The sequence below is a fragment of the Mangrovibacter yixingensis genome, from assembly GCF_020523985.1.
Lineage (GTDB): Bacteria > Pseudomonadota > Gammaproteobacteria > Enterobacterales > Enterobacteriaceae > Mangrovibacter > Mangrovibacter yixingensis.
In genome coordinates, this window is the sequence record NZ_JAIVKM010000001.1 from 287,113 (window position 1) to 344,783 (window position 57,671).

General features: G+C 49.5%; 50 protein-coding genes and 1 other RNA gene (1 of these 51 running past the window's edge). 31 read left to right on the top strand and 20 right to left on the bottom strand.

Annotation, left to right across the window (positions count from 1 at the left end; translation table 11 throughout):
• Together sbcC and sbcD are read right to left on the bottom strand one after the other, a co-directional pair.
• Positions 1-1,585, bottom strand: the 5' portion of a protein-coding gene (gene sbcC / locus LC084_RS01385) for an exonuclease subunit SbcC (RefSeq protein ID WP_226568698.1). 1,574 nt of this gene lie to the left of the window's left edge; the window shows 1,585 of its 3,159 coding nt (coding positions 1-1,585); it begins with the start codon at positions 1,583-1,585; the stop codon falls past the left edge of the window.
• A complete protein-coding gene (gene sbcD, locus LC084_RS01390) occupies positions 1,582-2,790 on the bottom strand; it encodes an exonuclease subunit SbcD (RefSeq protein ID WP_226568700.1) in 1,209 nt (402 codons plus the stop codon). Before sbcD ends, sbcC begins: the two co-directional genes overlap by 4 nt.
• Positions 2,791-3,041: 251 nt before the next feature.
• Here sbcD and phoB point away from each other — a divergent pair, with 251 nt between their 5' ends.
• The 5 genes from phoB (at position 3,042) to malZ (ending at position 10,459) form a co-directional block, all read left to right on the top strand.
• A complete protein-coding gene (gene phoB / locus LC084_RS01395) occupies positions 3,042-3,731 on the top strand; it encodes a phosphate response regulator transcription factor PhoB (protein ID WP_226568701.1) in 690 nt (229 codons plus the stop codon).
• A gap of 22 nt (positions 3,732-3,753) precedes the next feature.
• Entirely contained in the window at positions 3,754-5,064 is a 1,311-nt protein-coding gene (gene phoR / locus LC084_RS01400) for a phosphate regulon sensor histidine kinase PhoR (RefSeq protein ID WP_226568703.1), read from the top strand.
• A gap of 626 nt (positions 5,065-5,690) precedes the next feature.
• Positions 5,691-7,010 (top strand): branched-chain amino acid transporter carrier protein BrnQ, encoded by a 1,320-nt coding sequence (gene brnQ / locus LC084_RS01405; protein WP_226568705.1) that lies wholly within the window; start codon positions 5,691-5,693, stop codon positions 7,008-7,010.
• 69 nt (positions 7,011-7,079) lie between these two features.
• Entirely contained in the window at positions 7,080-8,465 is a 1,386-nt protein-coding gene (proY, locus tag LC084_RS01410) for a proline-specific permease ProY (protein WP_226568707.1), read from the top strand.
• A 164-nt stretch (positions 8,466-8,629) separates the two neighbouring features.
• Entirely contained in the window at positions 8,630-10,459 is a 1,830-nt protein-coding gene (gene malZ, locus LC084_RS01415; RefSeq protein WP_226568709.1) for a maltodextrin glucosidase, read from the top strand.
• Between the two features lie 43 nt (positions 10,460-10,502).
• Here malZ and LC084_RS01420 read toward each other — a convergent pair whose 3' ends face one another.
• Positions 10,503-11,393 carry a LysR family transcriptional regulator gene (locus tag LC084_RS01420; RefSeq protein ID WP_226568711.1) on the bottom strand — a complete coding sequence of 297 codons (891 nt, stop codon included), beginning with the start codon at positions 11,391-11,393 and terminating at the stop codon, positions 10,503-10,505.
• Between the two features lie 92 nt (positions 11,394-11,485).
• Here LC084_RS01420 and LC084_RS01425 point away from each other — a divergent pair, with 92 nt between their 5' ends.
• From LC084_RS01425 to LC084_RS01435, 3 genes are all read left to right on the top strand, one after another.
• Positions 11,486-11,992, top strand: coding sequence for a lactoylglutathione lyase family protein (locus tag LC084_RS01425; RefSeq protein WP_226568712.1), 507 nt, complete (start codon positions 11,486-11,488; stop codon positions 11,990-11,992).
• Between the two features lie 14 nt (positions 11,993-12,006).
• Complete coding sequence (locus LC084_RS01430) at positions 12,007-13,002, top strand: zinc-binding dehydrogenase (protein WP_226568714.1); 996 nt, start codon at positions 12,007-12,009, stop codon at positions 13,000-13,002.
• A 76-nt stretch (positions 13,003-13,078) separates the two neighbouring features.
• Positions 13,079-14,197, top strand: a complete 1,119-nt coding sequence (locus tag LC084_RS01435) for an NADH:flavin oxidoreductase/NADH oxidase (protein WP_226568716.1) — start codon at positions 13,079-13,081, stop codon at positions 14,195-14,197.
• An 87-nt stretch (positions 14,198-14,284) separates the two neighbouring features.
• On the opposite strand, the gene yajL is transcribed toward LC084_RS01435, so the two are convergent.
• A complete protein-coding gene (yajL, locus tag LC084_RS01440; RefSeq protein ID WP_226568717.1) occupies positions 14,285-14,875 on the bottom strand; it encodes a protein deglycase YajL in 591 nt (196 codons plus the stop codon).
• Positions 14,835-15,749, bottom strand: a complete 915-nt coding sequence (gene panE, locus LC084_RS01445) for a 2-dehydropantoate 2-reductase (protein WP_226568719.1) — start codon at positions 15,747-15,749, stop codon at positions 14,835-14,837. The genes yajL and panE overlap by 41 nt, the downstream gene beginning before the upstream one ends.
• A 306-nt stretch (positions 15,750-16,055) precedes the next feature.
• Here panE and LC084_RS01450 point away from each other — a divergent pair, with 306 nt between their 5' ends.
• Complete coding sequence (locus LC084_RS01450; protein WP_226568721.1) at positions 16,056-16,547, top strand: YajQ family cyclic di-GMP-binding protein; 492 nt, start codon at positions 16,056-16,058, stop codon at positions 16,545-16,547.
• A 45-nt stretch (positions 16,548-16,592) separates the two neighbouring features.
• On the opposite strand, the gene LC084_RS01455 is transcribed toward LC084_RS01450, so the two are convergent.
• The 8 genes from LC084_RS01455 to LC084_RS01490 all read right to left on the bottom strand — a co-directional run bounded on the left by LC084_RS01455 (position 16,593) and on the right by LC084_RS01490 (position 25,517).
• Positions 16,593-17,957 carry an MFS transporter gene (locus LC084_RS01455; protein ID WP_226568723.1) on the bottom strand — a complete coding sequence of 455 codons (1,365 nt, stop codon included), beginning with the start codon at positions 17,955-17,957 and terminating at the stop codon, positions 16,593-16,595.
• Positions 17,958-18,137: 180 nt separating this feature from the next.
• Complete coding sequence (cyoE, locus tag LC084_RS01460; RefSeq protein ID WP_226568724.1) at positions 18,138-19,025, bottom strand: heme o synthase; 888 nt, start codon at positions 19,023-19,025, stop codon at positions 18,138-18,140.
• A gap of 11 nt (positions 19,026-19,036) precedes the next feature.
• Positions 19,037-19,366, bottom strand: coding sequence for a cytochrome o ubiquinol oxidase subunit IV (locus LC084_RS01465; RefSeq protein ID WP_226568726.1), 330 nt, complete (start codon positions 19,364-19,366; stop codon positions 19,037-19,039).
• Positions 19,366-19,974: a cytochrome o ubiquinol oxidase subunit III gene (locus LC084_RS01470; RefSeq protein WP_226568728.1), complete on the bottom strand. Its 609-nt coding sequence runs from the start codon at positions 19,972-19,974 to the stop codon at positions 19,366-19,368. Before LC084_RS01470 ends, LC084_RS01465 begins: the two co-directional genes overlap by 1 nt.
• Positions 19,964-21,955: a cytochrome o ubiquinol oxidase subunit I gene (gene cyoB, locus LC084_RS01475; RefSeq protein ID WP_226568730.1), complete on the bottom strand. Its 1,992-nt coding sequence runs from the start codon at positions 21,953-21,955 to the stop codon at positions 19,964-19,966. Before cyoB ends, LC084_RS01470 begins: the two co-directional genes overlap by 11 nt.
• A 5-nt stretch (positions 21,956-21,960) precedes the next feature.
• Complete coding sequence (gene cyoA / locus LC084_RS01480; protein WP_226568731.1) at positions 21,961-22,917, bottom strand: cytochrome o ubiquinol oxidase subunit II; 957 nt, start codon at positions 22,915-22,917, stop codon at positions 21,961-21,963.
• 496 nt (positions 22,918-23,413) lie between these two features.
• Positions 23,414-24,889 (bottom strand): muropeptide MFS transporter AmpG, encoded by a 1,476-nt coding sequence (ampG, locus tag LC084_RS01485; RefSeq protein WP_226568733.1) that lies wholly within the window; start codon positions 24,887-24,889, stop codon positions 23,414-23,416.
• 49 nt (positions 24,890-24,938) lie between these two features.
• Positions 24,939-25,517: a lipoprotein gene (locus LC084_RS01490; RefSeq protein WP_226568735.1), complete on the bottom strand. Its 579-nt coding sequence runs from the start codon at positions 25,515-25,517 to the stop codon at positions 24,939-24,941.
• Between the two features lie 302 nt (positions 25,518-25,819).
• Here LC084_RS01490 and bolA point away from each other — a divergent pair, with 302 nt between their 5' ends.
• From bolA to LC084_RS01535, 9 genes are all read left to right on the top strand, one after another.
• Positions 25,820-26,134 (top strand): transcriptional regulator BolA, encoded by a 315-nt coding sequence (gene bolA / locus LC084_RS01495; RefSeq protein WP_226568737.1) that lies wholly within the window; start codon positions 25,820-25,822, stop codon positions 26,132-26,134.
• 509 nt (positions 26,135-26,643) lie between these two features.
• Complete coding sequence (gene tig, locus LC084_RS01500) at positions 26,644-27,942, top strand: trigger factor (protein ID WP_226568739.1); 1,299 nt, start codon at positions 26,644-26,646, stop codon at positions 27,940-27,942.
• 289 nt (positions 27,943-28,231) lie between these two features.
• Complete coding sequence (clpP, locus tag LC084_RS01505; RefSeq protein WP_064599259.1) at positions 28,232-28,855, top strand: ATP-dependent Clp endopeptidase proteolytic subunit ClpP; 624 nt, start codon at positions 28,232-28,234, stop codon at positions 28,853-28,855.
• A gap of 132 nt (positions 28,856-28,987) precedes the next feature.
• The gene (gene clpX / locus LC084_RS01510) at positions 28,988-30,262 is read left to right on the top strand and encodes an ATP-dependent protease ATP-binding subunit ClpX (protein WP_226568741.1); all 1,275 of its coding nucleotides are present in this window, start codon (positions 28,988-28,990) and stop codon (positions 30,260-30,262) included.
• A gap of 218 nt (positions 30,263-30,480) precedes the next feature.
• On the top strand, positions 30,481-32,835 hold the full coding sequence (lon, locus tag LC084_RS01515; RefSeq protein WP_226568744.1) for an endopeptidase La: 2,355 nt from the start codon (positions 30,481-30,483) through the stop codon (positions 32,833-32,835).
• 196 nt (positions 32,836-33,031) lie between these two features.
• A complete protein-coding gene (gene hupB / locus LC084_RS01520; protein WP_226568746.1) occupies positions 33,032-33,340 on the top strand; it encodes a nucleoid-associated protein HU-beta in 309 nt (102 codons plus the stop codon).
• 225 nt (positions 33,341-33,565) lie between these two features.
• A complete protein-coding gene (gene ppiD, locus LC084_RS01525) occupies positions 33,566-35,440 on the top strand; it encodes a peptidylprolyl isomerase (RefSeq protein ID WP_226568748.1) in 1,875 nt (624 codons plus the stop codon).
• A 144-nt stretch (positions 35,441-35,584) separates the two neighbouring features.
• On the top strand, positions 35,585-35,893 hold the full coding sequence (locus tag LC084_RS01530; protein ID WP_226568750.1) for a ComEA family DNA-binding protein: 309 nt from the start codon (positions 35,585-35,587) through the stop codon (positions 35,891-35,893).
• A gap of 99 nt (positions 35,894-35,992) precedes the next feature.
• Entirely contained in the window at positions 35,993-36,391 is a 399-nt protein-coding gene (locus LC084_RS01535) for an acyl-CoA thioesterase (RefSeq protein ID WP_226571104.1), read from the top strand.
• 43 nt (positions 36,392-36,434) lie between these two features.
• Here the strand turns inward: LC084_RS01535 and queC are convergent, their stop codons facing one another.
• Both queC and LC084_RS01545 read right to left on the bottom strand, forming a co-directional pair.
• Positions 36,435-37,130, bottom strand: coding sequence for a 7-cyano-7-deazaguanine synthase QueC (gene queC, locus LC084_RS01540; protein ID WP_226568752.1), 696 nt, complete (start codon positions 37,128-37,130; stop codon positions 36,435-36,437).
• A gap of 174 nt (positions 37,131-37,304) precedes the next feature.
• A complete protein-coding gene (locus tag LC084_RS01545; protein WP_226568754.1) occupies positions 37,305-38,348 on the bottom strand; it encodes a PLP-dependent cysteine synthase family protein in 1,044 nt (347 codons plus the stop codon).
• A gap of 115 nt (positions 38,349-38,463) precedes the next feature.
• On the opposite strand from LC084_RS01545, the gene LC084_RS01550 reads away from it, so the two are divergent.
• From LC084_RS01550 to amtB, 5 genes are all read left to right on the top strand, one after another.
• A complete protein-coding gene (locus tag LC084_RS01550; RefSeq protein ID WP_226568756.1) occupies positions 38,464-38,919 on the top strand; it encodes an Lrp/AsnC family transcriptional regulator in 456 nt (151 codons plus the stop codon).
• Positions 38,920-38,992: 73 nt separating this feature from the next.
• Positions 38,993-40,762 (top strand): SmdA family multidrug ABC transporter permease/ATP-binding protein, encoded by a 1,770-nt coding sequence (locus tag LC084_RS01555; protein ID WP_226568758.1) that lies wholly within the window; start codon positions 38,993-38,995, stop codon positions 40,760-40,762.
• A complete protein-coding gene (locus tag LC084_RS01560; protein WP_226568760.1) occupies positions 40,755-42,539 on the top strand; it encodes a SmdB family multidrug efflux ABC transporter permease/ATP-binding protein in 1,785 nt (594 codons plus the stop codon). The genes LC084_RS01555 and LC084_RS01560 overlap by 8 nt, the downstream gene beginning before the upstream one ends.
• Positions 42,540-42,791: 252 nt before the next feature.
• The gene (glnK, locus tag LC084_RS01565) at positions 42,792-43,130 is read left to right on the top strand and encodes a P-II family nitrogen regulator (RefSeq protein ID WP_002891893.1); all 339 of its coding nucleotides are present in this window, start codon (positions 42,792-42,794) and stop codon (positions 43,128-43,130) included.
• A gap of 30 nt (positions 43,131-43,160) precedes the next feature.
• Complete coding sequence (gene amtB / locus LC084_RS01570) at positions 43,161-44,447, top strand: ammonium transporter AmtB (RefSeq protein WP_036110803.1); 1,287 nt, start codon at positions 43,161-43,163, stop codon at positions 44,445-44,447.
• Between the two features lie 93 nt (positions 44,448-44,540).
• Here the strand turns inward: amtB and tesB are convergent, their stop codons facing one another.
• Positions 44,541-45,401 (bottom strand): acyl-CoA thioesterase II, encoded by an 861-nt coding sequence (gene tesB, locus LC084_RS01575; RefSeq protein ID WP_226568762.1) that lies wholly within the window; start codon positions 45,399-45,401, stop codon positions 44,541-44,543.
• A 326-nt stretch (positions 45,402-45,727) separates the two neighbouring features.
• Between tesB and LC084_RS01580 the strand changes: the two genes are divergently transcribed.
• Positions 45,728-46,294 carry a YbaY family lipoprotein gene (locus LC084_RS01580; protein ID WP_226568764.1) on the top strand — a complete coding sequence of 189 codons (567 nt, stop codon included), beginning with the start codon at positions 45,728-45,730 and terminating at the stop codon, positions 46,292-46,294.
• Between the two features lie 151 nt (positions 46,295-46,445).
• Here LC084_RS01580 and LC084_RS01585 read toward each other — a convergent pair whose 3' ends face one another.
• Positions 46,446-46,757 carry an MGMT family protein gene (locus LC084_RS01585; RefSeq protein WP_226568766.1) on the bottom strand — a complete coding sequence of 104 codons (312 nt, stop codon included), beginning with the start codon at positions 46,755-46,757 and terminating at the stop codon, positions 46,446-46,448.
• 169 nt (positions 46,758-46,926) lie between these two features.
• Between LC084_RS01585 and ffs the strand changes: the two genes are divergently transcribed.
• Positions 46,927-47,023, top strand: an RNA gene (gene ffs, locus LC084_RS01590) — signal recognition particle sRNA small type.
• Positions 47,024-47,188: 165 nt separating this feature from the next.
• On the opposite strand, the gene LC084_RS01595 is transcribed toward ffs, so the two are convergent.
• Entirely contained in the window at positions 47,189-48,157 is a 969-nt protein-coding gene (locus LC084_RS01595) for a VirK/YbjX family protein (protein WP_226568768.1), read from the bottom strand.
• A gap of 444 nt (positions 48,158-48,601) precedes the next feature.
• Between LC084_RS01595 and LC084_RS01600 the strand changes: the two genes are divergently transcribed.
• From LC084_RS01600 to LC084_RS01610, 3 genes are all read left to right on the top strand, one after another.
• Positions 48,602-49,258 (top strand): hypothetical protein, encoded by a 657-nt coding sequence (locus tag LC084_RS01600; RefSeq protein WP_226568770.1) that lies wholly within the window; start codon positions 48,602-48,604, stop codon positions 49,256-49,258.
• Positions 49,259-49,616: 358 nt separating this feature from the next.
• Positions 49,617-49,865, top strand: a complete 249-nt coding sequence (locus LC084_RS01605; protein ID WP_226571105.1) for a hypothetical protein — start codon at positions 49,617-49,619, stop codon at positions 49,863-49,865.
• Positions 49,865-50,083: a hypothetical protein gene (locus LC084_RS01610; RefSeq protein ID WP_226568771.1), complete on the top strand. Its 219-nt coding sequence runs from the start codon at positions 49,865-49,867 to the stop codon at positions 50,081-50,083. The genes LC084_RS01605 and LC084_RS01610 overlap by 1 nt, the downstream gene beginning before the upstream one ends.
• 308 nt (positions 50,084-50,391) lie before the next feature.
• On the opposite strand, the gene yczR is transcribed toward LC084_RS01610, so the two are convergent.
• Positions 50,392-51,819, bottom strand: a complete 1,428-nt coding sequence (gene yczR, locus LC084_RS01615) for a MocR-like transcription factor YczR (protein WP_226568773.1) — start codon at positions 51,817-51,819, stop codon at positions 50,392-50,394.
• An 88-nt stretch (positions 51,820-51,907) separates the two neighbouring features.
• On the opposite strand from yczR, the gene yczE reads away from it, so the two are divergent.
• From yczE to LC084_RS01630, 3 genes are all read left to right on the top strand, one after another.
• Positions 51,908-52,555, top strand: a complete 648-nt coding sequence (gene yczE, locus LC084_RS01620) for a membrane protein YczE (RefSeq protein ID WP_226568775.1) — start codon at positions 51,908-51,910, stop codon at positions 52,553-52,555.
• A gap of 34 nt (positions 52,556-52,589) precedes the next feature.
• Positions 52,590-53,660: a LacI family DNA-binding transcriptional regulator gene (locus tag LC084_RS01625; protein ID WP_226568776.1), complete on the top strand. Its 1,071-nt coding sequence runs from the start codon at positions 52,590-52,592 to the stop codon at positions 53,658-53,660.
• Positions 53,661-53,769: 109 nt separating this feature from the next.
• Positions 53,770-56,883 carry a beta-galactosidase gene (locus LC084_RS01630; RefSeq protein ID WP_226568778.1) on the top strand — a complete coding sequence of 1,038 codons (3,114 nt, stop codon included), beginning with the start codon at positions 53,770-53,772 and terminating at the stop codon, positions 56,881-56,883.
• A 44-nt stretch (positions 56,884-56,927) separates the two neighbouring features.
• On the opposite strand, the gene LC084_RS01635 is transcribed toward LC084_RS01630, so the two are convergent.
• On the bottom strand, positions 56,928-57,473 hold the full coding sequence (locus LC084_RS01635) for a flavin reductase family protein (protein ID WP_226568780.1): 546 nt from the start codon (positions 57,471-57,473) through the stop codon (positions 56,928-56,930).
• Positions 57,474-57,671 lie beyond the last annotated feature (198 nt).

The window sequence follows — 57,671 nt, forward strand, 5'->3', positions numbered from 1 at the left end:
GATTCTCTCCTGGTTGCAGAGACTGGTAATGGGCAACGGCGGGATGCTCTGTTGCGCCACATAGCGGGCATGGCTGGCCTGCCTGCAAGCGTTCCCGCTCCGCATTCAGGTTAACAATAGTGTTTTCCAGTTCACAGATTTTCGCTACGTCCTGGTACTGCTGGTTAACTTCGGCCCAGGCCTTACGCCGTTCAGCAAGCTGCAAACCCGCCTGTTGATAACGCTGTTGGTTTTCATCCCGCTGTAATTGTAGTTGCTGGTGCTGTTGCCGAAGCGGGGCAAACTCAATCGACATACGCCGGAGTTGCTCACGCTGTACTTGATTGCGCTGGTGTTCTGCCAGGCGAGCAATTGTCTCTTCCCCGGTTAATGAAAGGGATGAATGTGCCTGTGCAGACAGTTTTTCTTGTTGTGTGGCCAGGGTTTGCTGCAAGGCTTCGAGTTGTTTACTGTCAGCCCTGTAGCGGGCAAAGCTGCTGCGCCATCCGGCCAGTTCGTGCTGCCACTCTTCCACCTGTTGGTGTTCGCCCAACCAGGCCGTAACCGCCTGGCGTTGCGTTTCTATATGTGTGTTTTTATTCCGGGCTGCCAGCCATACTTGTTGGCGTACCTGGCTGGCGGTGTTCAGACGTTGAGATAAATCAGCCAGTTGTTGTTCCTGGTGGCTAACACGGTTGGACTGTTCTGTGCATTGTTGCCAGACCGGGCGCAATTTTTCGGCGGGTTGTGCCAGAGCCAGGCGTTCACGGTCAGGTTGTGCCGCCTCAAAATCGCGTTTTGCCTGAACCCGTTTTTGCTCGAGCACACTGATTTGTTGCTGTTGATGGGTTAATTGTTGTAGCCACTGAACAGCAGATTGTACCTGGTGTTGTTGCTTGAGTATCTGTTGCTCAATTTGTGCCAGAGATGCAGCCTGAGCTTCCAGCGCTGCGCGTTCATCAGGTGACAGGCATTGCACACCGCTGGCTCTGGCCTGTAATTGTTCCAGTTGCTGTTTGTGCTGCTTCCATGTGTCGAACACCAGTGCGGAGATCTGCCCATAAATCTCGGTGCCGGTAAGTTCTTCCAGCAATTCTGCGCGTGCTTTAGCATCAGCATTAAGAAATGCGGCAAATTGCCCCTGGGATAGTAACATTGAACGAGTAAACCGGTCGTAATCCAGCCCTGTCAGGCGGGCAATGGTTTCCAGTTTATCTTTCACTTTGTCGGCAATGATTTTGCCGTCTGCGCAACGTGCCAGTTCAACTCTTGGTGCCTGGAGTTTTCCGTCAGGCTGGTTGCGAGCCCTGTTCTGGCTCCAGAAGGCGCGCCAGGCGACGCCTTTTACTTCGAACTCAACTTCCGCAAGGCATTCTGCGGTGTCACGAGTCATGAGATCGTTACTGGATTGGGAAATGATGTTGAGGCGAGGCGTCTGGTGATACAACGCCAGGCAAATGGCATCCAGCAGTGTTGTTTTCCCCGCGCCAGTAGGGCCGGTAATCGCGAACAAGCCATTGCTGTTAAACGGTGACTGAGTAAAGTCGATTTTCCATTCACCTTTAAGTGAATTCAGGTTTTTAAGCCTCAGCGTCAGAATTTTCATGACTTCGGCTCCTCTTCCAAATGATGCAGGGTTTCAGCAAATAACCCACGCAGGCGTGACACCTGGTTTTCATCGATACTTTCTTGCGCCAGACGACGTTCAAACACTTCACGGGTACTGAGTTCGCTCAGAGTTTCTTTTTGTTGGTTAGCGATAATTTTTTCCCGTTGTTCACGGCTGCGGCGCAATAACACAATTTCGACGGGTAAATCAGCAGTTAGTGCCTGTAGCTGTTTTTGCATGTCGTGGAGGTACTGGTCTGTAGTGATTTCAATATCAAGCCAGGTCACCGGTGTGGAAGGTGCATCTCGCCAGGCTTCCAGTTGCTGTGTGATGCTGTCCAGCGAGCCTTTAAGCATTAGCAATGGCTGGGTTACCGGCACCGGGAGCGGCGTTACTGTACTCAGTTCACCTTCATTGAAATCTACCAATAGCACCATTTTTGTGCTGTTGGTTTCGTCGAAACTCAGCGCAATGGGCGACCCGCAGTAGCGGATATGCTCACTACTGGTGACTTTTTGCGGGCGATGAATATGCCCCAAAGCAATGTAATCTGCTGGGGGGAAGGTATTGGCCGGGAAGGCGTCGAGTGTGCCGATATAAATATCGCGCACGGCATCGCTTTTACTGGCTCCGACGGTTGTCAGGTGGCCTGTGGCAATAATCGGCAGTTTCCGATTACCTCGCAATTCACAAGCAGCTTCATAGCCTTGCTGGTAATAGAGGTGAATGGCCTCGACCAATGCCTGTTGTTTTTGCTGCCCACTTTGCCCGGACTGGCTGATTTGGATATCTCGTGGGCGTAAAAAAGGAACCGGGCAGAGTACCGCACCAGGTTCACCGTTGCGAAGCGGTAATAAAATAGGGGCTTCGGTGTCAGATGTACTGGCGATAACCCAGGTATTCAGGTAACCCAATAGTTCACGTGATTCATTCAATGTGGCGACAGAATCATGATTGCCGCCCAGAACCACCAGAGTACAACCCGTTTCTTGAAGCTGAACGACAAAGCGGTAATACAATTCACGTGCATAGCTGGGGGGGGAGCCAGTATCGAAAATGTCGCCAGCGACAATGACAGCGTCAACCTGGTGCTGTTCAACCATTTCGGTTAGCCAGTTTAGAAAGGCAGCATGTTCTGGAGCACGGCTTTTAGTATAGAAATTTTGCCCCAGATGCCAGTCAGAGGTGTGAAGAATGCGCATAACCTGTCCTGGTTTGAAAGCGAAGTGGTGATTATATACGTGTGGTGGTCGAAGTTGCAGGTGTGTTGTAGAAAGCTGTGTAATGGGGGCCAGTGTGATGACTGTTTCTGCCTGCTTTGCAGCAGAAGGAAACGCTTTGTCATAAAATAATATAGCAGGTCATGTAATGGTCATTTTTTTCATAAAACTGTCATAAAACTGACGCATAATGACGCCGCGTTAAATTATTGTATATATTTACAGGGCTGATTATGGCGAGACGAATTCTGGTTGTGGAAGATGAAGCACCCATTCGTGAAATGGTGTGTTTTGTGCTCGAACAAAATGGTTTTCAGGCTGTTGAGGCGGAAGATTATGACAGTGCAGTAAACCAGCTCAACGAACCCTGGCCGGATTTAATTTTACTCGACTGGATGTTGCCGGGCGGCTCCGGGATTCAGTTTATCAAGCACCTGAAACGAGAAGCGATGACACGTGATATTCCTGTGGTCATGCTTACGGCTCGCGGAGAAGAAGAAGACCGTGTCAGAGGGCTGGAAATCGGGGCGGATGATTACATCACCAAGCCGTTTTCACCCAAAGAACTGGTTGCGCGTATTAAAGCAGTGATGCGGCGTATATCGCCAATGGCAGTAGAAGAAGTGATAGAAATTCAGGGGCTGAGCCTGGACCCTTCTTCTCACCGTGTGATGACGGGTGAGAGCCCGCTGGATATGGGGCCAACAGAGTTTAAGTTACTGCATTTTTTCATGACACATCCAGAGCGGGTTTACAGCCGTGAACAACTCCTTAATCATGTATGGGGGACGAATGTTTATGTTGAAGACCGAACGGTAGATGTTCACATTCGCCGCTTGCGTAAAGCGCTGGAATTCAGTGGTCATGATCGTATGGTTCAAACCGTTCGCGGTACGGGTTATCGTTTTTCAGCCCGTTTTTAATTATCTGGATGGAGTATGACCCGTGCTTGAACGGTTGTCATGGCGAAGGCTGGTGCTCGAACTGGCGCTGTGTTGCATGCCTGCTTTATTGCTAGGGGCGTTCTTTGGTTATCTTCCCTGGTTTTTACTGGCGAGTGTGACAGGCCTGCTTGTTTGGCACTTTTGGAATCTGTTAAGGCTTTCCTGGTGGTTGTGGGTTGACCGCAGTATGACGCCACCAACAGGTTCCGGGAGCTGGGAGCCGCTGATGTACGGTATTCACCAGATGCAAATGCGCAATAAAAAGCGGCGCAAAGAACTGGGTAATCTCATTAAGCGGTTCCGTAGTGGGGCGGAATCATTGCCGGATGCATTGGTAATGATGACAGAAGTGGGTGCCATTTTTTGGTGTAATGGCCTTGCTATTCAATTACTTAATTTACGCTGGCCGGATGATAACGGGCAAAATATTGTTAACTTGCTGCGTTACCCGGAATTTAACCAGTACATCAAAAAGCGCGATTTCACGCGCCCTTTCAACCAGGTGCTGAATAACGGCCGCCATCTTGAGTTTCGTATTATGCCTTATACCGACGGACAGTGGCTGATGGTGGTGCGTGACGTGACTCAGATGCACCAGCTTGAAGGGGCAAGGCGTAACTTTTTTGCCAATGTCAGCCATGAATTGCGCACTCCACTGACTGTGCTGCAGGGCTACCTGGAAATGATGCAGGACCAGTCGCTGGAAGGGGTTGTGCGTGAGAAAGCACTGGTCACTATGCGGGAACAAACCTCGCGCATGGAAGGGCTGGTACGCCAGTTACTGACATTATCACGTATTGAAGCAGCGCCGGTGTTGAGCCTTACAGATAAAATTGATGTTCCTCTGATGTTGCGTTTGGTGGAGCGTGAAGCTCAAACCTTGAGCCAGGGCCGCCACCAGATAAGTTTCACAGTCAACCCAGCGTTACAGGTTTATGGTAGTGAAGAACAGTTACGCAGTGCTATGTCTAACCTGGTTTATAACGCAATTAACCACACACCAGAAGGGACGCACATTCAGGTTAAGTGGGAGAAAGTATCTCATGGCGCACGCTTCTCTGTGCAGGACGACGGGCCCGGAATCTCACCTGAGCACTTACCACGCCTGACCGAGCGTTTCTATCGGGTAGATAAAGCACGTTCGCGCCAGACGGGGGGAAGTGGGTTAGGTTTGGCAATAGTGAAGCATGCCCTTACTCACCATGATTCTCGCCTGAGTATTGATAGTACGCTCGGCAAAGGGAGCTGTTTTTCTTTTGAGTTGCCGGAGCGTTTGCTGGTCAGTGATAAGGTGCTGGCGGCACAAGCCTGAATTCAACTGTAAACATAACTTTCCAGTGGGCCATATATATGGCCTGCTTTCTTTTGTATTGCAGCAGTAATGCAAGGAATATTTCCGGCTGATGACTTTTTGTTCGAACTATAAGCGGTTCTTATGATGGTAAATTAGAGATAATACCTACTTATTGTTCTTATTTTGGAATAAGTCGCTTGTTTTAGGATCGCTTCTTGCCTTTAAACGCTATAAGCGTTTTAATTGCGCCCCTGTTTGTGCAGGAATATACCAGGATTGCCTTATTAACCGGAAAACTATTCTTAATTATGGTTAATCATGAGCATATCCCGCTGTAAATGCTATGTTGTTGCCCGCCATTTAGAAAATGGCTGTTCTTCTGGCTGTGGCGGTAACTCAGCAGCAGTGTATTCGCCCCCGGTTTTCGGGGCGTTTAGCTCAGTATGTTTCCTGCCAGCCAGGTTTTCGCTTCTGCAAACAACATATACGCACAATATTCAGGTTGCAGGCAGTGGTAGTGCAGTGAACTCCAGCTCTTGTCCAGGGTGACTGGGAAGACAGGAGAATCAACGCCCCTGCAGTTTGGAGTATTAAGGCGATAAATCATTACATTCAACACCACATCCACAGGCTACAAGTACGATATGACCCGTCAATTAACATCCCGTGACATCATCGCTTTAGGTTTTATGACCTTTGCGTTGTTTGTTGGCGCAGGGAACATCATTTTTCCTCCAATGGTTGGTTTACAGGCTGGCCCGCATGTTTGGATTGCGGCGGCTGGCTTTCTTATTACCGCAGTTGGTTTACCCGTCCTGACTGTTATCTCGCTGGCAAAAGTGGGTGGTGGTATTGATAACCTCAGTTCCCCCATTGGCCGCCATGCAGGCCTGGTGCTGGCAACAATTTGTTATCTGGCTGTTGGGCCGTTGTTTGCCACACCCCGCACAGCAACCGTGTCATTTGAAGTAGGGATTGCTCCGCTGGCAGGCGATGGTCCCACCCCTTTACTGATTTACAGCCTGATTTATTTTGCTCTGGTGATTGGGATTTCACTCTATCCTGGGAAGTTGCTTGATACTGTCGGTCACTTTCTTGCACCGGTAAAAATCGTCGCATTAATTATTCTGGGTGGTGGGGCAATTTTCTGGCCTGCAGGTGGCTTAAGTGACGCAACTGAGGCATACCAGAATGCTGCGTTTTCTAATGGGTTCGTCAATGGCTATCTGACAATGGATACCCTGGGTGCGCTGGTGTTCGGCATTGTGATTGTTAATGCTGCCCGTTCTCGTGGCGTAACTGAATCTCGCCTGTTGACTCGTTATACGATTTGGGCTGGCTTGATTGCTGGTATTGGCCTGACATTGTTGTATTTGTGCCTGTTCCGCCTGGGCTCTGACAGCAGCTCTCTGGTGGCTCAGTCTGCTAATGGTGCCGCTATTCTCCATGCTTATGTGCAACATACGTTTGGAATCTATGGCAGCCTGTTGCTGGCAATATTAATTTTTGTTGCCTGTATGGTAACGGCGGTTGGGTTGACTTGTGCCTGTGCTGAATTCTTCGCGCAGTATCTGCCTGTTTCTTACCGCACCCTGGTATTTATTCTGGGCCTGTTTTCTATGGTGGTGTCTAACCTCGGTTTAACCCACTTGATCAACATTTCGGTGCCGGTGCTTACGGCTATCTACCCGCCTTGTATTGTGCTGGTCGTATTAAGTTTCACCCGCCCGTGGTGGAGCAACCCAACGCGTATTATTGCGCCAGGCATGTTAATCAGTCTGCTGTTTGGGTTAATTGACGGCGTGAAAGCTTCACCTTTTAGTGAGATTCTTCCCGCATGGTCAACCCATTTACCATTAGCTAAAGAAGGGCTTGCCTGGCTGATGCCAACGCTTGTGATGCTGCTCATCTCGGTTGTGTGGGATAAAGTGGCAGGTGGTGAAGTCGCTTCCACTGCACACTAAAAAGAATTATTTGTTCAACCACGGTGTTTTGCACCGTGGTTTTTTATTTTGTCAGATGGTAAGAGAAACATGGAAAACGCGAACAAACTCAAACGTGGTCTGAGTACGCGTCACATCCGTTTTATGGCGCTGGGGTCGGCAATTGGTACCGGCCTGTTTTACGGCTCCGCGGATGCGATAAAAATGGCAGGCCCCAGTGTATTACTGGCATACATTATTGGCGGGATTGCCGCTTACATCATAATGCGTGCCCTGGGTGAAATGTCGGTACACAACCCTTCTGCCAGTTCGTTTTCGCGTTATGCCCAGGAAAATCTCGGCCCTTTAGCGGGCTATATCACTGGCTGGACCTACTGTTTTGAGATACTGATTGTTGCCATTGCGGATGTCACCGCATTCGGTATTTATATGGGCGTCTGGTTCCCAACTGTGCCGCACTGGATCTGGGTGTTGAGTGTGGTGCTAATTATTTGCGCCATCAATTTGATGAGTGTGAAAGTGTTTGGGGAACTGGAGTTCTGGTTCTCATTCTTCAAAGTCGCCACGATTATCATCATGATTGTTGCCGGGGTGGGGATTATCCTGTGGGGTATCGGCAATGGCGGAGAACCCACCGGAGTCCATAACCTGTGGAGTAATGGCGGATTCTTCAGTAATGGCTGGCTGGGGATGGTTATGTCGCTGCAAATGGTGATGTTTGCCTATGGCGGGATTGAAATCATCGGTATCACGGCAGGTGAGGCGAAAGACCCGGAACAATCTATCCCGCGAGCCATTAACTCCGTCCCGATGCGTATTCTGGTGTTCTATGTGGGTACGCTGTTTGTCATTATGTCCATCTACCCGTGGAATTTAGTAGGTACAGACGGTAGCCCGTTTGTTCTGACATTCCAGCATATGGGAATTACCTTTGCAGCCAGCATCCTGAACTTTGTGGTGCTGACCGCGTCACTGTCTGCCATCAACAGTGATGTTTTTGGCGTGGGGCGCATGTTGCACGGTATGGCCGAGCAGGGCAGTGCACCTAAAATCTTCGCGAAAACGTCGCGCAAAGGCATTCCCTGGGTAACGGTTGTGGTAATGACCGGGGCATTGCTGGTTGCGGTGTACCTCAACTACATCATGCCGGAAAATGTGTTCCTGGTGATTGCTTCCCTTGCCACGTTCGCCACTGTGTGGGTGTGGATTATGATTTTGCTGTCTCAAATAGCTTTCCGCCACCGCTTACCTGCCAGTGAAGTTGCCGCGCTGAAGTTTAAAGTACCGGGCGGCGTAATTACTACAGTGGTCGGGCTGGTATTCCTGGTCTTTATTATTGGGCTAATTGGCTACCACCCAGAAACCCGCATTTCGCTTTATGTTGGTATTGTCTGGATTGTGCTGTTGCTGGCGGGCTGGGTGATGAAATGCCGTGCAGATAACCGCAAAGCTGTGCTGGTATCCGATAACGACTAGCTTTTTCTGCTCCGGGGAGGCATCTGGTTTCTCCCCGGGCTGTGTCTGTTTCCCTTTCCGTTTTCTCCTCCCCCGTTATCCTCCCCGAATAAAGTCGCCAATGGTGAGTTTCCTGTGTAACGATTATGGCAAGGTGGCGCAATTCCAGAGAGGGGAGAGCGATTATGTTAACAGCCTGGCACTTGCCAGTTACGCCGTTTGTCACGGTTCATGATAACCATTTGGTTGTGACCTTGTGGCTGGCTGGTAATGATTTACCGCAGCGTGTTGTTATCCGTTATGAAGAAGATAACGAAGAGCTGATGATGCCGATGAAGCGTCAAAGTGCGGCGCCTGCCAAGGGCGTAGTGGCCTGGCGCGGGCGAATCAGCCTTTCTCAGGGGCAGCCACGCCGCCGCTACAGCTTTAAACTGTTATGGGCCGACCGCCAGCAATGGTTTTCGCCATGGGGGATGGGCGCTTTCCCACCGCCGCGGCTGGAAACTTTTGCATTTGATTACCCGGATACCGGGCCCGGTTGGGTCGCAGATCAGGTATTTTATCAAATATTTCCTGACCGTTTTGCCCGCGGCCGCCAGCGTAAGCCTGAGGCTGACCGTACTTACTGGCACCATTCTGCCGGGACTGAAACCCGGCATAAGGCCTGGCATGAACCGCTTACGCACGAAGCCGGGGGGTCAACATTTTATGGTGGGGATTTGGATGGTATCACTGAAAAACTACCTTATCTGCAAAAGCTTGGGGTAACCGCGCTGTACCTTAACCCGGTGTTCACTGCCCCCAGCGTGCATAAATACGATACCCAAAATTACCGCGAGGTGGATACGGCATTCGGCGGCAATGATGCTTTACTGCGTTTACGGCAACAAACCAGAAATAAGGGAATGCGCCTGATTCTGGATGGTGTCTTTAACCACACTGGAGATACACACCCCTGGTTTGACCGTTACCAACAGCATTCACAAGGTGCCTGCCACAATGCGGATTCACCCTGGCGTGAGTGGTACCACTTTGATGAATCAGGCCAGGCACTGAACTGGCTGGGCTACAGCAGCCTGCCCAAGCTTGACTACCGCAGTGCTGGTGTCGTGGATGAAATCTACCAAGGCGAAAACAGTGTGGTGCGCCATTGGCTGCAACCCCCATGGAATATGGATGGCTGGCGGCTGGATGTGGTGCAAATGTTGGGTGAAGCTGGGGGGGCTAAAAATAACCAGCAACATATTACGGGTATAACCAAAGCTTCTTGTGAAGCAAACCCGGAAGCTTTTGTGTTTGGTGAACACTTCGGTGATGCCCGTCAGTGGTTGCAGAATGATGCCGAGCACAGCGCAATGAACTACCGTGGGTTTAGCTTCCCGGTTTGGGGGTTTCTTGCTAACACCGACATTTCTTACGACCCTAATCATATTGATGCCGAAACTTGCGCGGCCTGGCTGGAAGATTACCGGGCTGGCTTATCTCATCAGCAACAGTTACGTATGTTTAACCAACTCGACAGCCACGACACAGCGCGGTTTAAAACGTTGCTGGGGAAAGATGTTGCCCGCCTGTCGCTGGCTGTTGTCTGGCTATTTTGCTGGCCAGGTGTGCCTTGTATTTATTATGGCGATGAAGTGGGGCTTGATGGCAGCAACGACCCTATGTGCCGTAAACCCTTCCCATGGGATGAGTCACAACAAGACCTGGCGTTGTTAAGCCTGTACCAGCGTATTGCAGCGATACGTCGAAAAAGTAAGGCCCTGCGCCATGGTGGTTGCCAGGTGATTTTTGCCGAGGGGGATGTATTGGTCTTTGTTCGCGTTTGGCAAAAAGAGCGGATTCTGGTTGCTTTTAACCGTGGGCAGAAAACCACGTGCACGCTGCCTTTCTCTGCTCTGCTGGCAGATAAAACCTGGCAATGTCTTGAAGGCAGCGGTGCCATCAGCGGTGCCATCAATGAGATGACATTGGTATTGCCTGGCGTGTCAGCGACGGTCTGGCAGGGGAAATAAGTGACTGACACCCAGCTTATCCAACCGGGTGGTCAGTGGCAGGTTATGCTGTGGGTGGCTGTGTTGTTTCACAGGCGGAACGTAATACGCTCAACGCTTTTAAAGCCCGGCGGGACAACGGCCATTCGGCCCGGTAGATTAGCCATAATGGGTTAACCACTTCCGGGCCCAGTTCCAGCGCCTGGATAGCCTCCTGGCGCGCAAATGCCATGCGGGCAAAGCGGGGTAATACAGTAAAGCCCAGCCCACGGGCGACCGGCTCAAGTATCAGGCCTATTTGGTTAATAAAACCTTTCTCTGGCAGGTTTATCACACCCGGGTTGCCTGGAAACCAGCGGCTGAGTAAACGCGTTGCCATTACAACCCCATCTGGGTGGTTTATAAAACCAAGGTTTTCAAGCGACTGCCAGGTTTGCACACTGACTCCAGCCGGGACAATTAACTCCAGGTGTTCGTTAGCGAAGAACTCGTTATTCAGGCTGGGGTTGTCTGGTTTTAACGGCACAATCCCCAGTTCGAAATGATTATTCAGCACAGCATCCACCACTTCTTTATCCGGCGCAAAGCGGTAGCGTACTGTCAATGCAGGACATTGCTGCTGTAAGTTCAGTAATAACGGATACAGTGATAACCCAATACTACCGGGGCTTATCACACTGATTTCACCCTGGTCATCATTCCGGGCCGCCAGGCTGGAATTAAGGCGTTTTTCCGCACCACAAACTTCATCGTAAAAACGCAGCAGCACTTCGCCTGCAGGCGTCAATTCAACATGCCGGGGGTGGCGAATAATCAGTTGCCCATACTCTGTTTCCAGATGTTTAACATGCTGGCTGACCGCCGACTGGGTCAGTAACAAACTGTCCGCCGCCCGAGTAAAGTTTCCCTCTTTAGCCAGTGCGGCAAATGAGCGTAACCATTGTGGATTAACCATTACGAATTATTATAGAAACCATTAGTTGTGGATGGTTCTTATTATAGCTTTGTGGGCGTAGGCTTGTGGAATACAAATCAAGGAGTCTTAACATGAGTCAAACTTATCCCCGCGCTTTCTCACATATCGGGTTGTCTGTAACTGACCTGGACGCAGCCGTGAAGTTTTACACTGAAGTGATGGGTTGGTATTTGATTATGCCACCCACCACTATCACTGAAGACGATAGCGCCATTGGTGTAATGTGCAGTGATGTATTTGGTGCAGGCTGGTCTTCTTTTCGCATCGCTCACCTTTCTACTGGCGACCGGGTTGGTGTTGAAATCTTTGAGTTCAAGGCTGCGGAAAAACCGGAAAATAACTTTGAATACTGGAAAACCGGGGTATTCCATTTCTGTATCCAGGACCCGGATGTAGAAGGCCTGGCCGCTAAAATCGTTGCTGCTGGCGGTAAACAGCGTATGCCAGTGCGTGAATATTACCCAGGCGAGAAACCATATCGTATGGTGTATATGGAAGATCCCTTCGGCAATATTATCGAAATTTACAGCCACAGCTATGAATTGACCTATTCAGCCGGGGCTTACCAGAGTAAGTAACAGGACAATTAATAATGGGTGAAATGCAACAAGGATTGCCAGCACAGTATCAGGCATGGGTATGGCGTGAAGGCCATGATGTCGAATCGTTAACTCAGGTGAGCCTGGCTGTATCCCCTCTGGCTGATGATGAAGTATTGGTGGCGAATAAAGTAATTGGCCTCAATCCCGTTGACTGGAAGGTACTGGGCCATCTCCCCTGGGAACCCGGCCATGTCCCTGGGGTGGATGGTGCTGGTATTGTTGTTGCCGCAGGTAAACAAGTGTCACCGGCATGGGTTGGTAAGCGTGTGGTATGGCACCAGAGCTTGTTGCGCCATGGCAGTTATGCCCAGTTTACGCCGGTACAAAGCCGGGCATTAATGGCGATACCGGATAATTTGTCCTTCGAGACTGCTGCCAGTTTTCCTTGCCCGGGGCTGACCGCCTGGCAGGCTGTTAGCAAATTACCTTTGCAGGCAGGGCAACACTTGTTAATTGGTGGTGCCGGGGGGGCTGTAGGGCAATATTTGGTTCAACTGGCGGTGCGTGCCGGGTGGCGTGTTACAGCACTGGCGCATCCCCGTCATCATGAGCGCCTGTCCGATTTAGGGGCGCTGCGTTGTTTCCCTAACTTGCGTGGTGAAGAGGCGATATTACCGGCTTGGTTGTCCCGCCAGTTTCATGGTGTTATTGATGCTGTTAGTGAACAGCATGCAGCAAAACTGGTGCCGGCATTACGTGCTAACGGCCATATTCTTTGCATCCAGGGGCGTTTGCCTGGCTGGCCACTGCCTGCTTTCGGTATGGCGATATCTATGCACGAAGTGGCATTAGGAGCATTGCATACCTGGGGCGATGACGACGACTGGCAAGCGTTAACTTCTGCCGGGGAAGCTATGTTGTCTGACTTGTCACAAGGCCGCCTGCGGGCTGAAGAGACAGTTATTCGCCCATTTGGTGAGTTACCTGATTTGCTCGGTGCCCTCAAAGCACGGGCATTCTCGGGTAAACCGCTGGTGCGAGTGTGAAGTGATTAAAGTGACTGCTGACAGGTATCTGCCAGGAACAGATTGTGAATGGTTCTGAAATAACTAAGGTAGAGATATGACTGCGTTATTTAGTGAGTTCAAACTTAAAGATGTGGTGTTGCGTAACCGTATTGCAATACCACCCATGTGCCAGTACAGCGCGCAGAATGGTTACACAACTGAGTGGCATGAAAGCCATTATGCCGGAATGGCGCGTGGTGGTGCTGGCCTGGTTATTGTTGAGGCTACAGCGGTTTCACCGGAAGGGCGCATCACTCCAGGTTGTACCGGCTTATGGGAAGACGGGCAAATCACCGGTATGGCGAATATAGCCAAGGCAATTAAAGCGGCAGGTGCCGTACCGGGAATTCAGATTGGCCATGCAGGGCGTAAAGCCAGTGCGCGTCGCCCTTGGGAAGGCGATGACCATATTCCAGATGGCGAGAAAGACGCCTGGCAGACACTGGCGCCTTCAGCCATCGCTTTCGGCGCTAATTTGCCGAAAGTACCGAAAGCAATGAGCATTGACGATATCCAGCGTGTTAAAGCGGATTTCGTTGCAGCGGCTAAACGGGCTTTGGCCGCAGGGTTTGAATGGCTTGAGCTGCATTTCGCCCATGGGTACCTGGCGCAAAGCTTTTTCTCTCCAGTAGCAAACCAGCGAACTGACCAGTATGGTGGCAGCGCCGAAAACCGTGGCCGTTTTCTACTTGAAACGTTGGCGGCAGTACGCGAAGTATGGCCAGAAAACTTACCACTGACAGCCCGCTTCGGGGTGGTTGAATTTGACGGCCATGATGAGCAGCACCTGGCCGAATCTATAGCACTGGTGAAGGGTTTCAAATCTGCCGGGCTGGATATGCTGAATGTTTCAATGGGCTTTTCTACTACGGCAGGTAATGTCCCCTGGGGGCCAGCATTTATGGTGCCGGTGGCGGAAAAAGTTGGGCGGAAAACGGGCTTACCGGTTGCGACTGGCTGGTGCCTTGATGACGCCAAAACTGTGGAAACGGTACTCCTGGATGGGAAAATTGACCTTGCTATGATTGGCCGTGCGCACCTGGCAAATCCGCATTACCCGGTACAAATGGCGAGTGAACTGGGCATTGAAAAACCTGCTCAGTTCGTGCTGCCGGTGCAATATGGCTACTGGCTGTCACGTTATGCAGGCCCGGGTAAAGGTTCAGCGCAATAACATCCGGGCTACCAGAGAAGCGAATTGTTATACGGGTTCTCAGGCCCGGTAACTCAGGCACGTGGATGAATCCGCGTGCTTCAGACATCAATTTTGGTAGTTATAAATCCCGGCAGCAAGAACCAGTTGGCTGGCGACTTCACGGGCTTTATCAGAACCTTGTAATAGATCGATAATCTTCAAGGCAAAATCCATTGCCGTACCCGGCCCCTGGCTGGTCAGCAAATTTACACGGGGATCCCATACCACTCGCTTTTCCTGCCATTGCTCTTCGGGGATCCGGTCTTTCAGGCCAGGGAAACCCGTCATGTTCGCTACAGGGAAGATGCCATGAGGAACAAGTACCGTGCCTGCGGCAGCGCAAATGGCTGCCACAATACGCCCAGAGAGGTGAAACTGGCGTACGGTTTCAACCAGTAACGGGCTGTCGCGAAAACACTCTGCACCGGCGAGGCCTCCCGGTAGGACGATAACATCGTAGGGGTTATCGGCTACTGCCACCAATGGTGCATCGGCCAGCAGTTTTACACCTCGGGAACAGGGGATGACTAAATCACCATCGCTGGCGACACTCGCGGTTGTAACTGAAATTCCACCGCGAACCAGCAGGTCTATAGTTGTTACCGCTTCGGTTTCTTCAGTTCCAGGAGCCAGGCATATCAGTGCCGAAGCGCTCATAATCGTTCTCCTTACGTTTTATTTGTTCGTAGAGGTGGCTATTTTGGGGCAGTGAAAGGCCATGGGCTCGCCCACGTTGCAGCAGGTAACCAGTAATATAATCAATTTCTGTATGGCGTTGAATGCGAACATCCTGCAGCATGGATGATGTGTTTTCGGCTGTATTATCAATAACCTGATTTACATAACTCACCAGGTTTTCCAGCGAAATATGAAACCCTTCGCGTTCCATCACCAGCGCCACTTCGCTACAAATAGCATTAATATGGTCGGGGAAAGCTTTGAGGCCACCATTCGGGCAATCATACAGTGCTGTAAGTGGGTTAATAACGCAGTTTACCGTGAGCTTTCGCCAGCAGGCAGCGCGAATTGCATCATGCCAGGCGACATCGGGCAAAACAGTTTGCAGGATATCCGCCATTTCACTGTACGCTTCTCCTTGTTTGTTGCCGGGGCCAATATGTGTAGTACCACTGGCAACATGAATAATCTGGTTACCTTCCCGGCGGGCTGCGTGAGTGGTGACGCCCATCAATAACGGGTGAGTTAACTGCCTTAATTCTTCCAGTGTGCCCATACCATTATGGATGAGCAGTATCGGGCAGGATGGTGGTAAATGCGGTGCCAGGCTTTTGACCGCGTTGGAGACTTGCCATGCCTTGAGCGTCACCAACAGGAGATCGCACTGAGCAAGTTGAGTTAGCGAGTTGGCCTGAACACGTTGCTGTACCTTGCTGCCATCCAGGTTTACAAGGTTGAATACGAAGGTGTCTTGGGGCACGCGCAACCAACCCTGAACCTGATGCCCCTGGGATAATAAAGCCGCCAGCCAAATCTGACCTAACGCGCCACAACCCAGTACAGTAATGTTCATTTTCCCTCCTGGCAGGTTTTCTCGTCATACATCATGTTGCCTTTCTGGCCGCATGAACACCGGATCCTGACAGGTTTATCCTGTATCAAGAACAGTTCAACGCACATGATATGATTATATACCTGAAAATGTTCATGTTGCAGTGAATAGCTATGTCTCACCATCCCCTGTTAGTATGCTTTTGCTGGTAAAAGCGCCTGTCAATGGTCATCACAGGCATTGTCCGGCGGCTTAGTATGGTTTGCGGGTTGTTTTGTGCGCTTCACTGGGTATCATGCTGGCAACAGAATAAAGGGGAGAAGAATCATGCCGTCATTCGATATTGTTTCAGAAGTGGAAGTTCAGGAAGTACGCAATGCGGTGGAAAACGCCACCCGTGAACTGGCAACGCGCTTTGACTTTCGCAATGTAACAGCCAGTTTTGAGTTCAATGACAAAAATAACACCATCAAAGTTGAGAGCGAGTCTGATTTTCAGGTGAGCCAGTTGGTGGATATTCTGCGCGCTAAACTGCTAAAACGTGGTATTGAAGGCAGCTCACTGGAAGTACCTGAAACCATCGAGCATAGTGGTAAAACCTGGAGTGTGGAAACCAGCCTGAAACAAGGGATTGATACAGCATTGGCGAAAAAAATCGTTAAGTTGATTAAAGACAGTAAGCTTAAAGTTCAGGCCCAAATTCAGGGTGAGCAGGTGCGAGTTACCGGAAAATCACGTGATGATTTGCAGTCCGTTATGGCACTGGTGCGTGGTGGCAACCTTGGCCAGCCATTCCAATTCAACAACTTCCGCGATTGATTAGCCCGGTGGGCTGTCTGGCAGCCCACCTGAGTTAGCCTGGGATCAGGCGCTTTTCACCAGTGCTTCAATTTCCACACGGTTAGTCACTTTGCTGTCAATTTTCACATAGGCACTATGTTCTTCACTGACTATCAGTGCGTCTTTCACACCTTCTTTTTCCAGCAGGCGCGCTTTCAATACATCGTCATCAATTGCGTAGTCTGGCAGTTCAATTCGCAGGCTACTGACATAAGGTGGTTCTTTCATGGTGGTGCTGAGTAATAACCACAATACAGCCACTAATGCGCCACCCAGAAAGACGGTTTGTGAATCAAAGTGCCCGTCCAGCCAGCCACCCAGTGTGCCACCCAGCGCTACGCCCAGGAACTGGCTGGTGGAGTAAACGCCCATCGCAGTGCCTTTATAACCAGCTGGCGACTCTTTACTGATAAGTGAAGGCAGTATGGCTTCCATCAGGTTAAACGCGAGGAAAAACAGCTGCACACCGATAACCCGTTCCCAGAAACCTTCTCCAGCGCCCCACAGGACGATTTCAGCAACAACTAATGTTGCCACGCAACCCACGAAAACACGCTTCATTTTGCGCTTCACTTCAGCGTAAATGATAAACGGCACTACGCCGATAAATGCGATAACCATGGTGCCAAGGTAGAGTTTCCAGTGTTGTGATGCAGGGAACCCGACCGACTCCAGCTCACCAGGCAGGGCGACAAACGTGGACATCAGCAAAATATGCAGGCACATAATACCGGCGTTGAGCTTTAACAGGCTGGGGTTAGCGAGAACCTGTTTAAAACACCCTCGTACCATGCCGGATTCACGGTTCAGAACATGATTTTTGCTGCCAGGGACAACCAGTAACGTGATTACGATCCCCAGTGTTGCCAACAGGGCAATCATCCAGAACAGGCCATTCAGACCGATATTATGAGTCACGATTGGCCCGGCAACCATGGCAATGGCAAAAGTGATACCGAAACTGACACCGATAAACGCCATGGCTTTGGTACGGTTTTGTTCCCGGGTCAGATCGGACAGTAAAGCCATCACCGCGGCGGCAATAGCACCTGAGCCTTGTAGTGCCCGGCCCAGTATTACGCCCCAAATAGAGTGTGTGGTTGCGGCAATCACGCTGCCGATGACAAAGATAACCAGCCCACCAACAATTAACGGCTTGCGGCCAATGCGGTCTGACAGCAGGCCAAAAGGAATTTGAAACACAGCCTGAGCCAGTCCGTAAATACCAATTGCCAGGCCTATCAGTGCTTCATTGGCACCTTGCAGGGCCATCCCCCATGTTGTCAAAACCGGCAATACCATAAACATGCCCAGCATACGCAGGGAAAATACTGTACCCAGCCCCCATGTTGCCCGCAATTCAAGCGGTGTCATTTTGTTATCGTTCATTGTTACCTCTGAAGAAAAGCCGGGCATAGTGTAGAGCGGGGTGTCCGGTGGGGTAAATGCCTGCTTGTTTAGCAAATATTACAAAGATGATCACGTAACGTGCCGTTGATGCTACAAATAATACGAATAATATGAATAAAAAAAGGTGCCAGGGGCACCTTTTGTGTTGAAGCAGGAAAATTACCAGACGTAGGTCAGCAGGCTGTGTGAGTCCGGAACCATAAAGTCCACCGACATCATGACGCTGAGTGAGGTAATTGCGACAATGGAGAACACAAACAGTTTACGCGCCCAGATTTTGTCGTTTTCGGTTTTATAACCGGATAACGCCATGCCCAGCCACCACACACTGACTGCCGCAGCCACCACCAGGTATTTATACCCGGCATAACCACCTAAAGAGAGCATTAACGTTGCGACCATAAACGCAATGATATACAGAGTAATATGGTTTTTCGCGACGGAAATGCCTTTTACTACAGGCAACACCGGAATGTTTGCTGCCTGGTAATCTTTAAAGCGGAAAATCGCTATGGCATAAGAGTGTGGCATCTGCCACAGGCTAAAAATAGCCAGCAGGATAAACGCACCCGTGTCAAACTCGTTAGTGACAGCACAGTAACCGATAACTGGCGGAGCCGCACCAGACAGGCTGCCAATCAAGGTACCGTAAACTGAATGGCGTTTCATATACAGGCTATAAACGCCTACATACACAACGAACCCCATTACCGCCAGCCACATAGCCAGCGGGTTAGCGCCAAAGAACAGCATCATGAAGCCAGCAATACCCAGCAAACTGCCGTAAACCAACGCCACTTCCGGAGAAATGAGGCCTTTTACCATTACGCGATTTTTGGTGCGCTCCATCTTAGGGTCGATGTCACGGTCAATCACGTTGTTGAACACACAACCAGAGGCTACGACCAGGCTTACACCCAGCAGCGTAAAGCCGAACAGGGGATAATCAATATTCCCTTTTGCGGCCAGTAAAAAGCCCCCGATCACGGAGATCAAGTTCCCGAAAATAATGCCGGGCTTGGTAACTTGCAGGTATTGCTTAATCATTTTCGCCGCTCTTAGTCCAGCATCATGTTGTGGTTAAGGTTCCACATAATCCAAATCGAGCCCACCACCAGAATGGCGATAATCAGCACGGTAAAGACAAAGGCAACCAGGTTCCAGCGCTCTTCTGAAGATGTGTTCATATGCAGGAAGCACATCAGATGAACCAGTAACTGCACCACTGCGGTAACAATGACCACACCTATCAGCGCGCCATGAGAAGCCGCACCAGTCATCACCATCCAGAAGGGGATAACGGTCAGGATAACGGACAGAATAAACCCAGTCAGGTAGGTTTTTACGCTGCCGTGATGAGCGCCGCTGTTATCAGTTGAATGACTCATTACATTGCCCCCATCAGATAAACAACCGAGAACACACAAATCCACACGATATCCAGGAAGTGCCAGAATAAGCTCAGGCACATGATACGTGCACGGTTAGCACTGGTCAGCCCACGACGAGAAATGTGGAACATCATGACCGCCATCCAGATAAGGCCAGAGGTCACGTGCAGGCCGTGGGTGGCCACCAACGTGAAGAATGCTGATAAGAAACCACTGCGTTGCGGGCCAAAGCCTTCGGCAATCAGGTGATGGAACTCATAGAGCTCCATCCCGATAAAGCCGGCACCGAACAGGAAGGTCAGGGCAAGCCAGGACATAACCTGGCTCTTGTTACCTTTGTTCATGGCGATGACAGCAAAGCCATAAGTAATCGAGCTGAACAACAGCAGGAAAGTTTCAACCAGCACAAACGGCAGTTCGAAAATGTCTTTCCCGGACGGGCCGCCTGCAGTGTTGTTCACCAGAACTGCGTAGGTGGCAAACAAGCACGAGAACAGAATGCAGTCGCTCATCAGGTAGATCCAGAAACCGAAAACTTTATTCGGCCCTGCATCGTGGTGCCCATGGTCATGGGCTTTTGAGTGAGTCAGAGTATCAGTTGACATTTTTCAGCCCTGCTTTGTTGATTTCTTCGAAATGCTGGCTTTCCAGTTTTTCGATCTCGGCAACCGGCACGTAGTAATCCACGTCTTCGTCGAAGCTCTTCGCAATCCAGGTGACAATCATGCCCGCAAAGCCAACAATTGCCAGCCACCAGATGTGCCAGATCATGGCAAAACCAAACACGGTTGCAAATGCTGCGATAACAACACCCGCTCCGCTGTTTTTCGGCATATGAATTTCTTCATAATGCGCAGGTTTTTTGTATGCTTCGCCTTTCTCTTTCAGTTCCCAGAACGCATCACGTTCATGAACGTGCGGTACCTGAGCAAAGTTATAGAACGGAGCCGGAGAAGAAGTTGACCATTCCAGTGTACGACCACCCCACGGGTCACCCGTCAGATCGCGGTTTTGCTCACGGTCACGGATAGAAACGTAGAATTGAGTCAGCTGGCACAGAATACCCAGAGCAATCAGTGCCGCACCGCCAGCCGCTACCATCAGTAACGGATGGAATGCCGGGTCGATGTGCTGGCTCAGACGACGAGTCATCCCCATGAAGCCCAGCGCGTACAGCGGCATAAAGGCAACAAAGAAGCCGATAATCCAGAACCAGAAAGCGCGTTTGCCCCATTTCTCATTCAGGGTAAAACCAAAGGCTTTTGGCCACCAGTAAGTCAGGCCAGCGAAGCACCCAAATACCACACCACCGATAATAACGTTATGGAAGTGGGCTATCAGGAACAGGCTGTTATGCAGTACGAAGTCAGCGCCAGGCACTGCCAGCAGCACCCCGGTCATACCACCAACAGAGAAGGTGACAATAAAACCAACGGTCCACAGCATTGCGGAGTTAAAGGTGATACGGCCCTGGTACATGGTGAACAACCAGTTGAAGATCTTAACCCCGGTAGGGATTGCGATAATCATCGTGGTGATACCAAAGAAGGCGTTCACGTTCGCACCGCTGCCCATGGTAAAGAAGTGGTGCAGCCAGACTATAAAGGAAAGCAGTGTGATACACACGGTCGCCCACACCATGGAGGTGTAACCGAACATGCGTTTCTTCGCAAAGGTGGCGGTCACTTCGGAGAAGACCCCGAATACCGGCAGCACCAGAATATATACTTCCGGGTGGCCCCATGCCCAAATCAGGTTGACGTACATCATCATGTTGCCGCCCATATCATTGGTAAAGAAATGGGTGCCCAGATAACGATCCAGCGTCAGCAGTGCGATAGTCGCAGTCAGAATTGGGAAGGAAATGACAATCAGTACGTTGGTGCACAAAGATGCCCAGGTAAAGATAGGCATTTTGAACATATCCATGCCCGGTGCGCGCATCTTCAGGATTGTCACGAAGAAGTTAATCCCGGTTAGTGTGGTACCGATACCGGAGAGCTGTAAGCTCCATATCCAGTAATCGACCCCAACCCCAGGGCTATACTCGCTTCCTGATAGTGGCGGATAAGCCAACCAGCCAGTTTGTGCAAACTCACCCACGCCCAGTGACAGGTTAACCAGCACCACACCAACAACAGTGAACCAGAAGCTCAGGTTGTTAAGGAATGGGAAGGCTACGTCACGAGCGCCGATTTGCAATGGCACAACCAGGTTCATCAGACCGACAACAAACGGCATCGCCACGAAGAAGATCATAATTACACCGTGAGCGGTGAAAATCTGATCGTAGTGGTGAGGCGGCAGGAAGCCAGCTTCGCCTGCGGAGGCAAGTGCCTGTTGGCTACGCATCATGATGGCATCAGCAAAGCCACGCAACAGCATGACAATTGCCAGAATGACGTACATAACGCCCAGTTTTTTGTGGTCGACCGAGGTGAACCACTCTTTCCACAAATAGGTCCACTTACCGAAGTAAGTGATGGCGGCGACTATCGCCAAACCACCGATAATAATGGCTGCGACCGTAACCACGATAATGGGTTCATGGTAGGGGATTGCATCCAGTGAAAGTTTTCCGAACATCGTATTTATTCCTCGGCGCCCTTGTGAGAGGTTTCCGTGTCGCCCATGTCCATGCCCTGCATGCCTTCATGATGCATTACTGCACCTTCAGCTTGCGTCATGTGCTCACCGTGGGACATGTACTGATTAACCACATCGGCGAACAGATTAGGTTTCACGCTGGAGAAGTACTCGACACTGTTGTATTCGCTGGGTTGTGCCAGCTTTTTGTACGTTGCCATGTCATCCATTGTCAGCGATGACTGTTTAACTTTGGCAACCCACTGGTCGAAACCGGTTTCGTCAGGCGTCGCAATCGCTTTAAACTTCATCCCAGAGAATCCCTTACCGCTGTAGCTGGAAGAGATACCATCGTAAGTACCGGGTTCATTTGCGATCAGGTTCAGTTTGGTTTGCATGCCTGGCATGGTGTACAACTGGCTGCCCAAACGTGGAATAAAGAACGAGTTCATCACATCTTCAGAGGTAAGCTTGAATTCAACAGGGCGATGTGCCGGGAAGGCAATCTCGTTGACTGTCGCAATACCTTGTTCCGGATAGATGAAGAACCATTTCCAGTTCATTGAGACAACTTCAATTTTCAGCGGTTTTTGATCGCTGGCAATTGGGCGGCTTGGCTCAAGTGAATGGGTGGTTTTCCAGGTCAGTACGGCAAGGAAAAGGATGATAAGAATGGGGATAGTCCAAACGACTGCCTCAATCTTATTTGAGTGTGCCCAGTTGGGCGAGTACTTAGCATCCTTGTTCGATGCCCGGTATTTCCAGGCAAAGCCAATTGCCATTGCGATGGCCGGAATAACAACAATCAACATCAGCCCCAGGGCTGTCAGTATCAATGAACGTTGTTCCAGGCCAATCTGTCCTTTAGGGTTGAGAAGTGCCGAGTCACATCCACTGAGTAATACAGTGGCTGTAACTAATGACAGCATTCCCAGACTTTTATTGTATTTCCTGAGTCTCATTTAACGACCTCAATTCCACGGGATCTGGTGGCGCTTAAAGTGTGCTGGCATTTTACGGGATGGTTACATTACTGTAAACATGATTGGTTTGGTGTCAGTAAGGTGTTACCGGGTTCTGCTGTTCATGTCACATATGTTGCTAAGTGTGACAAGGCCAGTAAAAGGCGGCTAAATGGCACCTGTTATAACCTAAACAGATCATGCGCCTGTTGCTGTAAGGGTAAATGGTATAACCAATTTAAAAAATAAACAACTGATTAACATCCATAAGACAAATTATAGACATTAAGAAAGCTTAATATTAAAGAAAAGATAGCTAAATCGTTAAACTGTAAATATGAAAAGCGTAGAGCATTAATTTATTTCTGTCGATTCAGCACAAATTAACAATATAGTTTTGTGGAAGGCTGATGCAAAAATAAACATATTTGTTACAGCACGTAATTATATGCTGAAATAATACCAGCCAGTTAATCATTAGAATTGATATTGAGTATTAAATAAGGCTTGATTTACGCAATGCCAACATATCCAGAAGGGCTCCGCCCAACAACCCGGCAACCATCAATATTGCTCCCCATTCGGACAGATGCGCAGCAGGTAAAAATGCCAGGTAACCATAAGCCTGCATCCCCAGTAAACCCAACCCGGTAAGCAACATCACACAACCCAGCAACAGCGCTTTAAGTGCGATGGCATACGCCACGGGGAAAAACTCGCGGGGGAGAAACTGTTCTGTCTGTTGAGTATGTTCCAGTGTTTTCTTACACACTAACAACAGTGCAATGCCGGGTAAGGCTGCGAAAATAGAGAACAGATAGAATGTCGGCCAACTGTACAATTCAACAAACCATCCCGCCAGTGGCCCGACATACACACGGCCAACAGCCGAGAGTGCAGAGAGCAGTGCAAACTGAGTGGCTGAGAAAGACTTGTTACACAAGGTCATTAGCAGTGCAACAAAAGCGGAGGTACCCATACCGCCACATAAGTTTTCAAAAAAGACTGCAGCACCCATGGTATAGATGTGCTTGTCTGTGACAGAAAGCAACCAGTAACCCGCGTTGGATGCCCCTTGCAGGATGCCGAAAATTAACAACGCACGGAATAATGTTAATCTCTGCATCAGTACTCCGCCCAGCAAAGCACCAACGATGGTTGCAAACAAGCCAAGGGTTTTATTTACCAGGCCAACATCACCGGCATCAAACCCAACGCCACGAATCAAAAAAGTGGTTGTCAGGCTCATGGCAAAAGCATCGCCCAGCTTGTAGAGCACAATTAACAGCAAAATAAGCCATGCGTTATTACGGCCAAAAAAATCTTTCAGTGGGAGCAAAACGGCCTGCTCAAGCGAGCGGGGAACAGGGATAGTATCTTTAGGCTCTGGTGCCAGCAGCGTGGCGATAATGCAGGGAACCAGGATGGCCGCCATCAACCAATACATAGCATGCCAACCCAGCCATTTGTCTGCCAGCCATAAAGCCAGCCCACCCGATACCAACATCGCCAGGCGGTAGCCTAATACACTGATTGCCGCACCTGTGCCACGCTCATCTGCCGGAAGTACATCAGTTTTCCAGGCATCAAACACGATGTCTTGCGATGCAGAGCAGAAAGCAATTAAGACCGCCAGCGCAGCCATCCAGCGTAGTTGGCTGCCCGGGTCAAGAAACCCCATTGCGGCGATTCCAAGAGCCAGAAAAATTTGTGTGATAACCAGCCAGCCACGCCTGCGCCCTAAAAACGGTGGAGTATAACGGTCCATAACGGGTGACCAGAGAAACTTAAATACATAAGCCTGGCCAACAAGAGAGAAAAAACCGATAGTTTTGAGATCAATACCTTCAACCGTCATCCAGGCTTGAAGCGTGCCTGAGGTGAGTGCGAGTGGCAGTCCTGAAGCAAACCCCAGAATCAGCAAGATAGCAGAACGGGGCTGTTGAAATATCCGTAAATATTGCGTGGGCATGGCTTACTCATCAGCCAGTCTGCCTGAGCAAACTGGCTGTAATTGGTGTTTAGTGAGCGTTCTGTTTGATGAACTCATTAATGCTGGTGTCTTGCGCCATATCAGAGATAGTGTCGCTCAACACGCTGTTGACAGCATTTGCGATATTTTTGTTGCTGGCCTGCAGAGCACCTTCTACGGAATAACTAGAACGGTAGGTGCGAGTCATCTTATTGCCATTTTTTGCGGTAGCAATAATAGAAACATCGGCAGAGGTGGCAATTTTATAACGCAGGTTACCTTGTGAAACATCGGCATACAGTTTGTTTACGATGATTTGTAAGTCAACAGCGCCGTTCGGGCCAATCATATAACCGCGTGCAGTCATTTGTTTTTCAAGAACTTCTTGCAGCAAGAACCGCAGGTCACGGGAGGCGGTCAGCGTGACAAGTTGATTATCACGATTGATTCGCGCCAGTGCCTGGTCCGGACGTTGGTCAGCACCATTAATGCTGATGGTAATACCCATCAGGCTCGGATCCTGGGAAGGAAGTGTAATTTTCGGGGCAACATCAATGGTGTTAGGCGGCGTGGCGCAACCTGCGAGGACAAACATCACCATTAACGGGAAAAAGAGTTTTTTTAACATGATTATTCTCTCAAGTACCATTTTCTATCCAAAAAAGTCCCCGCCATCATAACATTGCTGAGGATGGGAGGAAGCGGGGCAGCAGGGAAAATTGTTTTATCTGCTGCTTCGGCCTTTTTCCCCGTATTAAAGAAGAAAAAAACAGAGGTTCGCGCAACAAAACCCCGGCTATTAGACCTGTTGTCTGCTTTCAGGGCAATCAGACTTAAGGGAAAATTTTATTGCCATCTACTTCGCTAACAGGTAAAAGCGGCTAACATTTAAAGGGACGGGCAACCAATTGTTGTCGGGGAGAACTTACTATGATGCGCGCGCAGATTGAAGCTAAATTACGGGCGGCGTTTGACCCTGTATTTCTTGATATTATTGATGAAAGTTACCGTCACAATGTGCCGGCGGGCTCAGAGAGCCACTTTAAGGTAGTGCTGGTGAGTGAGGCGTTTTCCGCTGAGCGCATGTTAGCGCGTCACCGCAAGGTCTATGCTGTGCTGGCCGATGAACTGGCAGGCCAGGTGCATGCACTGGCATTGCATACTTACTCTGCTTCAGAATGGGAAAACCTGCAGGATACGGTTTTACCTTCTCCTCCTTGCCGTGGGGCGGGCACATTGGCCTGATAGGGTTATTGTCAATAATGGCGGTTATCCGGTATGGTGATAGCCGGCTTCCAACAAACGGCCTGCGGGCCGTTTATTTTTGCTGGCTTCGGTACGGCTATCAATAGAAGAACAATTTCTTCTCTTGCTTCTCTTTATCTGGGTTCAGTAAACAGAAATCATTAAAATGATTTTTAGGGTGCACAAGCCCGACTTGCGGTGTTTGCCAGTTGCCACGAGTCTGAAACGGCCTACAGGCCGTTTTCTTTTGCCTGTTTATCAGAGAAATTTGGGTAAACGGCTGGACGGATGTCGAGAATGTGAATCAGTGCGGTTATCCGGTGGTTGCGGTTCTCGACTCCCTCAGATGATGCCGCTATAATGCTGCGTCTTAATTTTCGGAATGTATTCGGGATGATTCTGGTGACAGGGAGTGCGTTCTGGATACAGAAACCATCCCGGTTCTGTGAAGCGAAATACATTAGGGCTTCCAGAGTTGACCGAGCACTGTGATTTTTTGAGGTAACAAGATGCAAGTTTCAGTAGAAACCACTCAGGGCCTTGGCCGCCGTGTAACTATCACTATCGCTGCGGATAACATCGAGAATGCGGTGAAGAGCGAGCTGGTCAACGTGGCTAAAAAAGTCCGTATTGACGGCTTCCGTAAAGGAAAAGTACCAATGAATATCGTTGCTCAGCGTTATGGCGCATCTGTGCGTCAGGACGTACTGGGTGACCTGATGAGCCGCAACTTCGTTGATGCTATCATCAAAGAAAAAATTAACCCGGCTGGCGCACCGAACTATGTTCCGGGCGAATACAAACTGGGCGAAGACTTCACTTACTCTGTTGAGTTCGAAGTTTACCCGGAAGTTGAACTGCAGGGCATTGAAGCAATCGAAGTTGAAAAACCGGTTGTTGAAGTGACTGACGCTGATGTAGACGCAATGCTGGAAACTCTGCGTAAACAACAGGCTACCTGGAAAGATAAGGATGGTGAAGTGGCTGCTGAAGACCGCGTAACTGTTGATTTCTCCGGTTCTGTTGATGGCGAAGAGTTTGAAGGCGGTAAAGCGACTGATTTCGTTCTGGCTATGGGCCAGGGCCGCATGATCCCTGGCTTTGAAGATGCTCTGGTTGGTCATAAAGCAGGCGAAGAGTTCACTATCGATGTGACTTTCCCGGAAGAATACCACGCTGAAAACCTGAAAGGTAAAGCAGCGAAATTTGCTATCAACCTGAAAAAAGTTGAAGAGCGCGAACTGCCGGAAATGACTCCGGAATTCATCAAACGTTTTGGCGTTGATGATGGTTCTGTTGAAGGTCTGCGCGCTGAAGTGCGTAAAAACATGGAACGCGAACTGAAAGGCGCAGTGCGTAACCGCATTAAGTCTCAGGCTATCGACGGTCTGGTGAAAGCGAATGAAATCGACGTGCCTGCTGCACTGATCGACAGCGAAATCGACGTTCTGCGTCGCCAGGCTGCACAGCGTTTCGGCGGTAACGAAAAACAAGCGCTGGAACTGCCACGTGAACTGTTCGAAGAGCAAGCTAAGCGCCGTGTTGTTGTTGGCCTGCTGTTGGGCGAAGTTATTCGCAGCAACGAGCTGAAAGCTGACGAAGACCGCGTTAAAACGCTGATTGAAGAAATGGCTTCTGCTTACGAAGATCCGTCAGAAGTGATTGAATTCTACGGTAAAAACAAAGAACTGATGGAAAACATGCGTAACGTTGCTCTGGAAGAACAGGCTGTTGAAACTGTTCTGGCAAAAGCCAAAGTTAGCGATAAAGCTGTTTCCTTCAATGATTTGATGAACCAGCAGGCGTAATACTGCTGGCACATCTGTCAGTATTAAAGCCCGTCTCCAGTTGGTGGCGGGCTTTTTTTTGTCAGTGCGAAACGTGCGTAATCCTGTTTTCAGTGGTAGCGTAACGCTGAAAGATTGTTATGCTTGAAAATAAATGGGGCTGGCCCCATCTCTTATGGGTAACTGTTGGAATACTGGTTGATAATCCGTCTGTAAAAAGCCTTTGGGTCGCCGGACATAGTCATACAAGGTGTGCTCAAGTAAAATCAGTACGACCTGTCAGTTCTAACAATGAAAAAGGAGACGGAAAATGTCATACAGTGGCGAAAAAGAACAATTTGCACCCCATATGGCGTTAGTGCCGATGGTTGTTGAACAAACATCACGTGGTGAACGTTCTTACGATATTTACTCCCGTCTGCTTAAGGAACGAGTTATCTTCCTGACGGGTCAGGTTGAAGACCACATGGCGAACCTGATTGTGGCGCAGATGTTGTTCCTGGAAGCAGAAAACCCGGAAAAAGACATTTATTTGTATATTAATTCACCTGGTGGCGTAATCACTGCCGGGATGTCTATTTACGACACCATGAAATTTATTAAACCTGATGTCAGCACCATTTGTATGGGCCAGGCGGCTTCAATGGGGGCATTTTTGCTGACAGCAGGTACTAAAGGTAAGCGTTTCTGTTTGCCAAATTCCAGAGTCATGATTCACCAACCGCTGGGCGGTTATCAGGGCCAGGCAACGGATATTGAAATCCACGCCCGTGAAATCCTGAAAGTGAAAGCCCGGATGAACGAGCTGATGGCTGAACATACAGGCAAACCGCTGGAGGAAATTGAGCGTGATACAGAGCGCGATCGTTTCCTCTCTGCACCAGAAGCGGTAGAGTACGGTTTAGTCGACTCAATATTAACTCACCGTAATTAACGCCCAGGAGTGGCCGAGCCGCTATACTGTAATAAGTATTCATAGTGGCTCAGCCCGTGTAGCCAGCTGCGCCTGAGAGTGGCAACTGCGTCGTCGTGTGCGGCACAAAGTAACAGAAAAGAGGTTTTACTGATGACAGATAAGCGCAAAGACGGTTCAGGCAAATTGCTGTACTGCTCTTTTTGCGGCAAAAGCCAGCATGAAGTGCGTAAGCTGATTGCCGGGCCGTCAGTGTATATCTGCGATGAGTGCGTCGATTTATGTAACGACATTATTCGCGAAGAAATTAAAGAAGTGGCTCCGCATCGCGAGCGTAGTGCGCTGCCCACACCCCATGAGATTCGTGGTCACCTTGACGATTACGTCATCGGCCAGGAACCGGCTAAAAAGGTGTTGTCTGTAGCGGTGTATAACCACTACAAACGTCTGCGTAACGGTGATTCCAGCAATGGTGTTGAACTGGGTAAAAGTAACATTTTGCTTATCGGGCCTACCGGTAGTGGTAAGACGTTATTGGCTGAAACACTGGCTCGCCTGCTGGATGTTCCGTTCACTATGGCTGATGCAACCACATTGACTGAAGCCGGTTATGTGGGCGAAGACGTTGAAAACATTATCCAGAAACTGCTGCAAAAATGTGACTACGATGTGCAGAAAGCACAGCGTGGCATAGTCTATATCGATGAAATCGATAAGATTTCTCGTAAGTCTGATAACCCGTCCATCACTCGAGATGTGTCAGGTGAAGGTGTGCAGCAAGCATTGTTGAAACTGATTGAAGGCACGGTTGCCGCTGTTCCTCCTCAGGGCGGTCGCAAGCACCCACAGCAGGAGTTTCTGCAGGTTGATACCTCGAAAATTCTGTTTATCTGTGGCGGTGCATTTGCAGGCCTTGATAAAGTTATTGCCAACCGTGTTGAGACAGGTTCCGGTATTGGCTTTGGCGCGACGGTAAAAGGTAAATCGCAGAAAGCCAGTGAAAGCCAGCTGTTGGGGCAGGTTGAACCAGAAGATTTGATTAAGTTTGGTTTGATCCCGGAATTTATTGGTCGTTTGCCAGTTGTCGCAACGTTGAGTGAATTGAGCGAAGAGGCGTTGATCCAAATCCTCAAAGAGCCCAAAAATGCGCTTACCAAACAATACCAGGCGTTGTTTAACCTGGAAGGCGTTGAACTGGAGTTCCGTGATGATGCGCTGGATGCGATTGCGAAAAAAGCAATGCAGCGTAAAACCGGTGCTCGTGGCCTGCGCTCTATTGTCGAAGCCGCACTGCTCGATACCATGTATGACTTACCTTCTATGGACGATGTCGAGAAAGTGGTGATTGATGAGTCTGTTATTGCGGGGCAGTCAGAACCGCTGCTGATTTATGGCAAACCAGAAGCACAACAAGCATCTGGTGAATAATTAATCATTTGTCAACAAGCAGTTACCAAAAAATGGGGGATTTAATCCCCCATTTATTTTTCCTGCCTGCCTACCGTTGAATGTCCGGGAATTATCCCCATATACTGTTTTACTTGTTGGTGATGCCGTGAAGAGGGTTCACGAGCGCCTCATCACCTGGCGGAAACAATCGCCTGTATCATGGTGGTATGAACAGGTTAAAACTAAGAGAGAGCTCTATGAATCCTGAGCGTTCTGAACGCATAGAAATCCCCGTATTGCCATTGCGCGATGTGGTGGTCTATCCGCATATGGTTATTCCGTTATTTGTCGGACGGGAAAAGTCTATCCGCTGCCTGGAAGCGGCGATGGATAACGACAAGAAAATCATGCTGGTGGCGCAGAAAGAAGCCTCGACGGATGAGCCTGGTATAAGTGACCTTTTCACTGTCGGCACTGTGGCTTCTATTCTGCAGATGCTCAAACTGCCGGATGGTACGGTAAAAGTGCTGGTCGAAGGGTTGCAGCGCGCCCGGATCACTACGCTCTCTGATAACGGCGAACATTTTATTGCTCAGGCTGAATACCTTGAGTCGCCAGTTATTGAAGAGCGTGAACAAGAAGTTCTGGTTCGTACCGCCATCAATCAGTTTGAAGGCTATATCAAACTGAACAAAAAAATCCCGCCGGAAGTGCTGACTTCATTGAATAGCATTGATGACCCGGCTCGTCTGGCTGACACCATTGCTGCGCATATGCCGTTGAAACTGGCAGATAAGCAGTCCGTGCTTGAGATGTCCGATGTTAACGAACGTCTCGAATACCTGATGGCGATGATGGAATCGGAAATTGACCTGTTACAGGTTGAGAAACGTATCCGTAACCGTGTCAAAAAGCAGATGGAGAAAAGCCAGCGCGAGTACTATTTGAATGAGCAAATGAAAGCCATTCAGAAAGAACTGGGCGAAATGGATGATGCGCCGGATGAAACCGAGGCGCTGAAACGCAAAATCGAAGCGGCAAAAATGCCGAAAGAAGCGCGTGAAAAAGCGGAAGCTGAGCTGCAGAAATTGAAAATGATGTCGCCGATGTCTGCTGAAGCGACCGTCGTTCGCGGTTACATCGACTGGATGGTGCAGGTTCCGTGGAATTCACGCAGCAAAGTGAAAAAAGATTTGCGCCAGGCTCAGGAAATTCTGGATACCGATCACTATGGTCTGGAGCGGGTTAAAGACCGTATTCTTGAGTATCTTGCTGTTCAGAGCCGCGTAAACAAAATTAAAGGGCCAATCCTTTGTCTGGTTGGGCCGCCAGGGGTTGGTAAAACCTCTCTGGGGCAATCCATCGCTAAAGCTACCGGACGTAAATACGTTCGTATGGCGTTAGGTGGGGTTCGCGATGAAGCTGAAATTCGCGGGCATCGCCGGACATACATTGGTTCAATGCCGGGCAAACTGATTCAGAAAATGGCGAAAGTGGGGGTCAAAAACCCGCTGTTCCTGTTGGATGAAATCGACAAAATGTCTTCTGACATGCGCGGTGATCCGGCTTCAGCATTGCTGGAAGTTCTGGATCCGGAACAGAATATCGCATTCAACGACCATTATTTGGAAGTGGATTACGATCTGTCTGACGTGATGTTTGTTGCCACTTCCAACTCAATGAACATTCCGGCACCGTTGCTGGACCGTATGGAAGTGATTCGTCTTTCTGGTTACACCGAAGATGAAAAACTGAATATTGCCAAACAGCATCTGTTACCGAAACAGGTTGAGCGTAACGCGCTGAAGAAAACTGAAATCAAGGTTGATGACAGTGCGATTGTCGGCATTATCCGTTATTACACCCGTGAAGCGGGCGTGCGTGGTCTGGAGCGTGAAATCTCCAAGCTGTGCCGTAAAGCAGTGAAACAACTGCTACTGGACAAGTCATTGAAGAAAATTGAAATCAATGGCGACAACCTGAAGGATTTCCTCGGGGTTCAGCGTTTTGACTACGGGCGTGCCGATAACGAAAACCGTGTTGGTCAGGTAACAGGTCTGGCATGGACAGAAGTCGGTGGTGATTTACTGACCATTGAAACTGCATGTGTCCCTGGTAAAGGTAAACTGACCTATACCGGTTCGTTGGGTGAAGTGATGCAGGAGTCCATCCAGGCCGCGTTAACTGTCGTGCGTGCACGGGCTGAAAAGCTGGGTATCAATAGCGATTTCTACGAGAAACGCGATATCCACGTACACGTTCCTGAAGGGGCGACGCCAAAAGATGGCCCAAGTGCAGGCATCGCGATGTGTACCGCGCTGGTATCCTGCCTGACTGGTAACCCGGTGCGTGCTGATGTCGCTATGACCGGTGAAATTACCCTGCGCGGTTTGGTGCTGCCAATTGGTGGCTTGAAAGAGAAGTTGCTGGCAGCTCACCGTGGTGGTATTAAAACGGTGCTTATCCCGGATGAAAACAAACGGGATCTGGAAGAGATTCCGGACAACATTCTGGCTGATCTGGATATTCATCCGGTGAAACGCATTGAAGAAGTCCTGACTCTGGCTTTGCAAAACTCTCCGTATGGGATGGAAGTCGTCAGCGCAAAATAGTGACCTGACGCAAAGAGTACCAGGAAAAACAGGGCTGGCAGGTGAATTGTCACTTGCCAGCCTTTTTTCGTCTGGCTACTTTAGACGCTGGCTGGGGAAATGCCCTTCTCCTGACCAAATAAACATCGAGTTGGGAGTTGTAAGGGCATGGCAGGCCTGATATAACTGCTTCGCGGTCGTACTTCGAAGGATTCAGGTGCGATACAAAAAAAATAAACAGAGGAAGAGAAGAGTGAATAAATCTCAACTGATCGACAAAATTGCCGCAAATGCTGATATTTCCAAAGCTGCGGCTGGACGTGCATTAGACGCTTTGATTGCTTCCGTTACTGAATCCCTGCAATCTGGGGACGACGTAGCACTGGTTGGCTTTGGTACTTTTGCCGTTCGTGAACGTGCTGCCCGTACGGGTCGTAACCCACAGACAGGTGCAGAAATTACCATTGCTGCTGCAAAAGTTCCGGGTTTCCGTGCAGGTAAGGCGCTGAAAGACGCGGTTAACTGATTAGTACCCCCGTCAGGGCGGGGCGCTGGCAAGTAAACAGCTTAAGGGCGCATCGAAGATGTGCCTTTTTTCTTTTCTGTATGACTTTCTGTGTGATACGGGCTGACAACTGCTCCAGTTTCTTTCACAATACGCTTTCGCGTGTAAGGGCTGTAGGAGAGTAACCATGTTGAACATGCCATTACACCAGGTTTTTGTCACATTACAGCGGAGTGTTGTTACACCATGATGGACACGTTACGTGCGGCATCCAGCAATGTCGTACTCAAGATCATTTTGGGGATAATTATCCTGTCATTCATTTTGACAGGAGTAAGTAGTTACCTCATTGGCGGTAGCAACGATTTTGCCGCAAAAGTTAACGGCCAGAAAATTGACCGTGCACAATTTGAAAATGCGGTAACCGCAGAACGCAGCAGCATGCAACAAAAGCTGGGCGATCAGTATTCCGTACTGGCTTCCAACGCTGGCTATATGCAGGAAATGCGTCAACAAATCCTGCAGCGTCTGATTGACGAAGCACTGATAGACCAGTACGCAAAACATCTGGGCCTGAGCATTAGCGATGACCAGATTAAACAGAATATCTTCAACACCCAGGCTTTCCAGAATAACGGTAAATTCGATAACAATCGTTTTAATACTGTTCTGGCTAACGCCAGGTATACACCAGAACGCTACGCAGAAATTCTGCGCCACCAGCTCACAACTCAACAGTTGATTGATGCGGTAGAAGGCACTGGTTTTATTCTGCCTGGTGAAGAAAATCGCCTGGCTGCACTTGTTTCTCAAAAACGTGTTGTCCGTGAAGCCACTATTGATGTGAAAGCGCTGGCAGAGAAGCAAACTGCACCAGAAGATGCTGTTAAAGCATATTACGACCAGCACCAGTCACTTTACCTCGTTCCGGAACAATTCCGCGTCAGTTATATCAAACTGGATGCCGCGGATATGAAAGCTAACGTGACTGACGCCGATATTCAGGCCTATTACGATGAGCACCGTGCTGAGTTTACTCAACCCCAGCGTGATCGTTACAGTGTGATTCAGACCAAAACGGAAAAAGACGCGCAGGACGTGCTGGATGCACTGAAAAAGGGTGCTGATTTTGCCGCGTTGGCGAAAGAGAAATCCACGGATATTATTTCTGCCCGTAAAGGCGGTGATATGGGGTGGCTGGAGCTATCAACCACACCGGATGAACTGAAAAATGCCGGGCTGACCGAAAAAGGGCAGTTGTCAGGCGTTATTAAATCTTCTGTAGGTTTCCTGGTTGTTCGCCTCGATGACATTCAGCCTGCAGTACTTAAACCACTGGCAGATGTGCGTGACTCAATCGCGGAAAAAGTGAAAGGCGAAAAAGCGCTGGATGCCTATTATGCACTGCAACAGAAAGTCAGTGATGCAGCCAGTAACGACAACCAGTCTCTGGAAGCAGCAGAGCAGGTTGCCGGTGTTAAAGCGGTAGAAACTGGTTGGTTCTCGCAGGATTCCGTTCCGGCTGAACTGAACTTTAAACCAGTGACCGATGCAATCTTCAACGGTGGCTTGCTGGGGCAGGATGGTGCGCCGGGTAGTAACTCTGACATCATCACTGTAGACGGTGATCGCGCGTTTGTTGTGCGTATCGCGGAGCATAAAGCAGAAAGCACTAAGCCTTTGTCAGAGGTACATGACCAGGTAGTCGCTGCAGTGAAAATGCAGAAAGCCAGTGAACAGGCCCGTATTCAGGCCAGCAAACTGCTTACTGAGTTAAAAGCCGGTAAAGGCGACGATGCCATGAAAGCGGCGGGCCTTACCTTTGGCGAAAAACAAACGCTTACGCGCAGTGGTCAGGACCCGGTTACACGAGCGGCTTTTGAACTGCCGTTACCAGCGAAAGACCAGCCGGTTTATGGCACCAGTAATGATTTGCAGGGCAATGTACTTATTATTGCACTGGATTCTGTAGAAGCTGGTGACATGCCAGAAGCACAAAAATCTGCCATGGCAAGCCAGGTTGCCAATAATAACGCGCAAATTGCGCTGGAATCGCTGCTCAATACATTGCGTAAGGAAGCGAAAATCAAAGTCAGTGATATTGTGCAACAGCAGCAATAACAAACCTGATCGCATCCTTTTGCAATAAATTGCAACAGACAAGGGCCGCTTTCGCGGCCCTTTCCATTTCTATAATTCACCGTTTGTTCTCCAGTTTTGTTCAGTTTACTGTTCACAGGCTGTTAAAACACAAGGAGAAACGGCATGAAGACCAGTTTTAAATCTGTAGCTTTGGTTCTGGCTTTGGGTATGGGCATTGGGATATCGCCCGCCTGGGCACAGCCTGAATCATCTGTTCAGGCTGCGGCCAGCGCAGCAGAAAAAGTCAGTATTAACCAGGCCAGCGCTCAGGAGTTAGCCAGTGCCATGAGCGGTATTGGCCTGAAAAAAGCGCAGGCAATTATTGAATGGCGTGAACAGTACGGAGCCTTTTCCTCACTTGACGAACTGAGTGATGTGCCGGGTATTGGCCATTCACTGGTTGAACGGAATATCGAACGCATCACATTGTGAATGTTGCATAACTGTTAATTTTTGCCACAATAATGAGGTCATACCAGTTGGTGTGACCTCATTACTCATAACAACATACAAGGCATACAGGCTATGGCTATGCAGACTGAAATCACTGTTCGTGGGTTCCATTTGGATGTTTACCAGCATGTGAATAATGCGCGTTATTTAGAGTTCCTCGAAGAAGCCCGCTGGGCCGCCCTGGAAGAAGAAGAAAGCTTCCGCTGGATGAGTGCACAAAATATTGCCTTTGTCGTCGTCAATATCAATATCAACTACCGGCGTCCGGCTTTGCTGGGGGAGCGTTTACTGGTGACCAGCGCACTTAAACAACTCAACGGGAAGAGTGGTGTACTAAGCCAGGTTATTACACTCCAGCCTGGGGGAGAAGTGGTGGCGGATGCACTGATTACATTTGTATGTGTCGATTTGAAGAGCCAGAAAGCGCTGCCAGTAGAAGGTGAGTTAAAAGAGAAACTGATGCAGATGATTGGTTAAACCCACACTGGCATGCCTTAGCGTGCCAGTTGGATTAGCGGCTTTAGCGCAGCCCTGTTTTTTGCTTCATTTCTGCCATGACGGCGGTTTTATCGGCCAGGTAGTGTTTCAGGCCATTGGCACGCAGGTGACAGGATGCGCACTCGCCGCAACCATCTCCCTTAATGCCGTTATAGCAGGTTAGTGTTTCAGCGCGAATTAAATCGAGTTTTCCCCAGTAATCAGCCAAAGCCCAGGTCTGCGCTTTATCTATCCACATCAATGGTGTTTCAAAGCGAATCTCACTGGCCATGCCGAGGTTAACGGCGTGGTTCAGTGCTTTCACGAACTCATCGCGGCAATCCGGGTAACCGGAGAAATCCGTCTCACATACACCGGTAATAACCGCTTCGGCTTTTACTTGCCAGGCGTAAATCGCGGCCAGGGTTAAAAACAGAATATTGCGCCCAGGAACAAATGTATTGGGGATACCACTGTCATTCGGGTCATAATCAGGAACCGGGATGCTATCACGGGTCAGGCTACTTACCGCCAGTTCATTTAGCAAACCGACATCCAGCACTTTGTGTGCACAGGCCCCCAGTTTCAGTGCCAGTTCACGCGCTATATCAATTTCAGCCCGGTGGCGTTGCCCATAATCAAATGTGACGCAATGCACTTCGTCATACTGGTGTAGTGCCTGAATCAGGCAAGTAGTGGAGTCCTGCCCACCACTGAACACGACAACAGCACGTTTCATAGTAAACCTTGTAATAAATGAGAATAGATGGGGTATGGTAACGCGCCTGCCGCTGGCTCACCAGCTTCATAAGAAGGAAGGTGCGGGTTTGATTCAAATCAAACCCGCACCTGGTTATTTTTTGCTGTTGGGTTGTCTGACTGGCCATGCATCAGCCTGAATGCAGCTAGCCTGTTATTTCAGCAACGCTTGTAAAGCCTGGCGGGATTCGCTCAGGTCGCCAATGTTGGCTGCAACCCATTCAGGGTTGTAGTAACTTTCCAGGTAACGTTCACCGCTGTCACACAGTAAGGTAACAATTGAACCGGTTTGGCCGGCATCACGCATTTGTGTTGCAAGGCTCAGTACACCCCACATATTGGTACCTGTTGACGCGCCCACTTTGCGGCCTAGTACAGTTTCAAGCCACTGCATGGCAACAATTGTGGCACTGTCTGGTACACGCATCATGTCATCAATCACCCCGGGAATAAATGATGGTTCCACGCGCGGGCGTCCAATTCCTTCAATGCGGCTTCCCGTATCACTCCGGCGCTGGTTGTCACCATCTCGCCAGTAGTTCAGAAACACTGAGTTTTCCGGGTCGACAACCATCAGGCGGGTTTTATGCCCCTGATGGCGTAAGTAACGGCCAATGGTTGCTGATGTCCCACCTGTGCCAGCGCTCATGACGATGTACTCAGGTTCGGGGTAAGGTTCGTTTGCCATCTGGCGAAAAATACTGTCAGCAATATTATTGTTACCACGCCAGTCTGTTGCCCGTTCAGCATAAGTGAACTGGTCCATATAATGGCCATTAAGCTCGCGGGCCAGTGTTTCGGATGCATCATAAATTTGACAAGGGCTGTCGACAAAATGGCAGCGGCCACCATAAAACGTAATCTGCTCAATTTTACGCCTGGCCGTACAGCCCGGCATAACGGCAATAAAAGGCAGCCCCAGCAAACGTGCGAAGTAGGCTTCAGAAACAGCAGTAGAACCGGAAGATGCCTCAATAATCGTGGTATCCTCCTTGATCCAGCCATTGCACAGCCCGTACAAAAATAGTGAGCGGGCCAGGCGGTGTTTCAGGCTACCTGTTGGATGGGTGCTCTCATCTTTAAGATAGATATATATGCCCGGAAACGCCGGCAGTGCCAGGCGAATTAAATGAGTATCTGCGGAACGTTGGTAATCTGCATTAATTTCACGAATGGCGTGTGCTACCCAGTTGTTCATAGTTCTTGCCTGTTTGTCAATTTGTGCTCAGCGTACCGTAGCTTGCAGGGAAAAAAGTTGCTATTTTGCCTGTCATGTTGACCATTAAGAGAAAATATTTCTCTTTGAGGTGGGAATGTTAGATAAAACAGATCGTCATTTGTTAGCGCTATTACAGGAAGACTGCACATGCTCTTTGCAGGCGTTGGCGGATGCCGTTAATCTGACCACAACACCCTGCTGGAAACGGCTGAAACGCCTTGAGGATGAAGGGTATATCCTGGGCAAAGTGGCATTGTTAAACCCAGAACTTTTGGGGCTGAACCTCACGGCATTTGTGCTGATAAAAACGCAGAATCACAGTAGTGAATGGTATAACCAGTTTGTCAGTGTTGTTTCTGCCATGACTGAGGTGTTGGGTTTTTGGCGCATGGCCGGTGAATACGATTACTTGTTGCGCGTACAGGTGGCGGATATGAAGCGGTTTGATGATTTTTATAAGCGTTTGGTCAACAATGTGCCGGGTCTGAGCGATGTCACTTCGAGTTTTGCCATGGAGCAGATAAAATACACCACATCATTGCCACTGTAGGCACACGTTCATTATTTGATTCATTTCACACAATAAACTGGCTTATGACAGGCCAGTCTCAGGACTCGTAGCTGTGCGATTATTTGCTCAACTTCATTGGTATTTCCGCCGGGAATGGCGCCGTTATTTGGGTGCGGTGACGCTGCTCATTATGATTGCAATTTTGCAACTCGCTCCGCCTAAGCTGGTGGGTATTATTGTTGATGGTGTCACGCTGGAACATTTTACTCTCAGCAAATTACTGTTGTGGATTGGGGCGATGGCCGCTATCGCTGTCGTGGTGTATTTACTGCGTTATGTCTGGCGGGTGCTGTTATTTGGCGCATCTTACCGGCTGGCGGTTGAGTTACGTGCGGATTTTTACCGCCAGTTGAGCCGCCAGAGTCCGGCATTTTACTTGCGCCACCGTACAGGTGACTTGATGGCTCGAGCAACCAATGATGTTGACCGGGTGGTGTTTGCAGCCGGAGAAGGGGTGTTGACCCTGGTTGATTCACTGGTGATGGGCTGTGCTGTATTAGTGGTGATGTGTACTCAAATTAGCTGGCAGTTGACTCTACTGGCGTTACTGCCAATGCCTGTGATGGCGCTGGTTATCAAGCGCTATGGTGAACAGTTACACCAACGCTTCAAACTGGCTCAGGCCGCATTTTCCTCCCTCAATGATCGGACACAAGAAAGCCTGACCAGCATCCGCATGATTAAAGCTTTCGGCCTTGAAGACCGCCAGTCTGCCTTGTTTGCTGAAGATGCCAGGGATACGGGGGAGAAAAATATGCGGGTTGCGACTGTGGATGCTCGCTTTGATCCAACCATTTATGTCGCTATCGCAACAGCGAATATGCTTGCCATTGGCGGGGGAGCATGGATGGTCAGCCAGGGCATGTTGACACTTGGGCAACTGACAAGTTTTGCGATGTACCTGGGGCTGATGATTTGGCCAATGCTGGCGCTTGCCTGGATGTTCAATATTGTTGAGCGTGGCAGTGCTGCCTATAGCCGTATTCGTGATTTGCTGGCGGAAAAACCTGTTGTAGAAGATGGCTCGCAGGTGTTACCCACAGGGCCGGGAAAACTGGTCTGCCAGATCAATTCGTTTACCTGGCCGGGGAGCCAGCATCCCCAATTGCATCAAGTGGATTTTACTCTGGCCCCGGGGCAAATTCTGGGGTTATGTGGCCCAACCGGTGGCGGTAAAAGTACGTTGTTGTCGCTGGTGCAACGCCATTTCGACATAGATGACGGTGATATTTCGTTTCACGATATGCCGCTGCGCCAGTTGCAGCTTAGCAGTTGGCACCAACGGTTGGCTGTCGTTAATCAGACACCTTTTTTATTTTCTGACACAGTGGCGAACAATATTTCTCTTGGCAAACCCGGTGCCAGCCAGGCTGAAATTGAGGCGGTTGCGAAGCTCGCCAGTGTTCATGACGATATTCTGCGTCTGCCGCAAGGTTATGCAACCGAAGTAGGCGAGAGAGGGGTGATGCTCTCCGGGGGGCAAAAACAACGTATATCTATTGCGCGCGCACTCTTGCTCAATGCTGAAATCTTGATCCTCGATGATGCGTTATCCGCAGTTGACGGCAGAACTGAGCAACAAATATTGCACAACCTGAGACAATGGGGTTCAGGGCACACGCTGATTATCAGTGCTCACCGTTTATCAGCACTTACTGAAGCCAGTGAAATACTGGTTCTTCAACAAGGGAATGTGGTGCAACGTGGCCGCCACACAGACTTGGCAAACCAGCAGGGCTGGTATCGCGATATGTACCGTTACCAGCAGTTGGAAGCAGCACTGGATGAAGAAGATGAAACCGGGGAGCAGGCCCATGCGTAATCCACAGCAACCCGCATTATGGCCTACTCTGAAACGGCTACTGGCCTATGGCTCACCCTGGCGTAAATCTATTATCAAAGCGGTGATTATGCTGTGGGTGGCTTCGGCGGCGGAAGTGAGTGGCCCGGCCTTAATCAGTTACTTTATTGACCACCTGGTTGCAGAAAAACAATTGCCTCTGGCTATGGTTTGCGGGCTGGCTGCTGCTTATATCCTGTTACAAGCTCTGGCCGCATTGCTGCATTACTCGCAGGCTTTGCTGTTTAACGAAGCCGCTGTTGGGGTTGTGCAACAATTGCGTACTGACGTTATGGATGCTGCGTTGCGCCAGCCAGTGAGTGCATTTGATACCCAACCTGTTGGGCAACTTATTTCTCGTGTCACCAATGACACAGAAGTGATCCGCGATCTGTATGTCACTGTTGTTGCCACGGTATTGCGCAGTGCTGCATTGATTGGTGCGATGCTGGTAGCAATGTTTTCCTTAAATTGGCGTATGGCGCTGGTGGCGGTTGTCATTTTCCCTGCGGTGTTGGTGGTGATGCTGGTTTACCAGCGTCTGAGCACACCTATTGTCCGGCGTGTACGCAGTTATCTGGCTGATATTAATGATGGCTTTAATGAAGCCGTCAACGGTATGGGGGTTATTCAGCAATTTCGCCAGCAGTTGCGCTTTGGTAAAAAACTCGCGGATGCCAGTGAAGCGCATTATGACGCACGTATGCAAACCCTGAAACTCGAGGGTTTTTTACTCCGGCCTTTATTAAGTTTATTTTCCGCGCTGATTCTGTGTGGCCTGCTGTTTCAGTTTGGCTATGCCGGTAATGGTGCAGTAGAAGTTGGGGTGTTGTATGCCTTTATTAGTTATCTTGGGCGGCTGAATGAGCCTTTAATTCAGCTAACAACCCAGCAATCCATGCTACAACAGGCGGTTGTAGCGGGTGAACGCGTGTTTGAGTTAATGGACTGCCAGCAGCAGCGCTATGGTTCGGATACCCGGCCACTGGCATCCGGGCGTGTTGATATCTCTGAACTCTCCTTTGCTTACCGCAACGGCCAGTATGTGCTGCGGGATATCAATCTGCAGGCACCAGCAAAAAGCTTTATTGCCCTGGTGGGGCATACGGGAAGTGGTAAGAGCACTCTGGCAAATTTATTGATGGGTTATTACCCGTTGTCTCAAGGGGAAATTCGCCTTGATGGCCGCCCGTTAGAGAGCCTGAGCCATAGTGTCCTGCGTAAAGGTGTGGCGATGGTGCAGCAAGACCCGGTGGTGATGGCTGAATCGCTATATATGAATGTGACATTGGGGCGTGATGTCAGTGAAGAGCGAGTTTGGCAGGCACTGGAAACTGTGCAACTGGCTGGCCTTGTGCGCTCAATGCCTGAGGGCATTCATACCCAATTAGGGGAGCAGGGGAATACATTGTCGGTCGGGCAAAAACAACTGCTGGCTCTTGCCAGGGTGCTGGTAGATACGCCGGAAATCCTTATTTTGGATGAGGCAACAGCGAATATTGATTCTGGTACCGAACAGGCGATAGGGCATGCACTTAGTGCATTACGCCAGCGGACAACGCTTGTTGTGATTGCTCACCGGCTTTCTACTATTACTCAGGCTGATACCATTCTGGTGTTGCACCGTGGGCAGGCAGTTGAGAGTGGCAGGCATGATGCACTTTTGGCGAAGCGTGGCCGTTACTGGCAAATGTACCAGTTACAACTGGCTGGCGAAGAATTAGCCTCCAGCGGCTACGAAGAGTCTGCGGTTGTGTGATGCACCATTATCTGGCGAACATTTGACCCATTGCACTATTGGTGCAGTGGTTTTTATAAAAACGCACTGTTTTGGTGCGTTTTTGTTTTTCAGGAATGTTCTTGTCGACAACATTATTTCCTGCTTATTCAGTTAACCCGCCTCTCACCTCGTTAAGACGCTGAAAGTTGCAGATTTATACTTTTGGCACGTTGATTGCTTAATAATCCCTGTTCGCTGCGGCACTTACCGATTTCTTACTGGAGGGGATTTATGAAGCTGGTTACCGTGGTAATTAAACCATTCAAACTGGAAGACGTGCGTGAAGCGCTTTCATCGATTGGCATTCAAGGGCTGACAGTGACTGAAGTGAAAGGCTTTGGTCGCCAGAAAGGGCACGCCGAGTTGTACCGCGGGGCAGAATACAGCGTTAACTTTCTCCCGAAAGTGAAAATTGACGTAGCCATCGCTGACGATCAACTCGATGAAGTTATTGATGTAATTAGTAAAGCTGCCTATACAGGCAAAATTGGCGACGGCAAAATTTTCGTTGCTGAATTACAACGTGTTATTCGTATTCGTACGGGCGAAGCCGACGAAGCGGCCCTCTGATTCCTGGCACTGGTGAAAGGGATGGATAAAATGAGTAAATTTGGCATTAAACTTGGCCTCGGGGCGCTGGCATTGTTGCCATCACTTGCAATGGCTGCACCAGCAGTAGCTGATAAAGCAGATAATGCTTTTATGATGATTTGCACCGCACTGGTGCTGTTCATGTCAATTCCTGGGATTGCATTGTTTTACGGTGGCTTGATTCGCTCTAAAAACGTATTGTCTATGCTGACTCAGGTTTCTGTAACTTTCGCACTGGTGTGCGTGCTGTGGGTAGTATATGGCTACACTCTGGCATTCAGTACCGGTAATAATTTCTTCGGTAGCTTTGACTGGACCATGCTGAAAGGCATCAAAATTACCGATCTGATGGGTACTTTCTATCAGTATATCCATGTGTCCTTCCAGGGCTCATTCGCGTGTATCACTGTTGGCCTGATTGTGGGTGCGTTGGCTGAACGTATTCGCTTCTCCGCAGTACTGATCTTTGTTGCGGTGTGGATGACCCTGTCTTATGTGCCTATTGCGCATATGGTATGGGGCGGCGGCCTGCTGGCAAGCCACGGTGCACTGGATTTCGCAGGCGGTACTGTTGTGCATATCAACGCGGCTGTTGCTGGTCTGGTTGGTGCGTACATGATGGGCAAACGCGTTGGCTTCGGCAAAGAAGCATTCAAACCGCATAACCTGCCAATGGTATTCACTGGTACTGCGATTCTGTATGTTGGTTGGTTCGGCTTTAACGCCGGTTCAGCAAGTGCTGCGAACGAAATCGCAGGCCTGGCTTTCCTGAACACCGTTGTTGCAACGGGTGCCGCTATCCTTGCCTGGGTATTCGGTGAGTGGGCGATTCGTGGTAAACCTTCTCTGCTGGGTTCTTGCTCTGGCGCTATCGCAGGCCTGGTTGCTGTGACTCCGGCTTGTGGTTACATCGGTGTTGGTGGCGCGCTTATTGTTGGTATCGCTGCGGGTATCGCTGGCCTGTGGGGTGTTACTGCACTGAAACGTTGGTTGCGTGTTGATGACCCGTGCGATGTGTTCGGTGTTCACGGTGTGTGCGGTATCGTAGGTTGTATCCTGACTGGTATCTTCGCATCCTCTTCACTGGGTGGTGTTGGTTTCGCAGAAGGTGTCACCATGGGCCATCAGCTGATGGTACAGCTGGAAAGCGTGCTGATTACCATTGTCTGGTCTGGTGTTGTTGCCTTCATTGGTTACAAAATTGCCGATATGACTGTTGGCCTGCGTGTTCCGGAAGATCAGGAACGTGAAGGTCTGGATGTTAACAGCCACGGTGAAAATGCTTACAACGCATAATTCTGCTGGTTGCTAAGTGCCAGGGGTAATCGCCCCCGGCATAAAAAGAGAGACTTGTGTCTCTCTTTTTTGCTTTTAGATAAACAGAGTAGGTTAACCCCGCTGACGCATAACACCTTCCTGCACCGTCGAAGCCACCAAAACCCCATCCTGTGTATAGAACTCCCCGCGCACAAAACCTCTGGCGCTAGATGCCGAAGTGCTTTCCACGCTGTAGAGCAGCCACTCGTTAAGACTAAAAGGGCGATGGAACCACATAGAGTGGTCAATGGTGGCAACCTGCATTCCGTGCTCCAGAAACCCGATTCCGTGTGGCTGCAAAGCGGTGGGCAAGAAATTAAAGTCAGATGCATAACCCAATAAATATTGGTGAATCCCTAAATCATCCGGCATTGTGCCATTGGCCCGCATCCAAACCTGGCGTTCCGGTTTATCAACATGGCCTTTAAGCGGGTTATGAAATACCACCGGGCGGATTTCCAGAGGTTTATCGCTTAAGAATTTCTCTTTAACCAGTGGGGGGAGCATATGCTCAAACAATTTGGCGATGTCTGTTTCTGATTTAAGTGACTCTGGGTCTGGGGCTTCTGGCATCGCCTTCTGGTGCTCAAAACCGGGTTCTGGCGCCTGAAAAGATGCTGTCATGTAAAAAATCGGTTTGCCATTTTGAATAGCAGATACACGTCTGGCACTAAAACTATTGCCATCGCGCAGAACTTCAACATCATAAATAATGGCTTTTTTGCTGTCTCCGGGGCGTAAAAAGTAGCTGTGAAAGGAGTGAACCAGGCGTTCTGCAGGAACAGTTTCTTTTGCTGCATACAGTGCCTGGCCAACAACCTGGCCGCCAAAAACCTGGCGCAGGCCCAAGTCTTCACTTTGACCACGAAAAAGGCCTTCTTCAATTTTTTCAAGATTTAACAGGGCTAACAAATTATTTAACGCCTGACTCATAGTACTTCCTCTGGCAGCGGAGTTGTTAGTCGGTGTGTGTAGTGACCATGTGGCCTGATGTGCCGCCTGCAGCACTGTACGTTAGTCTCCTTCTGCGTGGGCAGGTACCCAGAAAAGGCGATTCGTTACAGCTGCAATGCGACACATATTGTTAAGTATAACCTGGATTTCTAACTGGTCCGATGGGTTCAATTATCTGAATTTACAGTCTTTTACCAGCGAAAATTCAGGTAATATGCCAGACTTACCCTGATAAGCAATAAACCAACCCCTCATCACAACGGTATCTACGGTATCGGGGTGATGGCAGGAGAAGGAGAAAAACGATGAAATTGACACCCGTAATTTTCGGTCTGGCTGCTGCTTTTGCCCTGTCTGGCTGTGCACAACAATTTCGCAATACTTATGAAGTGCCGAACCCGGACTTTGCCTATTCCCGTCTGGCTTCACAGGCTGATATGCAGAAACCTCATCTGTCCGGTAATGTGGTCATTAACCAACGCCTGGCGGTACCACAAAATGCGGTACTGACAGTAACCTTGTCCGATGCTTCACGCGCAGATGCGCCAGCGAAAGTCTTATCCCAAAAAGTGGTAAACCTTGAAGGCCATCAGGCACCATTTGGGTATGTGTTGCCTTACGATCTTGCCGATATTCGCCAAAACGCACGTATTTTGCTCAGTGCTGCGATTACCGTGGATGGCAAGTTGATGTTCAGGTCTGATTCCTTTAAACCGGTTATTACCAATGGTGTGAACAGTACTGATCTGGATTTGATTCCGTTGCAAAACACCGCGGTTGCTGTGCAACCAGCAAAAGTGACTGAAGCGTATCCGGTACCTACGCACTTCTTGCCGCAACAGCAGCAAACACAAATGCAAACCGGCAATTGATTTTGTTTAATCACCAGATACCATTTTTGTGAGTCTGATGACAAACCTTATGTCCGCACAGAACGATCGGCGGCTAACGAAAAAGAAGGGAAAACCACGTTTTTCCCTTCTTTTTAATCAATCTGACAGCGCCTTTGGGCGCTGTTTTCTTTTACTCAGGCCAACGGTAGCGTGGCAGGTCAATTCTCCCATCTCCGGATACCAGCACACCTTCGGCCAGCAATGCCTGGCGCTGGCGACTGAGGTCTGGGCCGGTCAGTGATATAGTGCCTTCACGGTTTACTACACGGTGCCATGGCAATCTTGAACCCTCCGGTAACCGTTTGAGTACGCCGCCTACCTGGCGGGCTGCCCGTGGTGAACCCGCCATTCGAGCCACATCGCCGTAAGTGGTTATCCTGCCGCAAGGAATCGCCGCAATTATCTGGTATACCCGTTGTGCAAAATTATCTGTTGGGGCCATTTGCAACTCCTGTTATCCATCTATGTGACTATACCTGTTGGCTGGTTAGGAAGAAACTGAGGTAAATGCACAATAAACCGTCATCCAGACCCGGTTGACTTGCAATTGCCGGAATCAACAGAGATAATGCGCCCCGCGCGTTGGAATACAACGCTCTCAATGGGGGCCCTGTTGGTTCTCCCGCAACACTAACTTGTGAACTCGGTCAGGTCCGGAAGGAAGCAGCCGCAGCAGGCGACGTGTGTGCCGGGATGTAGCTGGCAGGGCCCCCACCCATTTGTGCGTTCTGCACGCTATTCTTCTTTGTGCTGGCCCAAAATACATGCAGCAGAACAACGCTTGCAGGCTGAAGCGCGCTTCTGTACCCAACCTGCTTTGTTGAATTGTGCTGCTATTGGTAATTTTGGTCTGAATCTGTCCCTGCTATTTCGTTAGTTAGCTGAGATGCTATTCATGATGACCAGCGTTTTTTGCTCAATCTCATCCTGCAGCAGGTAACGACGGCGGTATTCAGCGCGCTTCTTGCTGGCGATGTCCTCAAGGGATTTCCTTGGCAAGGATGTTGGAAGTTGCCACTGGTATGGGCCAGCTTTGGTGCCATTGGCAGATTCCCAAAACTCGTCATAACTGGCGTGAAGATAACGTGCCTTACTGAAACGATAGCGCCATCCACGGAACACATGCCCGGCATCACTTACTCCACAGATTTGCTCAAGTTGCCACTGGCTACATAATTGCCAGATAACTTCCAATAAAATACGTTTAGGAAATAAACCATGGCAGGCCTTGGTTGCCAGTTTTATGGTGTCATTGGTAACCTGGCGGCGGGGCCCCTGAACACCACCAATAAACAATACCGGGTGTTGTGCGGGTTCTGTGATGCAAAATGTTAAACTGGCCAGTAAGTTATTCCCCATGAATAGCCAAAGTGTGCTTTCTCCTTCGCGTTCAGCACTACGCGCGGTTGACGCTTTAAGTGAAAACACCTCATCGTTGCGCCCAGTGAAGTTGAACAACAATGTTGGTTCACTGGATGTTAGTGCCTGAAAAAGAGTTGGCCCCGCATGTTGGTGTAAAAAATGGTAGTGATCCACAACAGCATTAGCGCGCTGGAAGGCATTCAGCCCCAGGCGTAAGTAGTGGCGGTGCGGTTTACTGGGCAGTGTTACTTGCGCCTGTAATAATGCAGGGAATTCGGGTAATTGGGATAAGGCAGCCAGCATGCTATTGGTCGGTTTCCAGTACCAGAGGGCACGCAATAAAAATTTTAACCGGTAACGTTTTTGCTGCCAGATGGCGGCTGGCGGTACAACTCGCCCCCGGGCAATAGCAAAAACCAGTGATCCGGTGCTAATGCCTTGCTCATCAGCGGTGTGTAACGGTGTTTCATTCACAGACATAACTGCCCCGACTGCTTAAAAATAAATCAAATAAGAATTGTCTGTGTAGTGTATTGAAGTGAACTTCAACGAAAGCTCATTGGGATGAATAAAGTTAATTGTTTGTAATGTCGTATTTTGTGGTTGTGTTGAGAAAGGTCTTACTTGGTAAAATGCGTGGCCAACTATTTTAAAAGTAAAAAATATTTGTATTACTGATTGATAATATGAGACTTTGTGACTTCATCTTTAGGTACTTTCTTCGGCCGTTTTGAATACGCTATTCTGTTGCAGGCTCTATCTGCCTCAATTACTGTGTGCGAGCTTTTCTGTCTTATCTGTCAGCCGCTTCCTTGTGGTTTGTGGCGCAGAACATTAATGACAGACTACGGGGACAATTGCTCTGGTTCTCATCACTGGCAACTTGCAACATAGCCCGGCCAGGACGTTTTTTGGGGAAGAACAATGAAAATAACACCAATACTCTATGCTATTACCGTCATTGGGTTAGCTGGTTGTGCGGCAAAACAGCCAGTTGTTCCTGCTCTTAGTGCAAATACTGTATCGGCAACGCAGTCTGGGATTATCGACGGAACCACATCATTTACCGGTCTGATTCAAAAATATGGTGTACCTTCTCGCACGCTTTGGTCGCCACAAGGCAAACAAATCGCTGTCTGGATGCAAAACTGGAAAGGGCCATTGGGGCAGCAACCCGCACAGACAACACAGATGACAGCATTAATTAATGGCGACCGGGTAGAGAAGCATTGGGTTCATCGCTACCCGGAAGGTATGCAGAATCGTTTTTTATCTTCAGACAATAAGCAGCACCTGAAGAAAACCATCATTAAAGGGGTCTCCACGGAATCAGGTGTGATTGCCCAATTGGGGGAACCACGTAATTATTTATTTGATGATGATGGCAATAAGATAATGATGTATGTCTGGCATGAATCCACGCCAGGTGGGCAGAGTACAGGACTACAAGCCAGAAGGGTGAGTATTTTGTTGATTTGCCTTGATGCTCACAATGTCGTGAAGTTCTTCAACATAGAGCACTTTGAAGGTAGTGACGGAATACAGAATCAACCAGCATCAGCTTTTAGCCTGGATAGCTGACGTATCCGCTTTATGGTAAGGCCCTCTCCAGGGGCTTTACCTACCTCAGTAAATAGGGTTGTTTACTGAATCTTTTTCGGGAGATCCCAAATAATAATATTGAATAATCGTACAAAAATGAATGGTTACCTTTGTGCTTTATAACGGCTATTGTTAACTTTCTCAAAGAGATGAACGTGTGTTAATAGTGGCAATGTAACAAAAACTATTTATTGCATATAAAATGCGCCCATGATCACTGTTATTTTCTCTCCCACTGTGTTAGTCATCTTTCTGCAACGGAATAGTGATGGATTTTACTTGGGATTTATGCAATAAGAATTATATTATTGCGCTAAATAAACTCGAAGGAAAGCATATGGAAACCGCAGTGCTAAATGTAAAAATTAGCAGTGAACTTAAAGAACAGGTGCGTAGTTATGCTGAACTGCATGGGGAAACATTGGGTGCGGTAACAGAGCAGTTTCTGAGAATGGCTTTTGCCAGTCTTGATGCTGGGGTTAAGGAAGATGATATTGATAACCAGCACACAGAAGAAGAAGGAGTTCAACCATTAAATGCTAAAGAAATCAAGGCACTGAGGAAACTTCTTAAGAAGAGGAAATAATGGCTGACGACAGTGTGAGTGTGGCTCACAGTTATAATGAAGCATGTGAATTATTACGTTCTGGTTTTGTTAAGCATGTCCGCCTTGACTGGAATGTGGGAAGTGATGAGTTTTTTCGCATAGCTTCTGACTGGTGTGATGCCGGAGCAAAAATAAAGCGCAGAGATAATGGTTTTATTATTTCTGTCAAAGGTTTTCCTGTTCCGCGACAACATTGATTTTCCCCGTTTTTTTCATGTTATACAGATAATATGGCGTTTCTGGATGTGGCTGTTTGGCATGAATATTAACTGGGGATTAATGTTGATTGTCATATTAATGACATGAAAATGAAATTTATATGAAATAATAGCGTCATAAAAATATCATTTTCATGCAACCGGAATTACCTGGATCATTCATGACGACTTGTTAATGTGGCATTGCCTCAAAGGTAATGTGCATCATGGATGATATTAAAACGGCGAGCTTTATGGCTCGCCGTTTTCTTTTAAGGCCTGGTGTTAAAGTGTGTGGCACCAGTGTGTTAAATCATTATATTACTGGCTGGTGGTCTGGCCTGGTTGAGTTGCTGCCACACGGGTTGCAAACGTATTAGTGCCATTTCCATCTCGTTGGTTTCCAGCGTAAAGGGCAGGCGAAGAAAACGCTCAAAAGCTCCATCAATACCGAACCGGGGTCCCGGCGCAAGGTGAATGCCAACATTTTCTGCACTGGCTGCAAAACGGGTTGATGTAGGGGAAGGCAGTGTTACCCAGAATGATAAACCTCCGGGCGGGTTACTGGTTTTCCAGTGTGGAAAGTACGACTGTATCAGTTTCAGGCACTGGTCACGTTGATTTCGCAGTTGCTGGCGTTTTTCCTGCAAAATGGCCTCTTCTTCTTCAATCAAAATAGCCGCTGTGAGCTGTTCGAGTAGCGGAGAGCCTAAATCGAGAGTGTTACGTTGTTGAACCAGTCGAGCAATCACACCCGGCGAGGTACGTATCCAGCCCAGACGTAATCCTCCCCAGAAACTTTTCCCACATGAACCCAATGTAATAATGCGTTCAGCATCGCCAAAACAAGCAACTGGCGGTGGTGGCGGGGTTTCATACCATAACTCAGCCATGGTTTCGTCAATAACCAGCGGGGTGTGGCTGCGTTCTGCAATTGCTGCGATATTCTGGCGCTCAGCAAGGTTCATACAGCGCCCGGTTGGGTTATGAAAATCGGGAATAAGATAGGCCAGACGGGGAGATGTCTGTGCTATCGTCGCGGCGAAACCATCACAATCCCAGCCTTCATTTGCGGGCAGACTGACTCCAACCGGGCGGCAGGACGCACCCTTGATTGCATCCAGAGCCATGGGGTAAGTGGGGTGATCAACTAATACCCTGTCTCCTGGCCCGGTAAATAACCGTAGCAATAATGCCAGGCCACTTACCGCGCCGTTGACTACCATAATCTGGTCAGGTGTGGTTGCCAGACCACGCTGGCAGTAATGCTGTGCAATCGCGGTTCGTAGCCGCGGCAGGCCGCGGGAATCGTAGCCAGTTGAACTCAGATGTTCTGTCAGCCCAGTAATGGCCCGTTGGTAAGCCTGGTGAATAACCGGGCTTGCGGGCAGTGCGGCAGTGGCCAGATCAAGCGTGTCTCCAGGGAGGGTATAGGCCTGCTGTGTCACATGTGTTTCGGGTAAGCGAACTATGGAACCGGATCCCTGGCGGCTTTGCAGGTAACCTTCTTCCCGTAACTGGTTTAGCGCATTTGCTACCGTCGTTCGGCTCAGTGACAGTGATTCTGCCAGTTCACGTTCACCAGGCAACCGGCTGTTTAGCGGTAGCCGCCCATCGAGTATCAATAAACGTAGCCCTTCGGCCAGTTGCCGATAAACAGGAACACGAGTGTCCGGATGATGCCACTGCCCCAGGACCTTTATTAGCGAGGCGCTACGAAGCTGTCGTTGAGTCATTGCAGTCCACTTTTATAAAACTGGATCTTATTATTAAGTCCATTGTTGCGCAAAGTATAAACATGTCTGCAAAAAACAGGAAATGATTATGTTGCGCCGGTTAATTCAGTTGTACACAGGCCTGGTATTTTACGGCATCTCAATTGCGGTGTTCTATCGCGCCAATCTGGGGCTGGATCCGTGGGATGTGTTTCATATGGGGTTAGCACAACTGACCGGGCTAAAGCTTGGGCAAACTGTTATTTTGGTCGGGGCGCTGGTTTTATTGTTGTGGTGGCCAATGCGCCAGAAGCCCGGTCTGGGAACTATCAGCAATGTGATTGTGCTGGGCCTGGTGGCCGATGCAGTTTTGGCTATTTTCCCACCAATAACTGATTTATGGGTACGTAGCCTGTGCCTGGTTATTGCGATAGTGCTTAATGCTCTGGCAACCAGTTTGTACATTGGTGCCGGGTTTGGCGCTGGCCCTCGAGATGGATTGATGACCGGCATGCATAACCGAATGGGCTGGCCGATTCGCCGTATTCGTACTGTTATTGAACTGACAGTACTGCTTGTTGGTTTCTTGATGGGGGGAAGCCTGGGTATTGGTACGGTGCTGTATGCAGTCAGTATCGGGCCGCTTATCCAACTGACACTCCCCTGGTTTTCTGCTCATCGCTCAGGGAAGTTAAAGGCTGAAATTAGCGAAAAATCACAAGGTAATACACTTTCTGATCTCAAGAGTTCGCTCTGAGGTAGTATAACGTTTTTACCATCAAGGGCCGGTTATGAGTAATAAAACGATAACCCTATACGACGTTGCCGCGAGAGCGGGCGTGTCTTACCAGACGGTATCCCGAGTTATCAATGGGGCTGAAAATGTATCGGCTCGTACCCGGCAGAATGTTGAGCAAGCGATGCAGTCGCTCCATTATGTGCCTGACCCTGCAGCACGTCAGCTCGCCGGGAAACGGCGGCGTATTTGGGGGCTGGTGACCACAGACCTGTCCTTACATGCCCCGTCACAAATTGCGGCGGCGATTAAGTCACAGGCCTCACAGTCTGGTGTGGATGTTTCCATCGCTATGCTGGAAGACACCAGTGAACAGGCGTGTTGCTGTGCTCTGGATACCCTTCTGGCTCAGCGAGTTGAAGCTATCGCGATTAATTTACCGTTGTCTGCCAACCAGGCATCAGCGCTGGTAGCGCGTTATTCTCATGCACCAATACTCTTTCTTGATGTGCCCTCTAATGCTCCGGTACCCAGTGTCACTTTTGATGCCACCCAGGGTGCGGTTTTGGGGGCTGAACACCTTCTGTCACTGCCATTAACCCGCATAGCGTTGCTCAATGGGCCGCTATCCTCCGTTAGTGCTGCACAACGCCGGGCTGGCTGGGTTGATACGCTGGCACAAGCAGGTTTACAACCGGTTGCTCAAGGGGAAGGGGATTGGAGTGCGGCAAGTGGGTATTTGCAGGCTCAGGGGTTATTGCGTTGCCAGCCGCAAGGTATTCTGGTTGCCAATGATCAAATGGCACTTGGCGTGTTGCGCGCCTGCGCAGAACGCGGCATCTCTGTGCCGGGAGAGATCTGTGTGGTAGGTTTTGACGATACCGCAGACAGTGCGTGGTTCACACCTCCATTGACCACTATTCGCCAAGATTTTCGCCAGTTGGGCGAGTCCTGTGTATTTTGGCTAAATAGTGTAGTGGGAAATAAAACGCCTTCATCACAATGCTTGCCAGTTACTCTGGTGGTTCGTGAATCAACGGGTAAGACAGGTGAGGGAAGTTCACAGCCCCTGGATTTAGCACACCAGCTACATTTGCTAGCGGAACAGGTTGCTAAGTTGGCCTGATTACCTGGTTGTGATCCGCTTCGCTTATTATCTTTCTCCGTATTTACCCTGACCCCATTTTCGTTCACATTATCGTCAATGTGAGCGCTTCGCAATTTATGGGGAAACTATGTCCACCACACCTTGTAATGAACAGTATTCTGCTTTGTCTTCCCTGGTTGCACGCAGGGACTGGGAGAACCCTTCAGTGACCAACTGGCATCGTCTGGCAAGCCATGCACCATTATCAGGTTGGTTCGATGAAGTGAGTGCTGTGCAAAAAAGCCCGGACAATAGCCTGTTGAGCCTGAATGGGAAATGGCAGTTCTCCTGGTTCCCTTGCCCAGAAGCCGTGCCAGGAGAATGGGTTGTTCAGCCGTTGGAATCAGCGATTGATACCGCTGTTCCTGGCAACTGGCAATTGGTGGCCGGGTATGATGTCCCAATATACACCAATGTTAATTACCCTATCGCCACAACTCCACCACAGGTTCCGGCAGATAACCCTACAGGGTGCTATTCGCGCGTTTTTAATGTGAACCCTGAATGGCTTGGTAACGGGCAAACACGCATTATTTTTGATGGTGTGAATTCTGCTTTTTACCTGTGGTGTAACGGGCACTGGGTGGGATACAGCCAGGACAGCCGCCTGCCTGCTGAATTCGACCTGACTCCCTGGTTGCAAGCGGGAGAAAACCGGCTTGCTGTGATGGTACTGCGTTGGTGTGATGGTAGCTGGCTTGAGGACCAGGATATGTGGCGAATGAGCGGAATTTTCCGTGATGTTACGCTATTACATAAACCGGATGCGCATATTGCGGACTATCACCACCAAATGGCGTTCAACAGTGATTACTCACGTGCTGAATTAATGCTGAATGTGAATATGACGGGAAATCATCCGCAACAGTACTTTGTTGAAGCCAGCCTGTGGCGGCATGGAGCTTGTGTCGCCCGGCAGAAGCAATCTGTGGGCAGCCCTGTTATTGACGAACGTGGTCATTATCCTGAACAGGCACGGCTAGCTTTATCTGTTGTGTCACCAGCCCTGTGGAGTGCTGAGACTCCACATTTGTACCGCCTGGTGATGGTGCTCAAGGATAGTCAGGGCAATTGCATTGATGTCGAAGCTTGCGAGGTGGGTTTTCGTGAAGTAAAAATTGCCAATGGGTTGTTGATGCTAAATGGCCGACCACTGCTCATTCGTGGTGTGAATCGCCATGAGCACCACCCGGAGCATGGCCAGGTGATGGATGAAGCCACTATGCGCCAGGATATTGTGTTGATGAAACAACATAATATTAATGCGGTACGTTGTTCCCACTATCCTAACCACCCACGCTGGTATCAGTTATGCGATGAATATGGCTTATATGTTGTGGACGAAGCCAACATTGAAACCCACGGTATGCAGCCTATGTCGCGCCTTGCACAAGACCCGCGCTGGTTTGCTGCAATGAGTGAACGTGTAACCCGTATGGTCCTGCGGGACCGTAACCACCCTTGCATAATTATTTGGTCTTTAGGCAATGAGTCCGGTCATGGCGCTGTTCATGATGCGTTATGGCGCTGGGTGAAAAGCACCGATCCCAGCCGCCCAGTACAGTATGAAGGTGGCGGTGCCAATACCACCGCCACCGATATTATTTGCCCAATGTATGCACGAGTAGATGAAGACCAGCCTTTCGAACAAGTTCCCAAATGGTCGATTAAAAAATGGGTTGGCATGCCAGGTGAACATCGTCCGTTGATTTTATGTGAGTACGCCCATGGGATGGGAAATAGCCTGGGTGGATTCTACCGTTACTGGCAGGCCTTTCGGCAATATCCACGTCTGCAAGGCGGCTTTATCTGGGACTGGGTAGATCAGGGGTTAACACGAAAAGTGGAAGGGGGCAAAACGTGGTGGGCTTACGGAGGGGATTTTGGCGATAAACCTAACGATCGCCAGTTTTGCTTGAATGGGCTGGTGTTCCCAGACCGTACTCCACACCCAGCGTTATATGAGGTACAACGCGCCCAGCAGTTTTTTCAGTTTCACTGGGATAACAACAACCCTCAGCAATTGCAGGTTACCAGCGAATACCTGTTTCGTACCACAGATAATGAATGCCTGTGTTGGGCACTGACACAAGCGGGCGAAGTATTGCTTGAAGGGCGGGAATCCCTGGTTCTGGCTCCGGAGTCCAGCCAGTGTCTGACTGTTCCGGCATTCAGTGAGCGTCATGGCAATGAGCCCCGCTGGTTTACGGTCTGGGTTGAATATTTAGCCGATACTGAGTGGGCCCTGGCCGGTCAACGTTGTGCCTGGGCGCAGTGGCCGGTCGCCGATTCACTCTCGCTACCTGATGTGGCTGTGTCACCGACAGAATGCCAGCATCCACAACTCACTGAAGAAAAGCATATTTTACAAGTTACCAGTGGGAATAAACGCTGGGTGTTTGACCGCAAGCTTGGCACTTTGGTGCAGTGTTTCTCGGGAGATATCGCACACTTACTCGGGCCACTTGAGGACCAGTTTGTGCGAGCACCGCTCGATAATGACATTGGCACCAGTGAGGCTGCCCGGGTTGACCCAAATGCCTGGGTGGAACGCTGGAAAGCGGCGGGGTTATATGATTTGCAGGCACAGGTTTTACAGTGCGAAGCCCATGAAGCACCTGAGGGTGTGGTTATCAAAACACGGCATGCCTGGTTGCACCAGCAACACTGTTGTTTTATTAGTGAAAAACACTGGCAGATAGATGGCAACGGGCAATTGCAGCTTGATGTGCGGGTTGAAGTGGCAGCAGATATTCCACCACCTGCGCGTATTGGCCTGGTTTGCCATCTGTCTGGTGTAGCGCCGTTGGTGAGCTGGGATGGGCTGGGGCCCCATGAAAATTACCCGGACAGAAAATTGTCGGCGTGCCAGGGGCGCTGGGAGTTACCGTTGTCTGAATTGCATACGCCTTATATTTTCCCTGGTGAAAATGGCCTGCGTTGCGATACCCAGTCACTGCGTTACGGTGGGCACCAGTGGCAAGGCATGTTCCACTTTGGGATTGGCCGTTACAGCCTTCAGCAATTGCGTGAGACAAGCCACGTTCATTTACTGACAGAAGAGCCAGGCGTATGGCTGAATTTGGATGCGTTTCATATGGGAATTGGTGGCGATGATTCCTGGAGCCCCAGTGTGCACCAGGATGATATTCTTGCCACCACGACCCTTCGCTACCAACTAACCTGGTCTCTACCGGGCTGATTTTGCAGGTGTTAGCCGGTAGGTGTTAAGGTGCTTTTCCGCCATCAACTCACTTTGGTGAACCACTGATGGCGGTTTACCATTTCACCATCGAGGCGGAAAATACCGTCGCCAGTATAGTGCATGGTTTGGGGCCAGTCAGTCAGGCTTTTTACCCGTGCGCAAACCACTTCGAAAATAAAGAAGTTATAGCTGTCTACCAGAACATCGTCATAGATTTGGCATTCAAAACTGGCAAAGCACTCGGCAACCGCTGGCGCACCAACACTTTGTGCGGGCTCTGGCGTTAAACCAAATCGCGTGAATTTATCGGTTTCACTCCCTGAACAATTACCTATTTGCGCAACGGTATCCAGTAACCCCACTTCTGGCAGGTTAATGACACAGTCTCTGCTGGCCTTGATCATCTCAAAGCTATGGTTGCCAGCGGAAATCATGCAGCCAATCAGTGAAGGTGAAAACTCCATGACAGTTTGCCAGCCAAGCGTCATGATGTTGTCCTTCCCTTGCCAGTGGGAACTAATCAGCACTATTGGCCCAGGCTCCAGAAACCTGCGCACTTCACTAACAGGATATGGGTACTTTTTCATATTGGCTCCTGTAAGGCTTGTTATACAGGATCATAGTCGTTTCCTGGCCGGGTGTGAGGTTGTTTGGCGGATACTTGCGTGGCAGCCCGCAAACACAGAGCTTTCAGGCTGGTGGCAGTTGGCTGTCGTGTTGCTGTCAGGTTCCTGTCGTGGTGTTTCCAGCGGGGTTGGCGGACAGTATTTTTCGTCAACAGAACA

Excerpts from the sequence above, each read along its gene's own strand:
- brnQ (WP_226568705.1), top strand. The coding sequence starts at position 5,691 with ATGACCCGTCAATTAACATCCCGTGACATCATCGCTTTAGGTTTTATG.
- LC084_RS01455 (WP_226568723.1), bottom strand. The coding sequence starts at position 17,957 with ATGAACGATAACAAAATGACACCGCTTGAATTGCGGGCAACATGGGGG.
- LC084_RS01610 (WP_226568771.1), top strand. The coding sequence starts at position 49,865 with ATGGCTGACGACAGTGTGAGTGTGGCTCACAGTTATAATGAAGCATGT.
- proY (WP_226568707.1), top strand. The coding sequence starts at position 7,080 with ATGGAAAACGCGAACAAACTCAAACGTGGTCTGAGTACGCGTCACATC.
- clpX (WP_226568741.1), top strand. The coding sequence starts at position 28,988 with ATGACAGATAAGCGCAAAGACGGTTCAGGCAAATTGCTGTACTGCTCT.
- bolA (WP_226568737.1), top strand. The coding sequence starts at position 25,820 with ATGATGCGCGCGCAGATTGAAGCTAAATTACGGGCGGCGTTTGACCCT.
- glnK (WP_002891893.1), top strand. The coding sequence starts at position 42,792 with ATGAAGCTGGTTACCGTGGTAATTAAACCATTCAAACTGGAAGACGTG.
- LC084_RS01435 (WP_226568716.1), top strand. The coding sequence starts at position 13,079 with ATGACTGCGTTATTTAGTGAGTTCAAACTTAAAGATGTGGTGTTGCGT.
- LC084_RS01605 (WP_226571105.1), top strand. The coding sequence starts at position 49,617 with ATGGAAACCGCAGTGCTAAATGTAAAAATTAGCAGTGAACTTAAAGAA.
- sbcD (WP_226568700.1), bottom strand. The coding sequence starts at position 2,790 with ATGCGCATTCTTCACACCTCTGACTGGCATCTGGGGCAAAATTTCTAT.
- ampG (WP_226568733.1), bottom strand. The coding sequence starts at position 24,889 with ATGCCCACGCAATATTTACGGATATTTCAACAGCCCCGTTCTGCTATC.
- LC084_RS01465 (WP_226568726.1), bottom strand. The coding sequence starts at position 19,366 with ATGAGTCATTCAACTGATAACAGCGGCGCTCATCACGGCAGCGTAAAA.
- LC084_RS01425 (WP_226568712.1), top strand. The coding sequence starts at position 11,486 with ATGAGTCAAACTTATCCCCGCGCTTTCTCACATATCGGGTTGTCTGTA.
- LC084_RS01560 (WP_226568760.1), top strand. The coding sequence starts at position 40,755 with ATGCGTAATCCACAGCAACCCGCATTATGGCCTACTCTGAAACGGCTA.
- LC084_RS01625 (WP_226568776.1), top strand. The coding sequence starts at position 52,590 with ATGAGTAATAAAACGATAACCCTATACGACGTTGCCGCGAGAGCGGGC.
- LC084_RS01545 (WP_226568754.1), bottom strand. The coding sequence starts at position 38,348 with ATGAACAACTGGGTAGCACACGCCATTCGTGAAATTAATGCAGATTAC.
- LC084_RS01635 (WP_226568780.1), bottom strand. The coding sequence starts at position 57,473 with ATGAAAAAGTACCCATATCCTGTTAGTGAAGTGCGCAGGTTTCTGGAG.
- cyoA (WP_226568731.1), bottom strand. The coding sequence starts at position 22,917 with ATGAGACTCAGGAAATACAATAAAAGTCTGGGAATGCTGTCATTAGTT.
- panE (WP_226568719.1), bottom strand. The coding sequence starts at position 15,749 with ATGAACATTACTGTACTGGGTTGTGGCGCGTTAGGTCAGATTTGGCTG.
- lon (WP_226568744.1), top strand. The coding sequence starts at position 30,481 with ATGAATCCTGAGCGTTCTGAACGCATAGAAATCCCCGTATTGCCATTG.
- LC084_RS01430 (WP_226568714.1), top strand. The coding sequence starts at position 12,007 with ATGGGTGAAATGCAACAAGGATTGCCAGCACAGTATCAGGCATGGGTA.
- tig (WP_226568739.1), top strand. The coding sequence starts at position 26,644 with ATGCAAGTTTCAGTAGAAACCACTCAGGGCCTTGGCCGCCGTGTAACT.
- yczR (WP_226568773.1), bottom strand. The coding sequence starts at position 51,819 with ATGACTCAACGACAGCTTCGTAGCGCCTCGCTAATAAAGGTCCTGGGG.
- cyoB (WP_226568730.1), bottom strand. The coding sequence starts at position 21,955 with ATGTTCGGAAAACTTTCACTGGATGCAATCCCCTACCATGAACCCATT.
- LC084_RS01450 (WP_226568721.1), top strand. The coding sequence starts at position 16,056 with ATGCCGTCATTCGATATTGTTTCAGAAGTGGAAGTTCAGGAAGTACGC.
- LC084_RS01585 (WP_226568766.1), bottom strand. The coding sequence starts at position 46,757 with ATGGCCCCAACAGATAATTTTGCACAACGGGTATACCAGATAATTGCG.
- cyoE (WP_226568724.1), bottom strand. The coding sequence starts at position 19,025 with ATGATTAAGCAATACCTGCAAGTTACCAAGCCCGGCATTATTTTCGGG.
- queC (WP_226568752.1), bottom strand. The coding sequence starts at position 37,130 with ATGAAACGTGCTGTTGTCGTGTTCAGTGGTGGGCAGGACTCCACTACT.
- LC084_RS01550 (WP_226568756.1), top strand. The coding sequence starts at position 38,464 with ATGTTAGATAAAACAGATCGTCATTTGTTAGCGCTATTACAGGAAGAC.
- phoB (WP_226568701.1), top strand. The coding sequence starts at position 3,042 with ATGGCGAGACGAATTCTGGTTGTGGAAGATGAAGCACCCATTCGTGAA.
- malZ (WP_226568709.1), top strand. The coding sequence starts at position 8,630 with ATGTTAACAGCCTGGCACTTGCCAGTTACGCCGTTTGTCACGGTTCAT.
- clpP (WP_064599259.1), top strand. The coding sequence starts at position 28,232 with ATGTCATACAGTGGCGAAAAAGAACAATTTGCACCCCATATGGCGTTA.
- amtB (WP_036110803.1), top strand. The coding sequence starts at position 43,161 with ATGAGTAAATTTGGCATTAAACTTGGCCTCGGGGCGCTGGCATTGTTG.
- ppiD (WP_226568748.1), top strand. The coding sequence starts at position 33,566 with ATGATGGACACGTTACGTGCGGCATCCAGCAATGTCGTACTCAAGATC.
- LC084_RS01630 (WP_226568778.1), top strand. The coding sequence starts at position 53,770 with ATGTCCACCACACCTTGTAATGAACAGTATTCTGCTTTGTCTTCCCTG.
- yajL (WP_226568717.1), bottom strand. The coding sequence starts at position 14,875 with ATGAGCGCTTCGGCACTGATATGCCTGGCTCCTGGAACTGAAGAAACC.
- yczE (WP_226568775.1), top strand. The coding sequence starts at position 51,908 with ATGTTGCGCCGGTTAATTCAGTTGTACACAGGCCTGGTATTTTACGGC.
- LC084_RS01535 (WP_226571104.1), top strand. The coding sequence starts at position 35,993 with ATGCAGACTGAAATCACTGTTCGTGGGTTCCATTTGGATGTTTACCAG.
- LC084_RS01530 (WP_226568750.1), top strand. The coding sequence starts at position 35,585 with ATGAAGACCAGTTTTAAATCTGTAGCTTTGGTTCTGGCTTTGGGTATG.
- LC084_RS01420 (WP_226568711.1), bottom strand. The coding sequence starts at position 11,393 with ATGGTTAATCCACAATGGTTACGCTCATTTGCCGCACTGGCTAAAGAG.
- LC084_RS01580 (WP_226568764.1), top strand. The coding sequence starts at position 45,728 with ATGAAATTGACACCCGTAATTTTCGGTCTGGCTGCTGCTTTTGCCCTG.
- LC084_RS01490 (WP_226568735.1), bottom strand. The coding sequence starts at position 25,517 with ATGTTAAAAAAACTCTTTTTCCCGTTAATGGTGATGTTTGTCCTCGCA.
- LC084_RS01600 (WP_226568770.1), top strand. The coding sequence starts at position 48,602 with ATGAAAATAACACCAATACTCTATGCTATTACCGTCATTGGGTTAGCT.
- LC084_RS01595 (WP_226568768.1), bottom strand. The coding sequence starts at position 48,157 with ATGTCTGTGAATGAAACACCGTTACACACCGCTGATGAGCAAGGCATT.
- LC084_RS01470 (WP_226568728.1), bottom strand. The coding sequence starts at position 19,974 with ATGTCAACTGATACTCTGACTCACTCAAAAGCCCATGACCATGGGCAC.
- tesB (WP_226568762.1), bottom strand. The coding sequence starts at position 45,401 with ATGAGTCAGGCGTTAAATAATTTGTTAGCCCTGTTAAATCTTGAAAAA.